Annotated in this window: 49 protein-coding genes and 3 riboswitches (2 of these 52 cut by a window edge); of the genes, 15 read left to right on the plus strand and 34 right to left on the minus strand. The window is 56.9% G+C overall.

The window, feature by feature from the left end; all coding sequences use genetic code 11:
• The 3 genes from NNL35_RS01655 to NNL35_RS01665 form a co-directional block, all read left to right on the plus strand.
• On the plus strand, positions 1–1393 hold the 3' portion of the coding sequence (locus NNL35_RS01655; protein WP_006676210.1) for an ABC transporter substrate-binding protein. It extends 11 nt beyond the left edge of the window; only the last 1393 of its 1404 coding nucleotides appear in the window; its start codon lies beyond the left edge, outside the window; its stop codon occupies positions 1391–1393.
• A 208-nt stretch (positions 1394–1601) separates the two neighbouring features.
• Positions 1602–2858, plus strand: coding sequence for an ABC transporter substrate-binding protein (locus tag NNL35_RS01660; protein WP_006676209.1), 1257 nt, complete (start codon positions 1602–1604; stop codon positions 2856–2858).
• 3 nt (positions 2859–2861) lie between these two features.
• Complete coding sequence (locus NNL35_RS01665; RefSeq protein WP_006676208.1) at positions 2862–4277, plus strand: ABC transporter substrate-binding protein; 1416 nt, start codon at positions 2862–2864, stop codon at positions 4275–4277.
• A gap of 75 nt (positions 4278–4352) precedes the next feature.
• Here the strand turns inward: NNL35_RS01665 and NNL35_RS01670 are convergent, their stop codons facing one another.
• The 4 genes from NNL35_RS01670 to NNL35_RS01685 form a co-directional block, all read right to left on the minus strand.
• Positions 4353–4751, minus strand: a complete 399-nt coding sequence (locus NNL35_RS01670) for a hypothetical protein (protein WP_254552865.1) — start codon at positions 4749–4751, stop codon at positions 4353–4355.
• 213 nt (positions 4752–4964) lie between these two features.
• Positions 4965–6803, minus strand: coding sequence for an ABC transporter ATP-binding protein (locus NNL35_RS01675; RefSeq protein WP_006676206.1), 1839 nt, complete (start codon positions 6801–6803; stop codon positions 4965–4967).
• Entirely contained in the window at positions 6797–8527 is a 1731-nt protein-coding gene (locus NNL35_RS01680; RefSeq protein ID WP_006676205.1) for an ABC transporter ATP-binding protein, read from the minus strand. The genes NNL35_RS01675 and NNL35_RS01680 overlap by 7 nt, the downstream gene beginning before the upstream one ends.
• A gap of 55 nt (positions 8528–8582) precedes the next feature.
• The gene (locus NNL35_RS01685) at positions 8583–8765 is read right to left on the minus strand and encodes a hypothetical protein (RefSeq protein WP_006676204.1); all 183 of its coding nucleotides are present in this window, start codon (positions 8763–8765) and stop codon (positions 8583–8585) included.
• 457 nt (positions 8766–9222) lie between these two features.
• Here NNL35_RS01685 and NNL35_RS01690 point away from each other — a divergent pair, with 457 nt between their 5' ends.
• Complete coding sequence (locus NNL35_RS01690) at positions 9223–10611, plus strand: amidase (protein WP_006676203.1); 1389 nt, start codon at positions 9223–9225, stop codon at positions 10609–10611.
• Between the two features lie 57 nt (positions 10612–10668).
• Here NNL35_RS01690 and NNL35_RS01695 read toward each other — a convergent pair whose 3' ends face one another.
• Positions 10669–11886 (minus strand): multidrug effflux MFS transporter, encoded by a 1218-nt coding sequence (locus NNL35_RS01695; protein ID WP_006676202.1) that lies wholly within the window; start codon positions 11884–11886, stop codon positions 10669–10671.
• A gap of 240 nt (positions 11887–12126) precedes the next feature.
• On the opposite strand from NNL35_RS01695, the gene NNL35_RS01700 reads away from it, so the two are divergent.
• A complete protein-coding gene (locus tag NNL35_RS01700) occupies positions 12127–12687 on the plus strand; it encodes a GNAT family N-acetyltransferase (protein ID WP_006676201.1) in 561 nt (186 codons plus the stop codon).
• 883 nt (positions 12688–13570) lie between these two features.
• Here the strand turns inward: NNL35_RS01700 and cydC are convergent.
• From cydC to NNL35_RS01760, 12 genes are all read right to left on the minus strand, one after another.
• Positions 13571–15328: a thiol reductant ABC exporter subunit CydC gene (gene cydC, locus NNL35_RS01705; protein ID WP_006676200.1), complete on the minus strand. Its 1758-nt coding sequence runs from the start codon at positions 15326–15328 to the stop codon at positions 13571–13573.
• Positions 15325–17052: a thiol reductant ABC exporter subunit CydD gene (cydD, locus tag NNL35_RS01710; RefSeq protein ID WP_006676199.1), complete on the minus strand. Its 1728-nt coding sequence runs from the start codon at positions 17050–17052 to the stop codon at positions 15325–15327. The genes cydC and cydD overlap by 4 nt, the downstream gene beginning before the upstream one ends.
• A complete protein-coding gene (gene cydB / locus NNL35_RS01715) occupies positions 17052–18068 on the minus strand; it encodes a cytochrome d ubiquinol oxidase subunit II (RefSeq protein ID WP_006676198.1) in 1017 nt (338 codons plus the stop codon). The genes cydD and cydB overlap by 1 nt, the downstream gene beginning before the upstream one ends.
• Positions 18052–19455, minus strand: a complete 1404-nt coding sequence (locus tag NNL35_RS01720; RefSeq protein WP_006676197.1) for a cytochrome ubiquinol oxidase subunit I — start codon at positions 19453–19455, stop codon at positions 18052–18054. Before NNL35_RS01720 ends, cydB begins: the two co-directional genes overlap by 17 nt.
• Before the next feature lie 549 nt (positions 19456–20004).
• The gene (locus tag NNL35_RS01725; RefSeq protein ID WP_006676196.1) at positions 20005–20241 is read right to left on the minus strand and encodes a hypothetical protein; all 237 of its coding nucleotides are present in this window, start codon (positions 20239–20241) and stop codon (positions 20005–20007) included.
• A gap of 140 nt (positions 20242–20381) precedes the next feature.
• Positions 20382–21878, minus strand: coding sequence for a hypothetical protein (locus NNL35_RS01730; RefSeq protein ID WP_006676195.1), 1497 nt, complete (start codon positions 21876–21878; stop codon positions 20382–20384).
• A 48-nt stretch (positions 21879–21926) separates the two neighbouring features.
• Positions 21927–22763: a Gfo/Idh/MocA family oxidoreductase gene (locus NNL35_RS01735; RefSeq protein ID WP_006676194.1), complete on the minus strand. Its 837-nt coding sequence runs from the start codon at positions 22761–22763 to the stop codon at positions 21927–21929.
• Positions 22760–23839, minus strand: coding sequence for a Gfo/Idh/MocA family protein (locus NNL35_RS01740; RefSeq protein ID WP_006676193.1), 1080 nt, complete (start codon positions 23837–23839; stop codon positions 22760–22762). Before NNL35_RS01740 ends, NNL35_RS01735 begins: the two co-directional genes overlap by 4 nt.
• Before the next feature lie 16 nt (positions 23840–23855).
• Positions 23856–24683: a carbohydrate ABC transporter permease gene (locus NNL35_RS01745; RefSeq protein WP_006676192.1), complete on the minus strand. Its 828-nt coding sequence runs from the start codon at positions 24681–24683 to the stop codon at positions 23856–23858.
• Position 24684: 1 nt separating this feature from the next.
• On the minus strand, positions 24685–25638 hold the full coding sequence (locus NNL35_RS01750; protein ID WP_006676191.1) for a carbohydrate ABC transporter permease: 954 nt from the start codon (positions 25636–25638) through the stop codon (positions 24685–24687).
• Positions 25639–25734: 96 nt separating this feature from the next.
• Positions 25735–27063: an ABC transporter substrate-binding protein gene (locus tag NNL35_RS01755; RefSeq protein WP_040730742.1), complete on the minus strand. Its 1329-nt coding sequence runs from the start codon at positions 27061–27063 to the stop codon at positions 25735–25737.
• A 91-nt stretch (positions 27064–27154) separates the two neighbouring features.
• The gene (locus tag NNL35_RS01760; RefSeq protein WP_006676189.1) at positions 27155–28138 is read right to left on the minus strand and encodes a helix-turn-helix transcriptional regulator; all 984 of its coding nucleotides are present in this window, start codon (positions 28136–28138) and stop codon (positions 27155–27157) included.
• A 163-nt stretch (positions 28139–28301) separates the two neighbouring features.
• Between NNL35_RS01760 and NNL35_RS01765 the strand changes: the two genes are divergently transcribed.
• Both NNL35_RS01765 and NNL35_RS01770 read left to right on the plus strand, forming a co-directional pair.
• The gene (locus tag NNL35_RS01765) at positions 28302–29507 is read left to right on the plus strand and encodes an acyltransferase family protein (RefSeq protein WP_254552867.1); all 1206 of its coding nucleotides are present in this window, start codon (positions 28302–28304) and stop codon (positions 29505–29507) included.
• Positions 29508–29849: 342 nt separating this feature from the next.
• A complete protein-coding gene (locus NNL35_RS01770; protein ID WP_006676187.1) occupies positions 29850–31052 on the plus strand; it encodes an MGDG synthase family glycosyltransferase in 1203 nt (400 codons plus the stop codon).
• Between the two features lie 527 nt (positions 31053–31579).
• Here the strand turns inward: NNL35_RS01770 and NNL35_RS01775 are convergent.
• The 9 genes from NNL35_RS01775 to NNL35_RS30305 form a co-directional block, all read right to left on the minus strand.
• Positions 31580–33127 carry a DUF4129 domain-containing protein gene (locus NNL35_RS01775; protein WP_006676186.1) on the minus strand — a complete coding sequence of 516 codons (1548 nt, stop codon included), beginning with the start codon at positions 33125–33127 and terminating at the stop codon, positions 31580–31582.
• Positions 33117–34235, minus strand: coding sequence for a DUF58 domain-containing protein (locus NNL35_RS01780; protein WP_254552869.1), 1119 nt, complete (start codon positions 34233–34235; stop codon positions 33117–33119). The genes NNL35_RS01775 and NNL35_RS01780 overlap by 11 nt, the downstream gene beginning before the upstream one ends.
• A 5-nt stretch (positions 34236–34240) precedes the next feature.
• On the minus strand, positions 34241–35200 hold the full coding sequence (locus NNL35_RS01785) for an AAA family ATPase (RefSeq protein ID WP_006676184.1): 960 nt from the start codon (positions 35198–35200) through the stop codon (positions 34241–34243).
• 227 nt (positions 35201–35427) lie between these two features.
• Positions 35428–36126, minus strand: a complete 699-nt coding sequence (locus tag NNL35_RS01790; RefSeq protein ID WP_006676183.1) for an ABC transporter permease — start codon at positions 36124–36126, stop codon at positions 35428–35430.
• A complete protein-coding gene (locus NNL35_RS01795; protein WP_006676182.1) occupies positions 36119–37042 on the minus strand; it encodes an ABC transporter ATP-binding protein in 924 nt (307 codons plus the stop codon). Before NNL35_RS01795 ends, NNL35_RS01790 begins: the two co-directional genes overlap by 8 nt.
• A 142-nt stretch (positions 37043–37184) precedes the next feature.
• Positions 37185–38126, minus strand: coding sequence for a sensor histidine kinase (locus tag NNL35_RS01800; protein WP_006676181.1), 942 nt, complete (start codon positions 38124–38126; stop codon positions 37185–37187).
• Position 38127: 1 nt separating this feature from the next.
• The gene (locus NNL35_RS01805; RefSeq protein ID WP_006676180.1) at positions 38128–38823 is read right to left on the minus strand and encodes a response regulator transcription factor; all 696 of its coding nucleotides are present in this window, start codon (positions 38821–38823) and stop codon (positions 38128–38130) included.
• Positions 38824–38856: 33 nt separating this feature from the next.
• The gene (locus NNL35_RS01810) at positions 38857–39537 is read right to left on the minus strand and encodes a GNAT family N-acetyltransferase (RefSeq protein ID WP_238535311.1); all 681 of its coding nucleotides are present in this window, start codon (positions 39535–39537) and stop codon (positions 38857–38859) included.
• A gap of 335 nt (positions 39538–39872) precedes the next feature.
• On the minus strand, positions 39873–41696 hold the full coding sequence (locus tag NNL35_RS30305) for a protein kinase domain-containing protein (protein ID WP_276540117.1): 1824 nt from the start codon (positions 41694–41696) through the stop codon (positions 39873–39875).
• A 172-nt stretch (positions 41697–41868) separates the two neighbouring features.
• Positions 41869–41976: riboswitch (TPP riboswitch) on the plus strand.
• 130 nt (positions 41977–42106) lie between these two features.
• Here NNL35_RS30305 and NNL35_RS01825 point away from each other — a divergent pair.
• The 4 genes from NNL35_RS01825 to NNL35_RS01840 are packed head-to-tail and all read left to right on the plus strand — an operon-like array spanning position 42107 to position 45846.
• Positions 42107–42703: a Ykof family thiamine-binding protein gene (locus NNL35_RS01825; protein ID WP_254552871.1), complete on the plus strand. Its 597-nt coding sequence runs from the start codon at positions 42107–42109 to the stop codon at positions 42701–42703.
• 32 nt (positions 42704–42735) lie between these two features.
• Positions 42736–43308, plus strand: coding sequence for an ECF transporter S component (locus NNL35_RS01830; RefSeq protein ID WP_006676176.1), 573 nt, complete (start codon positions 42736–42738; stop codon positions 43306–43308).
• Positions 43305–45092 (plus strand): ABC transporter ATP-binding protein, encoded by a 1788-nt coding sequence (locus NNL35_RS01835; protein ID WP_254553968.1) that lies wholly within the window; start codon positions 43305–43307, stop codon positions 45090–45092. Before NNL35_RS01830 ends, NNL35_RS01835 begins: the two co-directional genes overlap by 4 nt.
• Positions 45058–45846 carry an energy-coupling factor transporter transmembrane component T family protein gene (locus NNL35_RS01840; protein ID WP_254552873.1) on the plus strand — a complete coding sequence of 263 codons (789 nt, stop codon included), beginning with the start codon at positions 45058–45060 and terminating at the stop codon, positions 45844–45846. The genes NNL35_RS01835 and NNL35_RS01840 overlap by 35 nt, the downstream gene beginning before the upstream one ends.
• A gap of 64 nt (positions 45847–45910) precedes the next feature.
• On the opposite strand, the gene NNL35_RS01845 is transcribed toward NNL35_RS01840, so the two are convergent.
• Complete coding sequence (locus tag NNL35_RS01845; protein WP_338111429.1) at positions 45911–46618, minus strand: GyrI-like domain-containing protein; 708 nt, start codon at positions 46616–46618, stop codon at positions 45911–45913.
• Between the two features lie 103 nt (positions 46619–46721).
• Between NNL35_RS01845 and NNL35_RS01855 the strand changes: the two genes are divergently transcribed.
• Entirely contained in the window at positions 46722–47192 is a 471-nt protein-coding gene (locus tag NNL35_RS01855) for a GyrI-like domain-containing protein (protein ID WP_254552874.1), read from the plus strand.
• A 140-nt stretch (positions 47193–47332) separates the two neighbouring features.
• On the opposite strand, the gene pdxR is transcribed toward NNL35_RS01855, so the two are convergent.
• From pdxR to NNL35_RS01875, 4 genes are all read right to left on the minus strand, one after another.
• The gene (gene pdxR / locus NNL35_RS01860) at positions 47333–48778 is read right to left on the minus strand and encodes a MocR-like pyridoxine biosynthesis transcription factor PdxR (RefSeq protein WP_254552876.1); all 1446 of its coding nucleotides are present in this window, start codon (positions 48776–48778) and stop codon (positions 47333–47335) included.
• A gap of 206 nt (positions 48779–48984) precedes the next feature.
• Positions 48985–50964 (minus strand): serine hydrolase domain-containing protein, encoded by a 1980-nt coding sequence (locus NNL35_RS01865; RefSeq protein ID WP_254552878.1) that lies wholly within the window; start codon positions 50962–50964, stop codon positions 48985–48987.
• A gap of 121 nt (positions 50965–51085) precedes the next feature.
• Positions 51086–52450 (minus strand): serine hydrolase, encoded by a 1365-nt coding sequence (locus NNL35_RS01870; RefSeq protein WP_006676169.1) that lies wholly within the window; start codon positions 52448–52450, stop codon positions 51086–51088.
• 142 nt (positions 52451–52592) lie between these two features.
• Positions 52593–53063, minus strand: a complete 471-nt coding sequence (locus NNL35_RS01875) for a MarR family winged helix-turn-helix transcriptional regulator (protein WP_006676168.1) — start codon at positions 53061–53063, stop codon at positions 52593–52595.
• 235 nt (positions 53064–53298) lie between these two features.
• Here NNL35_RS01875 and NNL35_RS01880 point away from each other — a divergent pair, with 235 nt between their 5' ends.
• Both NNL35_RS01880 and NNL35_RS01885 read left to right on the plus strand, forming a co-directional pair.
• Entirely contained in the window at positions 53299–53865 is a 567-nt protein-coding gene (locus NNL35_RS01880; RefSeq protein ID WP_006676167.1) for a GNAT family N-acetyltransferase, read from the plus strand.
• 107 nt (positions 53866–53972) lie between these two features.
• Entirely contained in the window at positions 53973–54104 is a 132-nt protein-coding gene (locus NNL35_RS01885; protein ID WP_006676166.1) for a DUF4023 domain-containing protein, read from the plus strand.
• A 109-nt stretch (positions 54105–54213) separates the two neighbouring features.
• On the opposite strand, the gene NNL35_RS01890 is transcribed toward NNL35_RS01885, so the two are convergent.
• Together NNL35_RS01890 and menA are read right to left on the minus strand one after the other, a co-directional pair.
• Positions 54214–55026, minus strand: coding sequence for a GNAT family N-acetyltransferase (locus NNL35_RS01890; RefSeq protein ID WP_006676165.1), 813 nt, complete (start codon positions 55024–55026; stop codon positions 54214–54216).
• 37 nt (positions 55027–55063) lie between these two features.
• Positions 55064–56017, minus strand: coding sequence for a 1,4-dihydroxy-2-naphthoate polyprenyltransferase (gene menA, locus NNL35_RS01895; protein ID WP_006676164.1), 954 nt, complete (start codon positions 56015–56017; stop codon positions 55064–55066).
• A gap of 242 nt (positions 56018–56259) precedes the next feature.
• Positions 56260–56348, plus strand: a riboswitch (cyclic di-GMP riboswitch).
• Between the two features lie 105 nt (positions 56349–56453).
• A riboswitch (cyclic di-GMP riboswitch) is annotated at positions 56454–56541 on the plus strand.
• 100 nt (positions 56542–56641) lie between these two features.
• On the opposite strand from menA, the gene NNL35_RS01900 reads away from it, so the two are divergent.
• Positions 56642–57292, plus strand: coding sequence for an anthrax toxin lethal factor-related metalloendopeptidase (locus tag NNL35_RS01900; RefSeq protein WP_006676163.1), 651 nt, complete (start codon positions 56642–56644; stop codon positions 57290–57292).
• 75 nt (positions 57293–57367) lie between these two features.
• On the opposite strand, the gene NNL35_RS01905 is transcribed toward NNL35_RS01900, so the two are convergent.
• Positions 57368–57671, minus strand: partial view of a MucBP domain-containing protein gene (locus tag NNL35_RS01905; protein WP_254552880.1) — the end only. 4712 nt of this gene lie beyond the right edge of the window; 304 of the gene's 5016 nt are visible here — the last part of the coding sequence; its start codon lies off the right edge, out of view; it ends in the stop codon at positions 57368–57370.

Raw genomic sequence — 57671 nt, forward strand, 5'->3', positions numbered from 1 at the left:
GCTTCGCGCACCGAACATCGCATGGCTGCTCCTCGGCTTAGCCCTGCTGCTGCAAGGCTGTACCGACAAGCATACCGAGCCCTTCGACCCGAACAAGCCCGTTACTTTAAAAATCATGTACCCTTGGGAAGGGGAGGAGTTCTATAATCGGTTCGGTGAGCAGTTTCAACTCAAATATCCGAATGTCGATTTTCACATCATCAAGGAGCCGGAGTATAACCCCGAGTTAACGGCAAAAGAGAATGAGCAGGCATTGCTTGCCTATATCGCGAAGGAACGGCCTGATGTTCTGAAACTTGGTCCCGTCAGATTCGAAACGGTAGCGGCTGCGGGTAAGCTCATTGATTTGGCGCCATGGATTCAACGGGACAAGTTTTCGCTGGACGGGATTTATCCCCCAGTTATCGACGCGATTAAAATGAAGGGCCGCGGAACGCTGTACGGACTGTCCCCAACATTTATGAGTTGGGCCCTATACTATAACAAGGACTTATTTGAGCGGTACGGGGTGACGCCGCCCCAGGATAAGATGACCTGGGAACAAGTGCTTGATTTGGCTGCGCGCTTTCCGGTTGAAGGTTCCCCAGAAGAACGGATATACGGGTTTGCTCTTCCATTCTCTAGTAACAGTTCTTTATTTTCGCTCATGGAGAGCATCGCCAAGACCGAGCAGATCGCATTGATCGATGCTTCGGGGACACGATTGCTGTTCGACTCGGACGGCTGGAAGCGGATAACGAAGCTAGCGGTCCGGAGCATGACCTCCAATTCTGTCTATTTTCCCGTGGAGGTTGATCCAAGCAGGATGCTGGTCGATGATCCATTCCTAGCGGGCAGAGTCGCCATGATCGTCATGGGTGATTCTACAGCGCAGGACTTGCAAGATATAAACCAAATCAGGGAAAATTCCATTCCCCCGGAAGAGCCGCTGCGTTGGGGAGTTGTACCGGTTCCTATCGATCCCGTAAATCCGCAATCCGCGAACGAGATCTCTGTGTATGAAATATACGGCATTGGGGCCGACTCTACCGCCAAAGCAGCAGCCTGGGAGCTTGTGAAGTTCATCAACGGCGATGAATGGGCAAAAGCTAAATCTCGTACCAAAGACGGGGGTAATCTGCTGGCGCGTTACGCATACAATAAGGACCGCTACGACCATTTCGACCCTGAAGAGATTGAGGTATTCTATAAAATCAGACCGCAGAGCGGAGAAGAACTGCGGCAAATCCGCCAAGTCCCGCCTGCATTCCGGACATCGTTCGCAGAGATCGTAAGGGAAGAACTCGAATCGATTATCGTGGACAAGCAAAGTGTTGATCAGGCCGTACAGAAGATTCAGACACGAGGCCAGGCGGAGCTTGATTCGTTCAATGCCCGGACGGAAGAGAAATAACGGGGTTCATTCATCTCTATTGGAACAAGCCCGGTGCTGGATTCGCATCGGGCTTGTTCACGTGCCCGTCTCCTCCTTGCCCTGACCTTCAACCTTCCAACTTCAGGACATTTTGACCCTACCGGGCAGGACAAAGCGTATGCTACCTTAACGTGGTTGCTTGCTTTTATACAATGAGAAGGAGGAGTTGAATTTAAAAAGAAAGCTGATGACATGGACGCTAATTTGCAGCGTTCTTCTGCTCATGCTCCCTATCCATGCGGAAGCGGCCAGCGAGAAAGTGACCTTGAAGGTGTTGGACTTATCCCAAGATTTTTTTGACAAGAGATTCGGAAATGCATTTACGGCCAAATACCCGAATATCCAAATTAAGGTCATCCCTATACAGAAACAGAACGGGACATCGCTGCTTTCGGGTGATGAAATACGTAAGCTGGAGGATAAGGAAAAGCCGGATCTGCTGTCGGAAAGCTTATATACACATAGCTTGGACGAATATGTGGCCGAAGGCAAGCTCGTCGATTTAGGTCCGTATATTTCCCAATCCAAATCCATTAAGCTGGCCAATTTGAATCAAAATATTGTGAATTCCATGAAAGTAAATGGAAAACTCTACACGCTTTCGCCGACATTTATGGCGAAGGGCCTATTTTATAACAAAACCCTATTCGATAAATACAAGATCAAGTACCCGAAAAACGAAATGAGCTGGGCGGAAGTGATGGAGTTAGCCGCGGAATTCAAGGAGAAAGCCGGCTCTCCAGGATTTCATTATAACCATGAATTATTCTCATTGGCAGCCATTGATATCGCACGCTCGTATAACCTGACATATCAGGATAAGAGCAAGGGCGGCAAGAACATAACGTTCAACACCAAGGAATGGAAATCGATCTTTGACATGGTGCTCAAAGCTGCCAAAAAAGAGGCAGTTACGAAGGAAAAAGATGCCTTTCTAGCAGGCAACGCTGCGATGACGGTACAGGACACATTCCTTCTTCGCACGATTAAGCTGAGTAACATCAAATTCGAGTGGGGAGTTGTATCCGAGCCGGTGAATCCTGCTCGTCCGATAAGTTCGGCATACGGAGCAAACCATATGTTCGGCATTAGCACCGAGTCGAAACATGCGGATGCGGCTTGGAAGTTCATCGAGTTCATCAACAGTGAGGATTTTGCCAAAGGGTACGTAAAGGATGGCGAATTTGGGGATGGATTGCCGACCAACGAATGCTGCAAGAAGTGGGGCAATAAAGTCGATCTTAGCGGCCTCTACCGGTTGGCTCCGGTCAAAGAGAAATATGATTCGAACATTCCGGATATCTGGGAATTTCTTTCTAAAGAAGGGAACTCGGCATTCAAATCTGTCTTGAAGGGCACACAGAGCCTTGATTCCATGTTAGCCAGTCTTCAAAAGAAAGCACAAGCAGAACTAGATAAAGCATGGGCCAAGAAGGGAAAATAAGCCATGAAAGATCGGCTTCGCGCACCGAACATCGCATGGCTGCTCCTCGGCTTGATCCTGCTGCTGCAAGGCTGTGCCGACAAGGAAACCGAGCCCTTCGCTCCGAACCAGCCCCTTACCTTAAAAGTCATGTACGCTTGGGGAGAGGAGGACTTCTATAATCGGTTCGGCAAGGAGTTTCAACTGAAGTATCCGAATGTGGACTTTCGCTTCGTCGGGAATCCGGAGTATCATCCCGATTTAACAGCCGAAGAGAATGAACAGGCATTGCTTGCCCATATCGCGAAGGAACGGCCTGATGTTCTCAGAATTGGTGGCGGCGGAGATTTAGAAGCGGTGGCGGCTGCGGGTAAGCTCATTGATTTGGGACCATGGATGAAACGGGACAATTTTTCACTGGACGGAATTTATCCCCCCGTTCTCCATGCGATTCAAATGCAGGGCCGCGGAACGATGTACGGACTGTCCCCCACATTCGTAAGCTCGGCCGTATACTATAACAAGGACTTATTTGAACAGTACGGGGTTACGCCGCCCCAGGATAAGATGATCTGGGAACAATTGCTTGATTTAGCTGCACGCTTCCCGGTTGAAGGTTCCCCGGAAGAACGCATATACGGGTTTGCTGAGGAATCCGCTACCGAAGGTTCTATATTTGGCCTCATGAATCGCATCGCCCAGACCGAGCAGATCGCATTAATTGATGCTTCAGGGACACGATTGCTGTTCGACTCGGACGGCTGGCGACGGATAACGAAGCTAACGGTGCAGAGCATGACCTCTAATTCTGTCTATTTTCCTGAAAAGCTGACGATTGGTCAAAGCATGACGCCGGACAATGATCTGTTCGTATCGGGCAGAGCCGCCATGATCGTCTCGGGCGATTATAGAATGGGTTTGTTGGAAGACAAGAACCACACCATGCAAGCTTCACCTTCCCCGAAGGAGCCGCTGCGTTGGGGAATGTTGCCGGTTCCGATCGATCCCGTAAACCCGCAATCCGCGAACGAGATCTATGTGTTTGAAACGTACGGCATTGGGGCCGACTCTACCGCCAAGGCAGCAGCCTGGGAACTTGTGAAGTTCATCAACGGCGACGAATGGGCAAAAGCTCAATCTCGTACCAGAGGCGGGGGGAATCTGCTGGCGCGTACCGCATATAATAAAGACCGCTTCAATCATGAAGATATTGAGGTATTCTATTCAGTCAAACCGCAGAGCGGAGAAGAACTGCGGCAAATCCGCCAAGTCCCGCCTGAATTCAAGACATCGTTCGCAGATATCGTAAGGGAAGAACTCGAATCGATCGCAGCGGACAAGCAGAGTGTCGATCAGGCCGTACAGAAGATTCAGACACGAGGCCAGGCGGAGCTTGATTCCTTCAATGCCCGGACGGAAGAGAATAACGGGGTTCATTAATCTCTATTGGAACAAGCCCGGTGCTGGATTCGCATCGGGCTTGTTCGCGGCTGCGGCACGATTCACTTCTTGAACTCATTCCACCTCGACCCCGGGGAGAAGCCCCGGGATACGGGCCCTGCCAAGCTCCACGATCGTCTTGTTCAACGCCCGGGCCGCATCACCCGCTTCATGGGCCATCTCGTAAGCCGTTCCGTTCACCATCCCATCGCTCGCATATCGAACTGTCGTCTCTCCCTCCGTCAACTCCAACCGATATACAAATCCGACGCCCGTCTCCATTGATGTTCTCAGCGTTATCTCCTTCAGGAGCGACACAATCTCCTGGATCTCGACGGGATCGGTCACGGACAACCGATTGCCGTTCCCATAATGCACGGTAATCGCATCGACATGCAGCAGCTCGCTGCCGAGCGCCTCAGTCAGCGGAATATATGCCGTCCGATCCCCCGTCTCAGACCCGCAACCGGCCATGAGAAGCACAAACTGTGATTTCCTCAGCCGCCACGATATCCTGAATCTGAGACTCCGTTATTTCCTCGAACCTGTCGTTTTCGATAAAATCCATGATGGTATAATCGAATAACACGCGATAATAATGATAGCCAACCGAATCGCGATTGTTGAATTCATGTCGAGCGACAGGACCTCCCTTGCATAAGGATAGGAAAGTCGGTCCAGCGGCGGCTATCCCGATTGGCGCCGGAACTGGCTCTGCACCAAGCCGTGGTAGAAGCCCTGCTGCCGTAGCAGCGACTCGTGGCTTCCCTGCTCGATGATGCGCCCGTCCTCCAGCACGAGGATGCAGTCGGCCTGCTGAATCGTATTGAGGCGGTGCGCGATAACGATGCTCGTTCGCCCCTCCATCAGCCGGTACAGCGCCTCCTGTATCTTCATCTCCGTAATCGTGTCGATGCTGCTGGTCGCTTCGTCCAGGATGAGTATGGCCGGATCGGCCAGCACCGCCCGCGCAATCGACAGCAGCTGCTTCTGGCCCTGACTAATGCCGCTGCCGTCCTGGCTCAGCTCCGTCTCGTACCCCTGCGGCAGCTTCATGATGAATGAATGGGCATTCGCCAGCCGCGCGGCCTGCTCGACCTCCTCGTCGGTGGCATCCAGCCGGCCATAGCGGATATTGTCGCGAATGGTGCCCTGGAACAGGAAGGAATCCTGCAGCACGAAGCCCATATGGCTGCGCAGATTTTTGCGGTCTATGGTGGACAGCTCGACGCCGTCGAGATAGATCTGGCCGCTGTCATAGTCATAGAAACGGCTGAGCAGTTGGGTAATCGTCGTCTTGCCCGCTCCGGTCGGCCCGACCAGGGCAACTGTCTGGCCGGGCTCCGCCCGGAAGGAGACATCCCTCAAGGTGCGTCCGTCCTTCTCGTAGGCGAACGAGACATCCACGAACTCGATCTCGCCGCGCACCCGCTGCAGCCGGATCGCATCCTTCTCATCCTGCCCCTCCTCGCGCTCCTCCAGCACTTCAAATACCCGCTCCGCCCCGGCAATCGCGGACAGGAAGGTATTGAACTGGTTCGCCAGATCGTTCAGCGGCCGGGTGAATTGCCGCGCGTACTCGGAGAAGGTTACGATGACCCCGATCGAGACGAGATTGTGGAGCGCCAGCACGCCGCCCGCTCCCGCGATGATGGCGAAGCTCATATTGTTCAGCACGTTCATCAGCTTCGGAATGAAGCCTGAATACGTCTGGGCCCAATACCCGGAAGCCTTCAACCGTTCGCTCTTCTCGGCGAACTCTTGAATGACCTTCTGCTCCTGCGAGAAGCTCTTCACGATCTTCTGCCCCGAGAACGTCTCCTCAATGAATCCGTTCATATCCCCAAGATTGCGCTGCTGCTCCTTGAAAAACCGTCCGGTCCGCCGCGTAATCCATTTCATACCAAGGAACATGAGCGGCACGATCGTCAGCGTGATCAGCGTCAGCAGCGGGCTCAGCCACAGCATCAAGGTCAGCATGCCGACAAAGGTCAGAATGCTGGAGGACAGCTGAATGAACGAGCTGTTCAGCGTCTGGCTCACATTGTCGATATCGTTCGTAATCCGGCTCATCAGCTCGCCATGCTGCCGCTTCGTATAGAACTGCACCGGCAGCGTGTGGAGCTTCCCGAACAGATCGGAGCGCATCGCATAGACCGCCTTCTGCGCGACGCCGATCATCCAGTAGTTCTGCAGGAAGAGCGCGGCCGAATACAGCAGGTACACGACGCCGAGCAGGACGAGGAGCAGCAGAAAGTTGCCGCCTTCCTGCGTCTTGATATGATGGTCGATCGCATACCCGACCAGGAAGGGACCGAGCAAGCTAAGCCCGGACGTCAGCAATACCATAAGGAAAATAAGGGCCAGCAGTCCTGTGTGGCCGGACATGTAACGCCATATGCGCAGCAGCGTGCCTGACCAGTCCTTGGCCCGCGGCTTCTTCGAAGGACCGCCGGCTGACGCTCTGCCTCCGGCCCGGTCTGCAGCGGCCATGCCGGGCTTCTCCGGCAGCTTCAGCCTCAGCATGTAACCCCCTCCCCTCGCTCGAACTGGGACTGCACGATGCGCCTGTACAGTTCGCTGCGGCGCATCAGTTCGTCATGGCTTCCCTGATCCAATATGCGTCCGTCATCGATGAGAATAACGGCATCCGCCTGGAGGGCGGTGCTGATTTTCTGTGTAATAATCAATGTCGTGCAAGGATTAGCCCCCAATGCCTCCAGCAGCCGCGCCTCGGTCTTCACATCCAGCGCGCTCGTGCTGTCATCCAGCAGGAGCAGCTTCGGCTTCCGGATCAACGCCCGGGCAATCGACAGCCGCTGCTTCTGTCCGCCGGACAGATTGATCCCCTTCTGCCCGAGCATCGTGTCATATTGGCGGGGAAGCTTCATAATCGTGTCATGAATCTGGGCGCGCTGCGCCGCCTCCATGACCTCGTCATCGGAGGCATCCTGCTTGCCCCAGCGGATATTGTCCTTCACCGTGCCGCTGAACAACATGACCTCCTGCGGCACATAACCGATGTGGCGGCGGAGCTGCTCCATCGTCATGCGGCGGACGTCCATCCCGTCCAGCAGGACGCGTCCCTCGCTGACATCGTACAGCCGGGGAATCAGCTGGAACAGGGATGATTTCCCGGAGCCGGTCGCTCCCATGATCGCTATCGTCTCGCCCGAGCGTACCGTGAACGACACGTCCTGCAGCACAGGTGCCTCGGTGTCCGGATAGCGGAAGCTGACGTGCTGGAATTCCACGCGGCCTTCGCTTACCGCCGCATCCGGATCGGCATCGGCCGCATCCGTCACGTCGACCTCGCTCTGCAGCACATCGGCTATCCGTTGGGCGGACGCCTTGGCGCGCGACAGATTCATCATAATCATGGAGACCATTGACAGCGCTCCCGTAATCCGCGTCGTATAATTGACGATGGCCACCACTTCGCCGAGGTCAGTGCTGCCGCTCTGCACGCCCAGCCCGCCATACCACAGCACGAACAGGATGCTTCCGTTCATTAGCAGCAGGAGGAGCGGAACCGTGAACTCAATCAGGCGCAGCGCAGCGACCGTCCGATCCATCAGCTGCCCGTTCGCCTCCTCGAAGCGTTCGACTTCATGCTTGTCGCGAACGAACGCCTTGATGAGCCGCATGCCGAACAGGTTCTCGCGCAGCACCCCATTCACCCGGTCCAGACGATCCTGCACCGAACGGAACAGGAGGAACGCCTTCTTCATCAGCCAGACGAGCAAGATGAACAGCATCGGCGTGACGACGGCCAGAATCAGCGCCAGCTTGAAGTTGACCAGCAGCGCCATCACGAGGCCGCCAATCATCATCAGCGGCGCCCTCATCATGATGCGCAATCCCATGAACACGACATTCTGCATCGTCGTCACGTCCGACGTCACCCGCGTAATCAGCGTCGCCGTCGGGAAGCGGCTGAAATTGGAAAATGAGAAGGACTGAATTTTCTCGAACAGGTGCTTCCGGATATCATAGCCGAAGTTCTGGCTGACATGCGCCGCATAGTACGAGTTGACGATGCCGCATACGAAGCCGAACAACGCCAAGCCGACCATCAGTCCTCCCCACTTCACAACCGCGGGAAGATGATGGGCGACAATCCCTTCATTAATAATTCGAGCCATGAGCAGCGGGAGCCACAGATCCACGATCAGCTCCACCAGCATGAGCGCAAGCGCGAAGCTCATCGGCCCCCGATAGGGCCGCAGAAATGATAGTATTTTCCTCATTCACACTCTCCTTCCCCAAGCCAGAGCGGAACCGTCATGCTGCGCAAGGCAGTCCTTAACCGGTCTCCCGCCCGTAGATGTAATCCATACTCGGTATCCGCCTGCCGGCGAAGCGCTTCCATCGCAGCAGAGGACAGGCCATCATTGAGGCCTGCGCCATCGCCTTCCGATCCCGATGAAGCCGCCGTGCCGGGCGCGGGATGATGCCCGCATGCCGCACAATCGTGTCCTGGCGCATTATCGTACATTCATTCTAGCATAGATTTGGAATTTAGCTCGACAATATGTGAAGGATTGCATATGATTGGGTTAGATTTTCACTTGATGCAGCAGGAGGATTGGACAACAATCGTACTCGCCTCCTCCCGGATGGAGAGATCGGCGGCTCCATCCGCCAGCGCGGCCGTCCATCAAGCATAGCTGCTTGACCCTGACCGATGTCAGGGTCTTTGCCTTTCCGGGACTGTCGCTCCGTTGCTCAATCCAACTTTTTTCTTCGCCTGATAGAGAACGATCCCGAATCCAACTTTTCCAAGCCGCCATCCCGATTCCGTCCACTCCCCCACACTCTTCTCTCTTCTCTAGCATATTACTGTGACAGGATACAAGAAGACAGGCTGTCTCTCTATGGCAACATGATAGAAATCCGCAGCCTCGCTCTCCCAACAAGCATATCCAGAAGGAGAGGATGAGATTTGAAGCGAAGATCCATTCGGCAGCTGTTGAACGGTTACAAGCACAAGCTTTTTTCTCCTGTAGAGATCACTCGCGACTATTTAAGGGAAATAAAAAATTGCGACCCGGTATATAACGCCTATATTACGGTTACGAAGGAACGCGCGCTGCGGAAGGCGAAGCGTCTGGAGAAGAAATGGAACCGCGGCAAGAATACGGGGCTGTTGTTCGGGATTCCGCTGTCATATAAGGACAATCTGGCAACCAAGGGCGTCCCGACCACGAACGGTTCCGAAATCTACCGCAGCTTCGTTCCCGATCGAACCGCTGCCGTTATCCGCAGGGCGAACAAGGAGAATGCGATCATGCTGGGCAAAACCAATATGCATGAATTCGCGCTCGGCATCACATCCAACAATCCGCACTATGGGCCGGTTCGCAATCCATGGAACATCGAATATTCTCCCGGAGGGTCAAGCGGCGGCTCTGCAGCAGCGGTGGCCGCCAATCTGTCCGTTGCCTCCATCGGGACGGATACCGGCGGCTCGGTGCGCATTCCGGCCGCTTCCTGCGGCATAGCCGGGCTGAAGCCGACCTATGGAACCCTTCCGGCGTCCGGTGTCGACTTCGTCTCGTGGACGATGGATCATGTCGGTCCGCTTGCGGCCAACATGGAGGACCTGGCGATGATGATGGACGCGCTCACCGGCAAGGACTACTCCCGCTATCTTATTGAGAATATCCGCGGCATGCGCATTGGCGTCCCGATCAATTTTTTCAATGAGCATATCGAGGAGGAGACGCTGCGGCTGTACCGGGAAGCGCTGGCGGCTCTCGAGGAGCTCGGCGCCGTGCTCGTCGATGTTGATACCTCGTTCCTGTACGGGTATCAGGAATATGGACTGACCATTGCCGCGGCTGAAGCCGGATATGTCCACCGCGACGATATCGCCTGCTGTCTGGCGGAGATGGGAGCCGACGTGCGCGCGTTACTGGAATCGTCGCGCGGGATTACGTCCCTCCAGTACATTACCGCGCTGCATAAGAAGGAAGAATATACTAAAGCGTTCAAACGAATATTCAAGCAGGTCGACGTGCTTGCCACGCCGACGCTCCCCATCCCGCCGCGCCGTATCGGAGTCGAGTCCGTCACGTTCGGCTCCTATACCGAGAACATCTTCGACGCGATGACCCGTTATACGGAGATTTTCAATTTGACCGGCATGCCGGCCCTTACCCTGCCTTGCGGCATTACAGAGCAGGAGCAACTTCCGGTCGGTTTGCAGCTCATCGCCGATCATGACCGGGAGTATCGCCTGATCCGGATCGGTTATACGTATGAACAGAGCGAGCTGGGCGGCTATTATCGCAAGCGGGATCAGATCATCTCCGGAACTTGCGGCTCCTGAGCGCGCTCCCCTGCATGCGAAACATCCCCGGCCCAACGATGGACCGGGGATGAATAATTAACGGCGGCGGATCAGCAGCCGGTAGCAGCCGGCCGCCCCAAGCCCGCAGCAGGCGATGACGACGCCCATCGGCACGGCCGTATCGCTTCCTGCGATACCGACGAGCGGCGCCGCCGCCGAGCCGGCGATGAAGGGCAGCAAGCCGAGCATGGCCGAGGCGCTGCCGGCCGTCTTGCCCTGGTTCTGCATCGCGAGGGAGAAGCCGGCGGTGTTGACTACCCCCGTGCTGGATACGGACACGAAGAGCGGAAGCAGAACCGACCAGAGCGGCCCGTGCAGCAGAATCGCCGCCAGGAGCGCGAGGCTTCCACCGCAGGACAGGAACAGCCCAGCGATGAACAGCCTCATCTCGCCATAGCGCGCAGCCAGCCGTCCCGTAATCTGGGTGGCCACGATAAGGCCGAACCCGTTGAGCGCAAAGAACAAGCTGAACGCTTGGGGCGATGCGCCATAAATATTTTGCAGCACGAACGGCGAGCCGGAGATATAGCTGAACATGGCGGCAGAGACGAGTCCCTGCGTGCAGGCATATCCCATAAATTCCTTATCCTTCACCAGTCCCCCGAAGGTGGACAAGGTCGTCCGGACGCCGCCGGACGAGCGCCGGTCCTGCGGATGCGTCTCCGCCAGCCCGAAGTAAGCCGCAGCGATCATAAGCAACCCCAAAGCGCCCAGCACCGTAAATACGCCATGCCATGACGTATATTTGAGCAGCTGGCTGCCGATGATCGGGGCGGCGATCGGCGCAAGTCCGTTAATGAGCATAAGCAGCGAGAAAAACTTCGTCAGCTCCGATCCGGAGTACAGATCGCGCACCATCGCCCGCGCGATGACGATCCCGCCCGCGCCGGCCATCCCCTGCAGGAAGCGCAGGGCGATCAAGCCCCACATGGAAGGAACGATGGCGCACAAGAAAGAGACGACGGCGTACACCGCCAAGGACGCCAGCAGAGGGCCACGGCGGCCCCGCGCGTCACTAAGCGGCCCCATGATCAATTGGCCGAGCGCCAGGCCAAGCAGACACGCCGTCAAGCTGAGCTGGGTCAAGGAGGTGCTTGCCTGCAGATCGGCGGCAAGCATTGGCAGCGACGGCAAATACATATCAATCGACAGCGGCCCGATCGCCGTCATCGAGCCGAGCACGATCGCGATCGCGAGTCTCCGCTTGTGCGGAGCGGCAGCCACGGAAGCATTCAGATTGGTTCCAGGATTCATGTATGACAACCTTTCTCTATAAATTGCAATTGTAACAATTATAGTTACAACTTGTGAGGGAATCAAGACTTGAATATTTCATATTTTGCATATAGAATCCATGTTATTCTTGAGGACCGTCTGACGGAGGAACGTTATCGGCCGCTCTGGCGGGCGCTGCAGCCGATCGTGATCAGCAGGAAGCCGAGAACTTCACGGCGAAAAAAATAAATAATTGAATGATTGGAGGGACGGCCACACATGAATACATTCCAGATTACCGAGGAACGGGTTCAGGACGATATCTATGCATCTCAAGCCGAGACCGCCGATACCGAAGCAATTATGTCCTTGCTGTATCGCACAGCCGCCTGGCTGAACTGCAAAGGCTCGACACAATGGAATGAGCTGCTGCAAGGCGTCGATGTTCACGGGATGGCAGATTCCATCGCCAAGGGAGACGTATTCGTCTTCAAGCGGGACGGCGATCCGGCCGCCGTCGTCATGCTGCTTCAGCAGCCGAGCGCCTGGGACCGGGAGCTATGGAGCAGCCTGGGCGACAAGGGCGAAGCGGGTCATGACGAGTCCATTTATTTGCATCGCCTGGCGATCGACCGCGCCTTCGCCGGCAGCCAGCTGGGACTAGCGGTGCTCCGCTGGGTCGAGACCGGCATCCGCTTCCCGGGCAAGCGGCAGCTCCGCCTGGACTGCAAGGCGGGCGTTCCGGCCCTGAACGCCTTCTACCGGGCGGCGGGCTACACTTTTCAAGGCGAGATCCCGAAGGGCTACCTATTGTTCGAGAAGGAGCTCCCCCTGCAATAATACACAAAACACCCGGAAGGGTGTTTTTCTTTGCGCTGCGCACGGGGTGCACGGGTTGACTGCGTTTTGGTTTGGGTTTTCCTCTATCGTTCGATACGCCGCCTTGCTCGACTGGCCGATATGACTGGTTGAGTCGATTACTCATGTGCCGCTTGTTCGGTTGTTCGAACTAACTTGTTGATTCGATTGCTCATCTGATGCGTGTTCGGTTGTTCGATCTAACTTGTTCATTCGGTTGCTCATTTGCTGCTTGTTCGGTTGTTCGATCTAACTTGTTCATTCGATTGCTCATCTGATGCGTGTTCGGTTGTTCGATGTAACTTGTTCATTCGGTTGCTCATCTAGTGCTAGTTCGGTTGTTCGATGTAAGTTGTTGATTCGATTGCTCATCTAGTGCTAGTTCGGTTGTTCGATGTAAGTTGTTGATTCGATTTCTCATCTAGTGCTACTTCGGTTGTTCGATGTGACCGTTTCACTCGGTTTGCTCGTCCGGCGCTTCTGCTCCCACCACGATCCTTACGGCTCTTCACCACTCGTCTTGTCCAATACTGCAAAAGTGCAGCATTCTCATCTCGCGTCTATGCGTTCAAAACATTCCTGCAAAACTACAGGAATTTCGTCCGTATCGCCTCAGTTAGAGCAATAATCAGCGAAAATAATGGACTTTTGCAGCAATTGCAGTCAATATCGGATTACATAGCGGAAATTGCTGCATTTACGCAGGATTTCTCCCGCTTCGTCATCGTCACCCACCATCCGCCGCTTTCCCCACTCCTGCCTTCCCGGCTACCACACTCACCCCGATAAGAACAAAGCCCCCGAGACGACAGGTCTCGGGGGCTCCCGTATGGGGGCACCACAGCCACAGCCACAGCCTAGCCCCCTATGGCCGCGACAAAAGCGCGGGCCGATCCAGATGATACAGGTTGCGGTAGCGCGGGTACCGATCCAGCAGCTCCGCATGCGGCCCTCTCATCTCGATGCGGCCGTTCTCGATGAAGATAACTTCGTCCATCTGCTCCACGCCGACGAGATGATGCGTAATCCAGAGCAGCGACTTGCCCTGCAGCGCGTTGAACATCGTGGCCAGCAGGGCGCGCTCGGTCTGCGGGTCGAGCCCGACGGTCGGCTCGTCGAGAATGACGACCGGCGTATCCTGCAGCAGGATGCGGGCCAACGCGATCCGCTGCCGCTCCCCGCCTGAGAAGCGTCCGCCCGTCTCCAGCATCCGGGTATCATAGCCGTCCGGCAGCGAGTCGACGAGCGTCTCCAGGCCGACCTGGCGGACGACCCGGCGGATGTCCTCGTCGGAGGCGTCCGGGCGGCCCAGCCGGATGTTGTTCGCCACCGTCGTGTCGAACAGATGCGGGCTCTGGTTCAAGACCGCAATCATCTCAGGGATGTGTTCCCCATATGAAGCCGCCGGGATGCCGTTCAGCAAGACTTGGCCTTCATCCGGCGCCAAGGCTCCCTGCACCAGCTTCAGCAGCGTCGATTTCCCCGCTCCGCTGCGGCCGATGACCGCGATGCGCCGTCCTTGCGGGATATCGAGCGACAAGCCGTCCAGTGTCCAGTCGGCCATCTTGTCATAGCGGTAGCGGATCTGCTCCAGCCGGATATGCGCCTCTCCGGACGCCAGGGCCGGCCGCAGCTCCGCCTCCGCCGCAGGACGAACGGGCTGTTCGGACGCTGGAGCGTCCAGCTTCGCAAGCCGATCCAGTGAATCCTGGTACTGCGGCAGCTTCTCCACCGCCTCCGATACGGGGAGGAAGCCGTCCATTAGCGGGAATACAACCAGGGTGAACGCCGCGATTAAGGTGGCGGCGATGCGCCCGTCCGCATATTGGCCTCCTGCCCAGCAGAGCATGAGCACCAGCACGGCCGCGACGACGCACTGCCCCAGCAGCATGCGAAGCCGGGCCCAGCCGTTCAGGCGGCTCTCCATGCGGGCGACGGATTGCTCGCCCTCTTCATATTCCGCCGTGAAGCGGGAAGTGCGCCCGCTAATAACCCAGTCGCTCATCCCCATCACCGCATCGGTCAGCCGCTGGTACAGCACGTTCCGCTCCTGCTTGATGCGGGTCTGCCAGGTGCGGGTAATCAGCAGAGACACCCAGGGCAGCACCGCGATCAGCAGGAGCAGCAGCAGGCCGATGAAGAGTGCGAACGGCAGATCGAACCAGCCGAGCGCCGCGATGCAGGCGGCATAGGCGACGAGCGCCACTGCGCCCGGGAACACCGTGCGCAAGTAGACATTTTGCAGCTGCTCGATATCATCCGCCAGCGTGCTGAGCAGATCTCCCGTCCGGAAGCGGGAGCGGAGGAACAGCGCCTGTGGCTCCAGGATGCGGTACATCCGCTCGCGCATCTGGGACAAAATGCGCAGCACCGCATCATGGCCGACCAGACGTTCGACATAATGGACGACAGCACGCCCGATCCCGAACGTCCGGACAAGCACGATAGGCACGTAGACGAGCAAAATATTTTCCGGGCGCAGAGCCGACTTCGAAATCAGATAGCCTGACGTGAAGGTCAAGGAGGAGGCGCACAGCACCGTCAGCACGCCGAGGGCGATAATGACGGCGAAGCGTCCGGCATAGCGCCGCATATACGGCATAATCCAGCCTTCGCGGTTCATAGCGTCTCCTCCCCTTCCATGCAAATCATGTCGTAGTAGGCCCCCCGCTTGGCCAGCAGCTGCTCATGGGTCCCCGTCTCCGCCACTTTGCCGTCCTGCAGGACAATAATCCAATCCATATCCGGCATCCAGTGCAGGCGGTGCGTGGCCAGGAAGACGAGCCGATCCCGGAACAGATCCAGCATCGTCGACTTCAGTTCATACTCGGTCTCGATGTCCAGATGCGCCGTCGGTTCATCGAGCAGCATAATCGGCCGTCTGCTCAGAAATGCCCGCGCCAGCGCAACCCGCTGCTCCTGCCCGCCGCTCAGCGAGCGGCCGCCGTTGCCGATGCGTTCGTCCAGCCCGTTCGGCAGCTGATCCGCCAACTGGCCCAGCCCCGCGGCGGCCATCGCCCGCTCGACTTCGTCATCGGCCGCGTCCGGCGAATAGAAGCGGACGTTATCCGCCAGCGAGGAGCTGAAAATGTACGGATGCTGCGGGATGTACGTCGTCTGCTTCCGCCAATCCTCGCCGGTCAGCGACGCACGCTCCTGTCCGTCCACCCGGATCGTCCCGGCGGTCGGATGCAGGAAGCCGCCGATAATATCGATCAGCGTCGACTTGCCGGCGCCGCTCGCGCCGATGATGCCGACCTTGCGGAAGCCTTGAATCTCCAGATCAATCTCCTGCAGCGAGGATGGTCCCTCCTCCTCATGCCGCATCCCGATGCCGGTCATTCGCAGCACGCTATCCTGCGTCCAGGCCGGCAGCGCCTGCGAGGCAGGCACCGGCTCCGACTTCGCTCCCGCGCGGATAATGGACTGCATCGCCTCGCCCGCTTCCTTGCCGTCCAGCGTCGCATGATAATCGGCCCCGACCATGCGGACCGGAAGGAAATATTCCGGCGCCAGGATAAGGATCGTCAGCGCGGTAACGAGCATCATCTCCCCATCCACGAGACGCAGCCCAAGGCTAACCGCCACGGATGCGACGGACAGCATCGTGAAGAAGTCCAGGGAGAAGGAGGACAAGAAGGCGACGCGGAGGGTCCGCATCGTGGCCGAACGGTATCGGTCGCTCACCTTCGAGACGGTGGCTCCGTGCGAGCGGCTGCGTCCGAGGAACTTGAGCGTCTCCAGACCGCGCAGCGAATCGACGAAATGATTCGACAACTGCCGGTACGACGCCCACTGCTTCTCGGTCTGCTTGCGCGCGGCCAGCCCGACAAGAATAAGGAACGCGATGAGAATCGGCATCGTCACCGCCAGAATCAGGGCGGCGATGATATCCTGGGTCGCAATGTACGCGAGGATAAGCACCGGCGTCACTGCGGTCCCGATCATGCGGGGCAGGAACAGCTCCATATATTTGCGGAACTTCCCGACCCCTTCGAGCACAAGCGTCACCGTCGTGCCCGTTCCCTCTGTCCGGGTATGCCGCGGGCCGAGGCGGAACAGCGCCTCCAGCAGCTGACTCCGCAGGCTGGCGCCGGTCTTCTCGGCGAATCGGTAAGCCACCTTCTGCTGCAGCAGGGCCGTCAACTGGCGCACGAGAAAAGCAAGCAGGAACAGCCCGATCTTGCCGGCTTGTTCCTGCCATGCCGCCCCGGCGAACAGGGCGGAAATTGCTTCTGCCAGCCAGATGGCCAGCATAATAATAGATAGTGTGTGCACCAGGGCAATGGCGGTCAGACTGGCAAGAACCGGCTTGATCCCTTGGTAGCCGAACAGATTCTTGCCCATTAGTATTCGAGATGCTGCTTCTCGTTCACGCGCTTATGGAAGACGAAGTAGCTCCAAATCTGGTAACCGAGCACGAACGGCAGCAAGGTTACCGCTACGATCGTCATCACTTTGAGCGAATAAGCGCCCGAAGCCGCATTATGAATCGTCAAGTCGAATGCACTATTGATGGAGCTAATCATCACCCGCGGGAACAAGCCGATAAAGACGGATGCGATCGACAGCAATATAATGCCTCCGGTCATGCCGAACGCCCAGCCGTCCTTCTTCTGCTTCATGAAGTATCCGGCGAGCAGGAAGACGATCAGACCGAGAACGGCGACGACAGCCAGGATGGCGCCGCGAACCTGGAACACATCGGTCATGAAATAGGTCATGACAGCGAACAAGACGAGCAGCGCGGCGAGCGGAATCATCAGCTTCCGGCCGAGACGGCGTGCGCGCGCCTGAAGATCGCCCTCCGTCCGCAGCGTCGTGAACATGAGGCCATGCACGAGACAGAGCACCGTAACGGTAATGCCGCCTACTAATGTATAGAGATTCACCATGTCGAACAGGCCGGCTTTCATCTCCATCTGCTGATCGATTGGAAGGCCTTTAATCAGCCCGGCGAACACGACGCCGAACAGGAACGGAGGCAGCAGACTGCCGACGAAAATAGCCAGATCCCATGTTTTCTTCCAACGCTCGCTGTCCACCTTGCCCCGGAATTCGAAAGCGACGCCGCGCACGATAAGCGCAAGCAGCACCGCGACGAGCGGCACATAATAGCCGCTGAACAAGGTCGCGTACCAGTTCGGGAAGGCGGCGAACATCGCCCCGCCGGCGGTCAGAAGCCAGACTTCATTGGCATCCCAGAACGGGCCAATGGAGTTGATTAGCACCCGGCGCTCTCCGTCAGTGCGCGCCAGGAATTGAGTCGACATGCCAACCCCGAAGTCGAAGCCCTCGAGGAAGAAAAAGCCGACGAACAACACAGCGACAAGAACGAACCATAATTCATTGAGTGAGAGCATGACGTTCCTCCTTATCGAATGGATCGTGAGACACGCGGACAGTAACATCCTCGTTCGGTCCTTTTTTGATTACGCGTACGAACAGGTAGACCATCACGATAGCCAACACCGTATAAATGGCGGAGAAGGCAATTAGGGAGAATAGCACCGAGCCTCCCGATACGCTAGGCGAGATACTGTCTTCCGTCGTCATCAGCCCGAATACAGTCCACGGCTGGCGCCCGATCTCGGTCATAATCCAGCCCGCCGTATTGGCAATGAACGGCAGCGAAATGGCATACAGCATGAAGCGCATGAACCATGTGTTCTTCTGATCCAGCTTCTTGCGCGCCATCAGCCAGACGCCGTACAAGCCAAGCACAATCATCAGCGATCCGGCAGCGACCATGATGCGGAAGCTCCAGAAGGTCGTGCGCACCGGCGGAATATAATCGCCAGGTCCGTATGTTTGCTCGTATTCTGCCTGCAGCTCCTTCATCCCCTTGACGTCTCCGGAGAATTTGCTGTAGGACAGGAAGCTAAGTAAGTATGGAATCTTCACTTCCATTTTGTTTTCTTGCTTGTCCGGATCGATCGACGCGATAACCGTCCAAGGCGCCGGGTCCTCACTCCGCTCCCACAGGCTCTCGGCCGCCGCCATCTTCATCGGCTGCGTATGCACCAGATACTGTGCTTGCTGGTGGCCGAAGATCGCGACCAGGAACGACGAGATCAAGGCAACCACGATACCCAGCTTGAAGGATTTCTTGAAAAACTCAAAGTCTTGGCGACGCAGCATCTTATAAGCACTGACACCCGTAATGAGGAAGGCGCCTGTCGCAAATGCGCCCAGCACCGTATGCGGGAATTCCACCAGCAGCTGGCCGTTCGTGATCAGCGCGAAGAAATCATTCATCTCGGCCCGGCCATTGTTAATTTGGAAGCCGACCGGCCGCTGCATGAACGAGTTGGCGGCGAGAATCCAGAAGGCGGACATCGTCGTCCCGATAGCCACAAGCCAGATGCACAGCAAGTGCACCTTCTTGCTCAGCCGCTCCCAACCGAAGATCCAGAGCCCGATGAACGTAGACTCCATGAAAAAGGCAAGCAGCGCTTCGATGGCAAGCGGCGCGCCGAACACGTCCCCGACGAAGCGGGAGTAATTCGACCAGTTCATGCCGAACTGGAATTCCTGAATGATACCGGTCACGACGCCGACGGCGAAGTTGATGAGGAACAATTTTCCCCAGAACTTGGCCATTTTCTTATACTCTTCATTGCCCTTGACAACGTACATCGTCTCCATAATGGCGATAAGCAGCGCCAGCCCGATGGATACCGGGACGAAGAAGAAGTGAAAAATCGTCGTCGACGCAAACTGGATGCGTGATAAGATTAGCGTATCCATTTTTTCGTTCCACCTTTCTTTATTATGGGGAGTTCAAAAAAGGGTGCCTCTTGGAACACTATGTAACTCAGAAGCTAACTTTTTGAACATCCTCTTTCGAGGCCCTGCCAGGACGGTTCGGGCAGCCGTCTTCGCCCTATGCGCCTGGCATAAGCCGTTGACTGCGTTACGAGGAACAGCCTGATCAATGACAAACGTTACAGGACTCAGTGTTATTTTGTCAGATGACAGGCAGGGCTAATGTGACTTTAATCACATCTTATCAGAATAGAGTGAGCAAATTGCGAACTTTGTGCCATTGTTCACAAAAGCTTAAAAATTAAACTTGAGCTGGAAGAGAAAAGGCATAGCATTACCGCAAAAGGAAGCGGTTGATATCTACTTTTTCTTTATCTTTTTCCATAAAATACTATCAAAAAATGTGCAAAAAGAGGCCTTGAGAGCCAAAGCTACATCAAGGAATCAAGTTGATCAGTAATAAGAACACAAAATAGCCGCAAGGGATCGCGGCCAAGTCACGTCAAAATATAAAATTTTTATTCCAACGACCTAACTTACTTTGGAAATTTCCACGGTCAAAATAAACATCAACGCAAAAAGGATTAACATCCAGATCGCCACATTCAAATTTTTTCTAATCTCGAACATACCAATAATCCAAAGCATGGCCGTAATCGAAACCATAACCCGGAAATGGGAACTAGGACTATTTGTGATAATCCCTTCTATGGCAGGCAAAAGAACGATTGCTAGCGTTACATGATACCAAAGCGGCTTTTTGTTCATACTCCCTCCCCCTTCCCAAATGTTGGGTTCAATATCCATTGTAGCAAAACTCGCCAAGGGGATTCCGGAGTCTGTAAAAAACCGACCACCCCCGAAAACGATCCTGCATCCCGGGAGTGGACGGTTATCATCCGATTCAGTTAATGATTCTTCTTCCCTACCGTCACAATGGTATCCGCCTTAATTGCATTGGCCGGCTGATCCTTGTTATACAGCCAGTAAGACGGCGTATCCGTCACCTGTTGAATCCGCAAGCGAAATTCCTTCTTCGGCAGCCGATCCCATTCGATAATCAACATATTGCCGTCGACGGCAATATGCTCCGGAGGGACGGGCGTCTCCCCCTCTTCGGTTATCATATGCAGACTGCCGGGAAGCTTGGCGGAGGACTCATCGATTCGCTTCTGGAACGAAATGACCGCCTTATGATGCCGCGGACGGGCAACGGTGACCGGAACGGGCGCTTCCTCGTACATATATTTGCCGAGATGATATTCATAGGCTGTCCATGTACGGAATCCCATCTGCGCGGCCTCGCGGCCGAACGAGTCGTACCAAGCGCGGTCCTTCACCATTCCCAGCGACGAGCCGATATCGGCCTGCACGCCAAGCGGAATATCCGGGTGAACGGCACGAATCTGATCGACAAAGCTCTGATAGCTGCGGATATACTGCGGCGGAAGCGCGTCCTGGGGCTTAATCCAGTCGGGCCAGTGCGTCTGCAGGATATGCAGATCCGGCCGGACCGCCGATATCATCTCTGCGGCATCGAGGCCCTGCATCTCACGCAGCTCATCCACGGCATTCGGGCCGGCGTCGATCGCGAGCGACCAGGTCGCGACGAGAATATCCTTTCTCGCGTCCCGCACCCCGTCTTTCCCGTTCATCAGCTTATCCAGGAAACCATTGACGGCCCCGACCCGGAACTCGATCCAATCCTCATACAGTTCGACATTCGTCAAATAGAAGTCAGGATCATCCGGATCGATGAAATTCGGAATGCGCTCATGCCCGTACTGCTTGCGGAAGGCCGCTTGGGCAAGCGGGCCGACATCGCCGTACACGCCGCGATCGATGCCGTCCCACTCCGGAAAGTAAGGCTCTGCGACTTCAATGCCGTCGAACGGGATCTCCCGGATTAGGCCGGCCAGCTTCTCCTTCTTCCACTGCACATAAGCTTCGCTATGCGGGGAGAAGCGGTAATACCCGTCATTCACCGGGGTCAACAGCTCCATCTGCCAGCTCGGCCAATCGGCGGGGAAGCCTTCGACAGAGTACGATCCGTTGCCGAGAACAAGCGCCCAGACGAACAACCCTCTCTCCTGAAAAGCCTCGACAAGCTCGCGGTTAACCTGGTTCTCATTGACGACGAAATACCGGACGGACGTGTATCCGTTCTGCACAATCTCATCGGCGATGCTCGCTGCCGACCGATTTTGATAATAACGGAATCCCGGATCGACCTGAATGGTCGGGCCTAATAAGGCTGAAGCCTTGCCTGAGCCGAGGCCTGCCCCCTGCCCGCCTTGCTCGGCAGCATTCCCGCTTCCGGCAGGCAGCAGCCAAAAGAGGACGGTTAGTGTGAGCAAGCAGATTCCCGCTTGGCGATATGATCGGCGCTGGCGGAATATGAACATATTGAACACCCCCTATAACGGACGATTAAGATGCTCCCTGAGTGTCGACTATGGCAGCTCGACCCACACATTGGGCCGCTGGGCGGCCAGCATGCCATACTCGATGATGGTGATGATAGCGACGGTCTGGTCAGAAGGAACCGGAGCTCGCCCCGTCTCGAAGAAGGCAACCAGCTCTTGAATGAACAGCTGGAAAAAATCCGATTCCGGCTTCAGGATCCGGCAGCTCCCCGATGCGTAGGCTACCGCGGTCGTGAACGAGCAATCGCCGCCCAGATGATGCATCGTCGCCTGCCGGCCATCCTTGAATTCGATCAGGAGCGCGGGCGCCATCCCGGTCCCGATGAACATGACGCGCTTCGCTTCCGTTCCCATTAGCGAGACGATCGGTTCGATCTGATGGATGGAATAATTCTCGAACGCGCCGGGACCCCAGGTGCAGATCGTCTCGATTCCGGAGGGCTCGGCTTCGCGGTATTCCGCCGCGAACCGCAAGGCCGAGGAGGAGTACATCGGCGTGCCGTGCTGGGCGGCACGCTCGAACAGGCGCAGCGCTGTCGCCCGATCCGGCGCGAAGGTCTTGTCGATGTACGTCGGCTTCCCCGATGCCAGCGGCAGTTGGGCGAGCGCTTCATGATGCTCCGGGTTGTCGGGCGACAGCACGATAAGATAATCGCTCTCCGCCACGACCTCTTCCACCGTATGGCGCAAGGCGACGCCGTGCTTCTCGCACCATGCCGCGTTGCTCAACCCGCGTTCGGCATCCTTCATCCCGTAAGCATATGCGACTTCCATCGTTCCGCCGGAAGCGGCCCGAATCCAGTCCGGGTACTTGTTCGCATGCCATTCGTCCAAATAATAATCGATGAACCCGATCTTCTTCATGCCCGCGCTCCCTCTTTCACGAATGAGATCTCTCGCCCTTGATCCGAAGAATCATAGATGGCCTGAATCATTTTGGCCGTCAGGATGACCGTATCAATATGGGACGGCAGCCGCTCGCCCGACTTGACGCAGGCGAGGAAGCTGTTGATCTCGTTCCGGAAATGATCGGTCTTCGTGAACTTCGGGGTGCTCTCCAGCAGGGCGCCATGCTTGGCGCTGTAGATCGTGAACTCGGCGCCGTACTGCAGCCGGATTCCCGCTTTGTCGCCCAGGAAGTCGATATACATCTCATCGACCCCGATATTTTGCGCCCAAGCGCCATTGACCGTAATTGAAGGTCCCGCTGTCCGGATCATTGCAGTGACGAAATCATCGACATCGTATGTCCCCTCATAATTGGGCGGCCCCGCCCACATGTTGAGGTAGGAGTAATTTTTCATATCCTTGCCCAGCTTGCAATACGTCTGCCCTGTCACCGTCTGCGGCTCCGGATCGCCTGCGCAGTACATGACGATGTCGAGAAAGTGCACGCCCCAGTCAATCAGCGCGCCCCCGCCGGCGACAGCCTTGGTCGTGAAGTCGCCCCCCAGTCCAGGAATCGAGCGCTGCGCGCGGAAGCTGACGTACACGTGGTACAGATCGCCCAGCTCTCCGTCCTCGATCATCTTCTTAATAATATTTACTCCCGTGTTAAACCGATTCACGACGCCGATATTCAGCGTCATTCCGGTCTCATGCTGCACCTTCTGCATCTCCAGCGCTTCCTCGTACGTGCGGGCTGCCGGCTTCTCGCACAGCACATGCTTCCCTGCCCGCATGCAGTCGATCGCGATCGAGGCGTGGCAATGGTTCGGGGTGCATATGGAGACGGCTTCGACATCCGGATCGTCCAGGATAACGCGATAATCTTCAATCGCAATGCCGCAGCCGTATTTCTCGGCCGCTTGCTCTGCCCGCTCCTTGCGAATATCGCAGAAATATTTGATCTCGGCATCCGAATTGGCCAGATAAGCCGGAATGTGGGCGCTGTTGGCAATCGTTCCGCAGCCGATGATGGCTACTACTGTTTTACTCATTTCGACATCCCTCCTATTATTTGAAGCCGGTTAAGGCTGAACCGGATTGCATGAAGTATTTCTGGCCGAAGAAATAGAGAAGAATCATCGGCACCGCCATAATCGTGGAAGCCGCCATCAGCTTCTCCCACTGGGCCCCGTGATCCTGCTGGAAGCTCTGCAATCCGACCGTTATCGTCCATTTGGCCGAGTCATTCAGATAGATCAGCGGGCCCATAAAATCAACATAGGACCATACAAAGGAAAACAAGGCCACGGTGACCAGGGCAGGCTTCAGAATCGGCAAGATGATCTTTGCGTAGATGCGAAGCTCGGAAGCCCCGTCAATCTTCGCCGCCTCGGACAGCTCGGCCGGCACCCCCATCAGGAACTGGCGCAACAGGAAGATGAAGAACGGCGCCCCGAAGAACGCTCCGATCGTAAGCGGGAGAATCGTATTCACCCAGCCCAGCTTCGTAAAAATGATATACTGCGGAATCATCTGCACCTGCGCCGGCAGAATCATCGTGGCGACCACGATCGAGAAAATGATGTTCCGTCCGCGCCACGGAATCCGGGATATCGAATAGGCTACCAACGGAGCCGAGAACAATTGCCCAATAATATTCAGGGCGCAGATGAGGAACGTGTTCATCATATAACGGGTGAACGGAATCGCCTCGAACGCCGCTTTATAGTTGGACCATTGGAACGTCTCCGGCAAAATGCGCGGAGGAAGCTGGAAGATCTCATCCGGCGTCTTCAACGAGGTCATCACCAGCCACAAAAACGGAAACAAAAAGAGGATGGAAAACAGAATCAGCACGGCATGGGGCAAAATATGCTTCCGCAACCGGATGGCCATCTTAATCACCTCCGTAATAGACCCAGCGGCCCGATGTCTTCAAGAGCACGAACGTAATCAGCAATACAATCAGGAATAAAATCCAGGCGAGCGCCGAAGCGTAGCCCATTTTCAAATAGACGAACGCTTCCTGATACAGATTGACCGCGTAGAAGAGCAAGGACTGATCCGGTCCGCCCAGCGATTTGCCACCGTCCACCTTGCCTCCGGCCAATATGTAAGACTCCGTAAAGATCTGGAATGCGCCAATCAGGCCCATAATGAGCTGGAACAAAATAATCGGCGACAGGGCGGGAACCGTAATTCTCCAGAACCGGTGCCACCAATTGGCACCGTCCACTTGCGCCGCTTCATAATATTGCTTCGGAACCCCCTGCAGGGCCGCCAGGAAAATCAAGGCGCCTGCCCCGGAGCCCCATAAGCTCATCAGAATCAGTGACGGCTTCGTATACCGGGGATCGAGCAGCCAGGCGGGATCGGGGAGACCGAGCGAACGAAGCACCATATTGATCAGGCCGAAGTCCGGGTTGAGCATCCATGTCCACAGGAGCGCACTGGCGACGATCGGAATGACCGACGGCAAATAAAAAATCGTCCGGTAATAGTTGATGCCCTTCACCTTCGTATTCAGGAGCAGCGCAATGAGCAGGGAGCATGTTAACGTAATCGGCACCGAAATAAACGCCATGAAAAACGTGTTGCCCAGCGACTTGTAGAAGCCGCTGTCGGCGATGATCTGCTTGTAATTATCAAGACCGACCCATCTCGGCGGACTGAACAGATCGTAGTCCGTCAGACTGAAATAAAGGGATCCGAAGAACGGGTATACGGTAAAAACGAGAAATCCGATAATCCAGGGGGAAGCGAATGCCAGGCCAAGATAAACATAATGACGCTCCTTCTTCGACCAGCCGGTTCTCTTCCCCTGTTGCGCAACGGGCGTGGAGACTCTCATCTTCGCAGCTCTCCTTTCGTCAGCATTACTCGCCGGGCTTATGACGGCTCCGATCCGGGGCATTGCTGCAGCGGACCGGAGCCATGCGGCCGAACTCTATTTCACGAGCGGCTGAATCTTGTCCTTGACCTTCTTCAAGCCTTCCTCCATGCTGATGCTGCCTCGCAAAATCGCGTCATACTGGACGCCGAACTCGGTCATATACTCATTCGCGAAGGAAGTGGCAGGGAAGGACTGCAGATTGCCGCTTGATGAGTAATCCAGGAACTCCTTGAATCCCGGCACGTCGGCATAGAGCGGATTCGTGAATGCGGACGTTCTCGTCGGGAGATTCCCGATCGCAGCCGTAAATTCAGCCATTTGCTCCGGCTCGGTAATCCACTTCAAGAACTTCCAGGAGGCATCCGGATGCTTCGCGCCCTTCGGAATATAGAACACGCTCGTCGCTACATTCCCCGGATTCTTCATGTCCGGATTGTTCTCATCATACGGAATCGGCGCAATGCCGTAATTCAGATTCGGCGCGAATTGCTTAATGAAGGTCGGCAGCCATTCGCCGTCGATCGTCATGGCATATTTGCCGGAGAAGAACGGATTCTGCGCGGACATATATTGTCCAAGACCCGAAGAGAACCGATCCAGATTGTCAGACCCGTATTGATCCCAGATACTCTTGGATAGCTCAATGGCCGCTTTCACGCCCGGATGATCCGGCGTCACCTGCTTCGCTTCGGCATCGTAGAACGAACCGCTGTACGCATAGGCGAAGGTGTACGCATCCATTCCCGGCCATAGTCCGAGACGCTGAAGGCGTCCTCCGTCCTCCACGATGCTCAGCGCCTTGATATATTGCTTCAGCTCGCCGATCGTAGCCGGAGGACCGTCGAAGCCCGCCTCGCCCAATATATCTTTGTTATAGAACAGCATCGACACGTGCATCGCAATCGGAATGGCGTAAGTCGTGCCCTCATACTGCGATGTGCTCAATGCCGCCGGAACGAAATCTTGCAGATCGACGCCATCCTGGGCAATATAATCATCCAGCGGCATCATGGCGCCGCGCAGTCCCCAAGGCACCACATTCTGGCCGAATTGCGAGGCGATATCCGGAGGATTGCCGCCGGTAATCGCCGTGAGCTGCTTCTGATAGTCGCTCTGCGACAGCCCCTTCACCTGGATGCCGGGATTGGCCGCATTCCACTTGGCGATCAGCTTCTCAATCGCTTCTCCCTCCGGCCCGGTCCATCCGTACCAGAAGCTGAGCTCTACCGCGTCGGCGGAAGAACCGTTGTCTGTCCCGCCGGCTTCGCTCCCCTTGTTCTGGGAGCTGCCGTCCGCATTCTGGGAATTGCCGCCAGAGCATCCGGATACAATCGAGATCATAAGAACGAGAGCAAGACACCACATCACCGATTTTCTTCTCATACTTCATCCCCCCGTAATGGTGAATCGAACAACCGTCTGCGACCCTGTTAGGCTAACAAGTACCCATATGGTAGCATGTAAACGCTTTATTTCATTTCACTTTTGTCTGTATAAGTGGGATTATCGTATGATTGTCATTCTTTGGCTGCACGGCTTGCTTGCGGAAATAGGTAGGAGAGATGCCCGTATATTTTTTGAAGATTCTGCAAAAATAAGAGAGTTCGTTGAAGCCTGTCGAATAGCACACATCCGTTACGGACAGCTCCGGCCGCATTAGCATGCCGATTGCATGGAAGATGCGAAGATCGGTGACATAGCGGTTGAACGTCTTGCCTGTCCATTCCTTGAACAGCCCGCAGAAGGTCGACCGCGACAGATTCGCGATCGAGCATAACGTATCGAGCTTCAAATTTTCTTGATAATTCGTATGGATGTATTCGATCACCCCGGTCATAATATTTTTATATTTTTCCGATTTCTCGAACCCCGCATCGACCAGCTCCCGATTCACCTGCCGAACCAGGATGGACAGCAGCAGAAGCAGGTTTGCTTTCAATAAGATCTGAAAAAAGGGAGATCGCCTCTCATACTCCGCCAGCATCTCCCTCATCAGATTTCGAACCCTGACCTCGATTACGTTCTCCAGCGTAATTCTGGACTGGATGCGGCTCTCCCTTCGTAAAAAATACTCGACATAAGCTACATCAAAAAAAGAATGATCCGCCGGCTTCTCTTCCAACCGTTCGTTGATAAAGGAGGGCATAAATTCACAGCCGTATATTTCAAGCTCCTGCTCCGAAGGAATCTCTACGCTATGCAAGGTAAACGGAGAGACGACAAAAATATCCCCCGCCGCAATCGCGAACCGCTCGCCGCTCACCGTATGATGGAAGGCTCCTCTAGCGACATACCAGATCTGAAAGTAGTCGTGGCAGTGGATCATTAAGCTCGGTTGGGCCGTCAATCGATACATTTTGCAGGGCAAGTCCTCCAGCATTTCCATCTTGGAATTGAAATAAATAATGCCGGAACGAGTCAATTCATCAATATCAGCGATGTTCCATTGAAGTGCCAATGATATTCACTCCTTCATATTCCGCTATATGTGCTCGGCCATTCGAATACTTCTCTTCCTTGTAACCGTTTTCCTATGATCGTATGCAAAAATTTAAACATCTCGCTCCAAAAAGAGATTACAATGAAAGTGAAGAGAGGAACGTCGATATGGAGGAGTGGGGATGCCCATGAAGCCCAAAATCGTATACTTGGACGGTGTAAGAGGATTGGCCGCTTGCATCGTGGTGATATGCCACTTCTTTCAGGTGTTTCTTCCGTCTGTCTTTGAAGGCAGACCGGAGATTGCGCATTTCGCCTTCGAGGCGACAGCCGCGCAGACCCCAATCAATCTGCTGTATAACGGTAACTTTTCTGTATGCCTGTTCTTCGTGCTAAGCGGTTACGTGCTGAGCTATCGTTATTTTCAGACCAAAGACCGCCTGCCTCTCTACTCCTCCGCAGCTCGAAGATACTTCCGCTTGGCCGTGCCCGCTTTTCTGTCCGTTGTCTTGGCTTATCTGGCAATCATCGGCGGATTCGGGTTCTATGACGACCTTCAAGGGATTACCCTCTCCTCCATGCCCGATCCGTTCGCGGCCGATACCGGCGTATGGACGATGCTGACAGAGAGCCTGTTCCATACCTTCTTCACTTATGGCTCGCAATACAATCCCGTGCTCTGGACGATGACGTACGAGCTGTTCGGGTCCTTTTTGATCTTCTCGTTCCTGCTGCTGCTCGGGAAGCGCAAGCTTCGGTTCGCCGTCTATGCGCTCCTGATCTGGTTCTGGATCGACTCTTACTATTTGGGATTTGTGCTGGGCATGCTGCTGAGCGATCTCAAGCATAGCGACCGGAACTGGCTGGCCGCCATCAACCGGCCCTGGATCCATGTGATATTGGTCATCGCCGGCATATACCTGGGCTCTTACCCTTATTGGAGTCCGCAGGGAACCGTGTATTCCATCCTCGTATGGGAAGCGCCCGGATTCTCCTTCTTCGAGTTCTACCATGTCATCGGATCGTTCCTGATCCTGACGGCCCTATTGAACTCCAGCCGGATGCAGACCCTGTTCAACCGCAAGCTGTTCGCCTATTTGGGCAAAATATCGTTCTCGCTGTATCTCGTGCATTTTACTATTATATGTTCCCTCGGCAGCTATATCTTCTTGCAGCTCCATTCCGTGCTGCCTTACGGGATGAGCGTCCTGCTGGCGATGCTGAGTACGCTGCCGGTGATATTTGCCGTGGCCCATCTCTTCGAGCGGTTCGTCGATGCCAAGACGCTAGCCCTGCTCTCGCGATGGAGCAAGCGGCTGTTCGGCACTGCGAAGCGGCGAAGAAGGGAGCACACCGTACAGGGGGAGAGAACGGTTGGGATGGATTGAGAGCACCAGTGGCTGCATACGTCTCTTCTACATCGAATATAGTTATCTAGGGAGATGTCCCATTCATCTTTATATCGTATGGAAGCAGGCTGACTAACGGTCCTGATAATGATTTCATTTGAAAATATTATAAATTTTCAACCTTTTCTCATCATTCTTATTCTATGATGGAGCTTGTATGCATTATAGCCAGGTCCAAGACCCGCCAAAGGTCTAGGATCACAACCGCACTCCAGTCCATTTCCAGTCCGCCCCTTTTCGGATACGATTAGAGTAACAAATTCAGAGAGAAGAAGTAGCCAGAGATGGTGAAGTTATAGATAAAGGGAGATGTTAGGAAACATGTATGATCGGGGTTACGGTAAACAGCCGAAGGAGAAGGTGCTCGTTCTCGCAGGATCGCTCGGCCACGGCCATCTGCAAGCGGCTCACGCGATTCGGGAAGCGGCGCGCACCTGGTACCCGCAGGAGGCGGAAGTGCATGTCGTCGATTACTTGGAACAGGTGTCGCCGCATCTGCACACGGTCGGTTCGTACTGCTTCGTGCAATGGTTGAAAATGTTCCCGAATATGTACGGCTTTCTGTTCGAGATGACACGCCGGGATCATCGTTTCTCCCAGCTGATTAAAAATGTGCCGCTGACAAGTCTGCGTCCGCTCATCAAGCTGATTCGCGAGGTGCAGCCGACAATTATCGTCAGCACGTTCCCGGCGGCGAGCGCGGCGGTATCCCGCCTGAAGGAGCGCGGAGCTGTGCAATGCGGCCTGGTGACGGTCATCACCGACCATACCGATCACAGCTTCTGGATTCACCCCCATACCGACCGTTATCTGGTCGGCTCGGAGGAAGCCCGGGCCAAGCTGGCCGGACAAGGCATTCCCGCCTGCCGGATCGAGGTGTCCGGCATTCCGGTTCGTCCGGAGTTCTATGGAAACTATGACAAAGTCGCGCTTCGCCGCCGCTACGGCCTGGATCCGGATCGGATGACCGTGCTGCTGATGGGCGGTGGCTGCGGCCTGCTCGATCCCGATTTCTTCCGCGCAATGGAAGAAGCCGACTGGGCGGCCGACATGCAGTTCATCGTCATCTGCGGGCGGAACGAGCGGCTGCAGCGCCACCTCGAGGAGTGGGCGGCCTCGTCCTCGCTTCACATCCGGGTCGAAGGCTACGTGCAGCCGGTCCACGAATATATGGCGATGTCCGATCTGCTGATTACGAAGCCAGGCGGAGTGACGACGACCGAGGCGGTCGTTCAGCGGCTGCCGCTGCTCGTCTACAAGCCGCTGCCGGGCCAAGAGCAGGACAACATCCGCTATCTGGTCCGCAAGGGACTGGCCTGCCAAGCCGAGGACCCGGAGGATCTCGTGTCCCAGCTCTCGTCCTTCGCTTCCCGGCCTGAAGCGCTGCAATGGATGAGCGTCCGCGCCCAGGCGGAACGCCAGCATACGCAAGCCCGCGTGCTGGAAGCGATTTTGCAGGTGGAGCGGCACCCGATTGTGCCGCGCAAGACGGCAAGACTTCGTTTCCGCCGCAATTACGTCTAATCTGCTAAATAAAAAACGGCCGTCAGGGTGCTCGCCCTGGCGGTTTTTTGCATGGGTTGAGGCGGTTCAGAGCGGGCTAGTTGGGAGGAGTGTGGAGGCGTTGGGACTAGTTTGGACTAGCTACTTCTGGTGTCTGATACGGTCTGCTGGTGTTCGTTGGTGTGGCGGATGTCTGCTCGTGCTTGCTGGTGTTCCCTGGAGTCTGCAGTACGCTGGGTATACACTGGTATGCGCATGTGCCTGCTTCCTCCCATATCCTGGCTTGCGATGCGTGCTATTCGTGTTTTCTCGCCAAAAATACTGCAAAATTACAGTTTTCTCATAGGAGCCCTTCTGGATGCGAGGGAATCCTGCAAATGTGCAGCAATTTCGCACCAAAGTCGCTTGACTAGCGTTTATCGGGGCAAATTGATGTAATTTTGCAGGATTTTTCCTAAATTCACCCTATACGCACCAAAAATGATGTAAAATAGCAGGAATTTTATAATCGAAAGAGAGCCGCCAGGGCTCCCTTTTATAAACTTGCCTCACTTCGTACCGCCTCGTATCTGGCGGACAAGCCGGTTCACCGTCTCGTCCGGAACGTCGCCCTTCCCGTATCGGGCTTCGGTGTAGGCATCGCCCAGCTCGCTCTCGACGGAACCGGTGTAGGCGTCAACCAACTCGATCTCAACGGCTCCTCTGTACCCGTCGCCCAGTTCGCTCTCGCCGCCTTGACCGCCCCTCGCTCCCCGCTCCTCCCATTGCCGAAGATGCTCCATCGTCTCCTTCGGCGTGCGGCCCGGGTCAGGCTTATACCCTTGCCCGATTGCCTGGCGTAGCCGCTCCCGGTACAGGAAGCGGACACGCTCGCGATTCGTCTTCAGGTCGTCATAGCGCTCCCGGCGCCAGCGGCGCGTGGTCTGCGCCCACGGCTTCATGACGCGGCGGCGAAGCTTCTCCCATTCGAACGTGGAGGATTGTTCGTCGACATAGTCGGCCGGCTCCGGCTCTGCTTCCCGCTTGCGCAAAAATCGCAGCAGCGCATCCCAGGCCTGCGGGAACAGCTTCTTCATCAGGAAGCGCAGCAGGAACCACGTTCCGACCATCGCACCGACAGCCAAAGCGACCCAGAAGACGACGGTAATGACACGCTCCAGCAGCTTCCAGAACAAACTCGGCTCGGCGTTCGCATCGGCCCCGAATAGAGGCATCTGCGGTGCGGCCTGCGGCGGCGGTGGCTCGTCCATGACGACCTGCTCGCTCCCTGAGAAGATCCATCCGAGTAGCATGCGCGTCCACTCCATCAGTGTGTCCATCGCCGTCCCGAAGGTGAAGGCGACGATAAGCACCAGCGCAAGGAAGAACAGAATGACATAGGACGCATTGAGGCGCATCACCTGAGCCGGAACGGAGCCGCGGGCCTCTGCGCTGTAATTCGCCTTGTTCAGCTGCCCCCAGTTCATCTGCCACAGCGTGCCGAAGACGAACAGCACCCCGACGGCGGCCAGATGCGGCTGCAGCGCACGCAGCTCCGGGCGGAAAAAGGAGAGCGCAAATACAAGAAAATACATGCCGAGCGCCGCCCAGTTCCAATGCACGGTATCTCCGAACGCTGACCGGCTCGCCACAGCCGACGTCCCTCTTGCAAATACGAGAAAGCCGACTGCATACACCGCTATCATCGACAGCCGAAGCGGTACTACGGCCGCCAGCGCGGCGCTGCCGGCCACGAATAACAGCAGCAGCCAGAGGCGAAGCCGCTTGAAGCGCGCCGCAGACTGGAGCGCCGTCCCCGCGGCCGCGCAGGCCGGCCATAGTCCGTACCACAGATGAGATCCGGCCTCTTCGGGCGCCGCATACACGCTGATCAGCAGCAGGACCGGGAACAGGATGAGATAATCGAGCAGCGCCCGCAGCAGCGAAATCCCGAAGTCTCGCCCCCGATTCCAATACCAACCGCGGCTGTCTTCCCGGTTGAAGTCCCGCTTTCGTTCCCGATTGCCTTCGCGGTTCAATTCCCGGCTGTTTTCACGGTTCAGTTCCCCGCTCTGATTCCGGCTTCGTTCCAAATCCTTTTCCCGGCTATTGAGCATGTCGCACCTCCTCTTCCTGCGGCTTCATAGCGGGCTTCGGCAGCACGAGCCATTCCACGGCGCTGCCCCGCATGCGCATCCGGTTCGCAATCGCCTCGGCCTGACGGGAAGGCGGAAGCGGCGTCACGATAATATAGTCGGTATCCCCTGCCGGCTCCCATTGCGCGAGGAAGGTGGCGAACGTCATCGTCAGTTCCAGCTCCAGCTTCGCCATCCATTCGAACAGCTGGTGCAAATGCACCGTTCCCGCTCCGGGCGGAAAGGTCAGCGCGGTCCCTCTAGTATGGCCGGGCAAGTTTCCGTTGCAGCTGACGCCCGTCTCCATCCCCTGCTTCACCGTCGCATGAGCGATGGAAGCCGCATAAGACAGCGCCTTCTCGACCTGCTCCGGAATCGTCACCTTCGACCACATCCCGTCCGATGTCTCGAAGTTGACCAGAATCATCAGCTTGCGGTCGGCCGTATAATCGAACTTGTGTACTTGAAGACTGTTGGTGCGGGCCGTCGCCTTCCAATGCACCAATTTGAGCGTATCGCCCGGGCGGTACGGCCGGACGCCAGATTTCCAGAACGGATCCTCCAATATCCAGCGGCGTACAGGGATGTCCCCAATCCAGCTCTTCGTCGACAGCGGAAGCTGATCCAGAGGGATGAGGGCCGGGTACACGGTCAGCTCCAGCCCCAGCGGAATCCGGCGCACCGAATCGAACACGCCGAACGGATCGCCCGCCGTCATCGTGACACTGTCCAGCCGGTAGATCCCCCGCTTCACACATGTAATCTGATGACGCCGAATCACGCGTGTATACGGTTTCAATGCAAATAAGCTTCGATGGTTCTGGGAGAGCTCCCCGACGTCCATCTCCAGATTATGCTGCTTCCCGAAGCGAAGGGCGCTCGGAATCATCGACTCGAGCCGGACCCAAGGTAGCGGCAGCAGCTTGTCGTTGCCGATCGTTTCCGTCATCTCCACCGTCTCGCCGGCGAACAGCTTCTGCTTCGAAAATGTGCGGGTATAGGAGACCCGCCGCAGCGCCCAGCGTCTATACAGCATGCCCTGCGCAGCCAGCGCAAGGCCGAGGAACACAATCAACCAATGCAGCGGCATAGGCGTCACTCCGCCGCACGGGCTTCTGCCGGAACCGGCACCTGACTTACGATCTGGGCCAGGACGGATTCGGCTTGATCGTCCCGCGATCCGGCCGCATGGTGAAGGAGCAGGCGATGCGCCAGCACCGGAGCGGCCATCGCCTTCACATCATCCGGCGATACGTAATCCCGCCCGCGGATGACGGCAAAGGCCTGCACAGCGCGAAGCAGCGCCTGACTGGCCCGCGGACTGGCGCCCAGCGCGATGTCCGGGTGGCTGCGCGTCCGCTCGACAATGCCGAGCACATATTCGAGGATGGCATCGTCCACATGGACCCGGGTATATCCGGCGCGGGCCGCCTTGATATCCTCCCGCGTCGCCACCGGGGCAAGCTCCTGTATCGGATCCTCGGTGCGGAAGCGGGAGAGAATGCGCAGTCCTTCCTCGAACGTCGGATAGCCAAGCTTCAGCTTCAGCATGAAGCGGTCCAACTGGGCCTCAGGCAGCGGGAACGTGCCGAAATTGTCGAGCGGGTTCTGCGTCGCCAGCACGATGAACGGCTCTTCGAGCTGCATCGTGACGCCGTCGATGCTGACCTGACGCTCTTCCATGCATTCCAGCAGGCTGGACTGGGTGCGCGGCGTCGCCCGGTTAATCTCGTCAGCGAGCAGCAGGTTCGTGAAGACCGGACCCGGCCGGAACTCGAATTCGCCCCGCTTCTGGTTGTACACATTCATGCCGCTCAGATCGGTAGGCAGCAGATCTGGCGTGAATTGAATGCGCTTGAAGGTGCCGTCGATCGACTTGGCGATGGATTTGGCGAGCAGCGTCTTGCCTGTGCCCGGCACGTCCTCCAGCAGCACGTGGCCGCCAGTGAACAGGGCGACGAAGATGCGGTCCAGCGTATCGTCCTTGCCGACGATAACCTGCTGCACATTGCGCTTAATAGCTTGGGCAAGCGTATGAATACGGGATAAGTCCATAGATCGAAGCACCTCGTTTCCGTCGTGGTTACTGCTTCTATGTTACCCTTTTTTGGGAGACTCGGCTACGGTTAACCCTGAACAGGAGCGGCAAGGGCAAGCGAAAAGGGGATCTGAGGTTAAGGGAAATGGAAAGGGAGAAAGAGAAGGAATGGATCTGGCCATCCGTCGTTCAGTGGAGAGAATAGGCCAAGAGGAACGCAGCCTCCCGGCCGCGTTCCCCCGACTTATGTCGTCACATCGACATGCTCGATATTGCGGATAGTGAAGTAAGCGATCAATCCGCCAATGACCGCCAAAGTCAGAGGGATGAAGATAATCGACCCCAGCGAGAACCCGTTGGTGCTGGAGGTGATAATCGCCATCATCAGAATCGAAGAGACGATGGTCGCCGAGACCGAATGCTTCCGCATCCCGAAGAATAGCGGGATCAGTCCCATGCCGCTGGCGGCGATCGCATTGATGAAGGCCTTCAAGCCTTGGGAGGCGAGCGCCGATAACGGCAGGCCCCCGGGTACCAGATCGAGCCACCGGTTCAGGAGATAATAGCCGCTTGTCACGAACAGGGTAGACAGGATGATGGCGCAGAACGTGAAGACGACAACAATCGCCAGCTTGGCCGCGATAAGCTTCTTACGGTTGATCGGGTACATGAACAGCACCGTAATCGACTTGCTCCGGAATTCCTCGATGACGAAGCGCGAGAGCAGCACCGCCGCGAACACAATGAAGGTGCCGCGCACGATCGTGACGCCGAAGTCGAACGCCTCGAGCAGGCTGGTAAAGGCAGGAGTGCCCTCATCCACCTTCTGCACGAAGCTGACGAACAGCATGAAGAGGAGAATGATGGCGCTGGCGATGACGGCTCCGCGGATGTAGCCGCCGATCTTATATTTTTTCATTTCCAGCCTCATCAAGTTACGCATGGATGCCGCCTCCGTTCAATAAATTGAGGAAGTAGTCTTCCAGGGAGTGGTTTTTCTTATGAATCGACTCGATAATGACATCGTTCATGATCAGCGTCTTCGCAATCTCGTTCTGCGGCAGATCCGTGTCATATACCCGTATGACCTGCTCGTTCATCAACCGCAGGTTCGTGAGGTTCATCTTGTTCTCCAGCACGAACACCGCATGCTGGCTGTTCGCCGTGACGATCTCGATATAGGCGGCGTTCTGCTCCCTCACTTCCGCCATCCCCACCTCGGCGAGCAGCTTGCCATGATTGATGACGCCGATCGTATCGGCCATCTGCTCGATCTCCCCCAGCATATGGCTTGAAATGAGCAGTGTAATCCCGTATTCGCGGGACAGCATCCGGAACAGATCCCGCAGCTCCTTGATGCCGATCGGATCGAGTCCGTTAATCGGCTCGTCGAGCAGGAGCAGCTCCGGCTTCGTCGTGATGGCGCGGGCAATGCCAAGCCGCTGCTTCATCCCCAGGGAGAAGTCCTTGACCATTTTCTTGTCGATGCCGCGCAGATTGACCAGCTCCAGCGCCTCGTCAATCGCCTTTTTATCATGATATCCCATATATTCGCAGTGCAAATCCAGATTCTCGCGCGCCGTGAGCTTATCGTAGAAGATCGGATATTCGATAATCGATCCCATCCGTCCGAGCAGCTCATAGGACGTGTCCGTCAGCTTCTGCCCGAGAATTTCGATCTCGCCGCTGGTCGGCTTGACCAGATTCGTCATCATTTTCATCAAGGTCGTCTTGCCGGCGCCGTTCGGCCCGAGAAATCCGTAGATTTCCCCCCGCCGGATATTCATGCTGACTTCCGACACGACTTCATTGCCTTGATAGCTTTTCGTGACCCGATAGGTTCGCAATGCATAGGTCATCGCAATAACTCCCTTCGCTCATGTGCCTTATGCTTCCATCGTATAATCTGAAATTCTCTTTTTTCTTTCCTGATTCTTACGAGTTTCTTAAGAACGGCACATAGCCCGCAGACAGCCGTTCCGGTCTGTCCGCAGGCGAAGATCAATAGGTGAGAGCGCGCAGCCGAATCGTGAAGACGGTCTTCTCATACGGCTTGCTGTCCAGATGAATGGTGCCGCCCATATGCTCCACGAGCCGCTTCGTAATCGTCAGGCCGAGCCCGCTGCCTTCGAATGATTTGTTCCGTGAATCCTCCATCGTATACATCCGTTCAAATACCCGATCGCGATGCAGCTCCTGAATGCCTTTGCCTCTGTCCCACACATCGATCAAAATGAAGCCTTCCTCCTCGCGGGTCCGGATGCCGATCGCCTGGCCGTCGCCGCCATGATGGATGGCGTTCGAGATAAGATTGTTCAGAATGCGTTCCAGGGCCTCTTCGTTCGCGTGCGCATACATCGGTGTCTCCGGGATTCCGATATCCACCTCGAAGCCTCGCGAAGTCAGCGTATCATAGAACTGAAGCATGCTCTTCCGGCATGCCTCATTGATATCCAGCCGGGTCAGCGGCAGCTCCTTGTCTCCCGACTCCAGCTTCGCCAGATCGAAGAAGGTGCGGATCAGCTTCAGCACATCGTGCAGCTTCTCATTCACACGTTCCAATAAGCGCTGCCGCTCTTCCGCAGGCATATCGGGATCCAGGCTTAGCGTCTCGATATACCCAAGGATGACGGTCAGGGGCGTCTTCAGATCATGGGAAATGTTCGACAGCATGCGGCGAATCGACTGCTCCGTGCGGTTGTATTGGGCCGTTACTTTCTGATTCTCGCTCAAGAGGCGGTTGATCTCAATCAGGATCGGCCGCAGCTCGGGATCGCTCGTGACGACCAGCAGCTTCTCGCGTGTCGGCTCGGTCAATATGAGATGCAGCTTCGAATGGATATAAGCGAGCTTGGCGCTTCGAACCCGCCGCGCCCGCCACTGCAGCAAGAGGAGAAGGAGCAGAATGGCAATCAGTGCGCCGTATACGAGATGGATGATCATCTTACTTCCCTTCCCACTTGTAACCGATGCCCCATAGGGTCGTAATATAGACGGGATGGGAAGGATCGTCTTCGATCTTCTCCCGCAATCGGCGGATATGGACATTAATGACATTCTCGTCGCCCAAATAGTCGTCACCCCAGACGAAGCCGTAGATCTGGGCCTTCGTAAATACCCGGTTCGGATTCGTCATGAACAGCTTCAGCAGCTCGAACTCGGTCGAGGTCAGCTTAATCTCCCGATCCTGCTTGGTGGCGCGGTAGCCGTCTACATACAGGCTGAGCGGGCCATAAGTGATAACGCGCTCCTCAGGTTCGGCCGGCCGCGCATATTCGGTGGCGCGCCGGATAGACGCCTTCACCCGGGCCGACAGCTCGATCAAGGAGAACGGCTTCGCCACATAATCATCTGCGCCGAAGCCAAGCCCCAACGCTTTGTCCACGTCGCCGTCCTTCGCCGACATGATCAGGATCGGAACCGAGCTTCGCTCCCGTATCCGCTTGATCACTTCGAAGCCGTCGAGCTTCGGCATCATCAGATCCACGATGACAACATCATAGGAACGCTGGCCGAAGAGGGTCAGGCCCTCTTCCCCATTGCCCGCCGCCGTGACGGCGAACCCTTCCTTCGTCAAATGATTGCCCACCATCTCCACGATGCCGGGATCGTCTTCAATCAGCAAAATATGCTGCTTCATCATCTCTCCTCACACCTTCACTGTTGTGTTGCGTTACGGCTTGCGTTGCGGCGTGGCTGCCGGATGCCCTGGATTACCGTTCTGCCAAGCCGCCGTCCCAGGCAGGCAGACCATGCAATACTGCTTCAAGCCGCTGTTCCGCAGCCGGATCGTATCCACGACCGTGAAGCCGTAATGCTCATACAGCCCGACATTGCGCGGATTTTGCGTCTCCAGGGTACAGGCGATTCCCTGTTCGCGGCATTCAGCCAGCAGCGGGGACATCATCTTCCGCACCCAGCCCTGGCCCCGGTATTGCGGCTGTACCACGAGCATATCGAGATGCAGATAAGGCTGGTCGCCCAATGAGGCCAGCCAGGCCGAGCTCATGCTGCGCAGGCCCGACAAGCCGCGCAGGAAGCGGGCGGGACTGATGTAACGGCACATGCGCAGCGACTTCGCGACGGCCCGGGCAACGCCCCATGCGTAGCTCGCGCGGGAAGCCCAGGACGCCCCCATCCGCTCCGAGCGGAAGATGAGCGCGACGGCCTCCATGTTCTCGGATGTCGCATATAAGCCGCCGTAATCATACAGCAATTCGATATAATTGCAGAAAAACAGCTTCAACACTTCCACGCGGGTGGACGGATCGGGCAGCAAATGCACATACAATCCGTCTTCCTTGAAGCCTTCGGCCATGACCGCGGCCGCGGCTTCCATATGCTTGCGTTCCAAGAGCAACAGCTTGGTACTACAAATAGTTCCACCCCGAATCTTCGAATATGGCTCCTCCGCCGGCTTGCGGCGCCGGAGCTTCTCCTGTCATCGTACTGCGCCGGGGGAGCCGCGTCAATTGTTGCCGGTGCGGCTCGAACGGATTCGCCCAACCCCGAGACGGCGACGGTCCGTGTTCCGGAACAAGCAACAAGCCGCCAGGATTCCCTGACGGCCGCTTACAGTCCGATCTGGACAAACAAAATTGTGGGCGGTATGGAACAGTTCGGGCGCTCATAGCTATCCCGTCGCTTCCACATGCATCCTGCGTTAAGAGGGATTTTATCAGACTTGCGCTACGGCCCCCGCTCATCCAGCCAACCGAGCGTCTTCGCTACGGAGACGGCCTTCATGCGGCGATCGACCCCGAGCTTCTTGAACAGGTTTTTGATATGGGCCTTCACCGTCTCGGCCGACACCAGCAGTTCTTCGGCAATCTCCTTGTTCGACAGGCTGCGGGCCAGCAGGCTGAGCACTTCCCGCTCGCGGGCGGTCAGTTCCTCCACCTTCGCCAGCCGCTGCAGCTCCTCCCGGGACGGCGGCAGCCTTCTGGCCTGGGCTTCGGCCACGTACAGCAGCTGGCAAGCCAACACGTGCAAGGTTCCCAGACGTCCCGGGACGAAGGCGTGCCCCGTCCGTCCATTGACCAGATACAGGCAGCCTCGCACCTGCTCGTGCAGCCGAATCGGCAGCACCAGCACCGAGGCCGGGCGGCCTTCCGCCGCTTCGGGCGGGCGCGTCGCCGGCCCATGCTGATCCGGCCCGGCGGAGCGCCTCTCGGTCTCGGTGCGCAGCAGCATCGGCTCGCCCGATTGAAGCGCAGCCCGGATAAGCTCCTCCGGCACATCGCCGCACTCGCTCAGCGGACAGGGCCGGAATTCGCCACAGCCGCTCATCCCGTCCCTATCCGGATCTATCGCCGCTTCCACGTAGGGCTCGCCCTGGCGCAGGACGATGAGATGCCCCTGCCCCGCTCCGGCCTGCATCACAATCGTAGCGAGCAGCTTCTCCGCCAGTCCGCGTCCCTCCCAGCCCTCCGCGAAGCTGTGGGATGACTGGACGACCGCCGCCAGATCCAGCGTCTGCGGATAGCCGCCGCTGTCGTCCCCCGCCAACGGTCCGGTCAAGCCGAATAACGGAGCGTCACCGGCCTGGCCAAGCGCAGGGTGCGGCAGGATAGGCCCCGGATCGTCAGGGTAGAGCGCTGTCACCGATAGCTGCCGCGCCGGCGCAGTCTGATCCCGCAACGTTCCCTCCGGCAGATCCAATGCGTAGCTGTTCCGCCGCCCCTCCAGGCATTCCTCCAACGCGACGCGCAGCGTGCGCGCATCCGGATAGCGCGCTTCCGGGTCCTTCTCCAGCAGCCTCGTCACGATCTCCGCCAGTTCCGGCGGCAGTTCCGGCCTCCGTTCGGTTAACGGCACGGGGCGCCGCGCCATATGCGCATGCGACCAGGCAAGCGCGTTGTCCGCCTCGAACGGCAGCTCTCCTGCCAGGAGCTCATACCAGGCCACGCCCAGGGAGTACAGATCCGAATACGGGCCGAGGTCGCAGCTCATGCGCCCGGTCTGCTCCGGTGACATATAGATCGGATTGCCCTCCAGCAGAGGGCGCTTCATCGGCTGCCCCTCGCCCTGCTGCAAGAACAAGGCATACCCGAAGCCGGTCACATAGATTCGCTTCGTCACCATTTGCACGAGGATCGTATCGGGCTTGAGATTGAGATGGAGCACCTGCTGCTGGTGGAGCGCCTCGATCATCCGGCACATGCCGATGCCGAGCTCCAGGAACTCGTTGCACGATACGGATTGCATCTCGAAGTAGCGCCGCAAGGTTACCCCGTTCACCGGCTCATACTCCAGAATCAGGGCGTGGCCATGCGGCACGACCGCGACCGGCCGCAGGATGCCGTCGATATGTACGCGAGCGGTGCCTTCGTATTCATGCAGCAGCTTCGCGTTCTCGATGATGGTGCGGCTGCCTTCCTTCACCACCTTGAGCAGGGCAGGCCGTTCCTGCTTCAGCCCATAGGCGTAACAGACGTACAGGAAGGGATCTTCATATATGATTTTGTCCACTTCATATCCGGGAAGCGTGAGGCCGTTCGTCATTGCATTCATGGAGATTCCCTCGTATTCTCTCGATTCCAAGCGATTAAATTTCTTCTTTTCATTATAACGAAAGATCGCCGGGAGGAACGATGAAAAAGCAGTTTACTCGAAAAGAGTCTTTACATTCGGGCCGGTCCCGGTATAATGGGAAGCGTAAAAGAGGCAATGCCAACCGCATATTCGTGAACACTAGGGGTGCTTGCTTGCAGGCTGAGAGACGGCGAATCGCTGTTAACCCTTATAACCCGAACTAGATAATACTAGCGTGGGGAAGTGTAGGTAGATTACGATGATTCGCGCTCGCCGAAGGAGGCTTTCCTTCATGGCAGCCGTTCTTCCGTATGGCGAACCGCACTTCCCGGAGGTGCGGTTTTTTGCTGTTTTTTTACGATCATTCGCAGATACGGGAGGAATTCGCAATGAAAAAAGCTATGTGCGGCACCGGCCAGATCGCCGGCTGCCGGTTCTCGCTCTATCCGATGAGCGATCGGTTCGCGGAGTTGATTCTCGGGGCCTTGAAGGCGACGGACCTGTCCAAAGTATGGTCGAAGACGGATGAGGTAAGCACCTGCGTCCGCGGCAAGTCGGAGCATGTCTTCGACGTGGTGAAGTCGATCTTTCTCCACTGCGCCCAGTCCGGCGTCCATACCGTGCTGAATGCCACCTTCTCGATCGGATGCCCCGGCGATAGCGAGGCCGATTATTACATGACGGAGGACGCCCATCGCCTGAATGAAGAGCGCTCCCGCCTCATCGCGGTTCAGACCGATGCCCAGTTCTCGCTCTACCCGCTCGGCACGCCGGATTATATGGATACCATCTATGACATTATCGATCTTGCCCGGGAGGAAGGCACCTTCACCAAGGGAGTGCATTATGCGAGCGGGCTGCAGGGCGACGCGCATGACGTGTTCGCCACGCTGGAGCACGCCTTCGAGCGGGCGAAGAAGAGCGACAGCACTCATATCGTGCTGACGACGAATATTTCGGCGCACAGCCCGAGCCGGAAGTCATGAACGCGGGAAGCGGAAGGGAGAGCCATATACCGATGCGACATTGGAAATTAAAAGATATCGTCATGCTCAGCTCGCTGTCTGTCGTCTTTGCCGTTGTTTATTTGCTGTTCTTCCAGGTGGGCAATGTCCTGGTCGGCTTCATGGGGCCGATGGGCTATGAGGTCATCTTCGGCATCTGGTTCATCGTGTCGATTATCGCTGCCACGATTCTGCGTAAGCCGGGCGCCGCCGTCATCTCGGAGACGGTGGCCGGCGTCGTCGAGGTGCTGATCGGGAACGCGGTCGGGCCGATCCTGATCGTGTCCGCCCTCATTCAAGGGCTGGGTGCCGAAGCGGCCTTCGCTGCTACCCGCTACCGCAGCTACAGCCTGAAGACGCTGATGCTGGCAGGGGTCGGGGCGGCCCTGTTCAGCTTCGCGTGGGGTTACTTCCGCAGCGGCTTCGGCGCGTACTCCGCCGGCCTCGTCATCGCGATGCTAGCCGTCCGCTGCGTCAGCGGGGCGCTTATCGCGGGGCTGCTCGGCCACGGGATCGCCCAATCGCTGAAGCGGACCGGCGTGCTGCGCAGCTATCCGATCGCGAAGGAAGGCACCCGCGCCGCATGAGCCGCGTGAATGAGAGCCGCGTGAATGAGCGCGTGGCGGCGATCGAGGCCGAGGGGCTGACGCTCGCCTTCGAGGCGGGCGCGGACCCGATCCTGTCCGGCATCGACGTCCGCATCGGCGACGGCGAGACGGTGCTGCTGCTCGGGCCGAGCGGCTGCGGCAAAAGCTCGCTTGCCCTCTGCCTGGCCGGGCTGTACCCGCACGCCATCGACAGCGAGGTGCGTGGCCGGGTGCTCGTGTACGGGAAGCCGGTCGCCGAGCGGGCGGCGGGCGATGCCCCATGGGCGGCCGGCATCGTGTTCCAGGACTTCGAGAGCCAATTCTGTCTGCTGCGGGTCGAGGAGGAGATCGCCTTCTGTCTGGAGAACCTCGGCTGTCCGCGGGAGGAGATGGACGGGCGCATCAGCGGGGCGCTGGCCGCGGTGGACCTGGCCGCCTGGCGCGCGGCCCCGATTCACGAGCTGTCCGGCGGCATGAAGCAGCGCCTGGCGCTCGCCTGCGCCATCGCGATGGAGACGCGCCTGCTCGTGCTCGATGAGCCGACGTCAAATCTTGACCCGTCGTCCCGCCGGCAGTTCGCGGCGCTCGTCCGCGATCTGGCCCGGGCGCGCGGTCTGGCCGTGCTCGTCATCGAGCATCAGCTCGACGAGTGGATCGGCCAGGCGGACCGGCTGCTCGTGATGGACGCCGCCGGCGCCATCGCTTACGACGGGCCACCCGCCGCGTATTATGCCGGCGCGGTGCCGGAAGCGCCCGGGATCTGGCTGCCGGGCCCGCTCCGGCTGTACCGCGAGCTGCGGCGGCTTGTCCCGGGCGAGGAGCCGCCGGCGCTGGCCGCGGTCCTGACCGAGCCGGACCTCGCCGCGGAGCTGGCCCGGTGGAGCGAGGCGGGCCAGGAGCGCGCGCTGCAGGCGCTGACCGCGCCTTCGCCGTCCGGCGGCAGGCCTGCCGGAGACCACGCCGGCGGCAAGCCTGCCCCTCTTCTGGAAGCGGAAGGCTTGCGCTTCCGGCGCGGCGGCCGCCCGGTGGCAGACGGCATCTCGCTGACGCTGCGCACGGGAGAATGGGTCGCCATCGCCGGGCCGAACGGGGCGGGCAAATCGACGCTCGCCTCGCTGCTGGCCGGGCTGAACGAGCCGGAATCCGGAGCAGTCCGGCTGCAGGGAAAACCTCTCGGCGACTACACGGAAAAGGAGCTCCGGACCTGGATTGGTTACGTCTTCCAAAATCCGGAGCATCAATTCATTACCGATACGGTCGCCGATGAGCTTGCCTTCGGGCTGCGGCTGCAGGGCATCGCGCCGGCCGCGATCGAACAGGCGGTTCAGGAAGCGCTGCGCCGCCTGCGGCTGGAGAATGCCGCCCAGGCGAGCCCGTTCTCGCTCAGCCAAGGCCAGAAGCGGCGGCTCAGCGTCGCTTCGGCGCTGACCGATGCGCAGAGGCTGCTCATCCTGGACGAGCCGACCTATGGCCAGGACGCCGATACGACCCGCGAGCTGATGGACATGCTCGGGGAACGGGTCCGGCAGGGGGATGCGGTCATCATGATTACGCATGATATGGAGCTGGCGCACGCGTATGCGGACCGCATCGTTGTCCTCCGGGACGGACGTACCGCCTATGACGGCCCGCCCGCCACGCTCTGGTCGGACCATGCGGAGTTGGCGGCGGACTGCCAGCTGCTGCCCCCGCTCCGCTGCGCGGCAGCCGGCAGGCTGACCGAACTTATCGCGAGCAGGAGGGAGAAGCATGCTGAATTTGCAGGATTGGAATCCGAGCATTAAGGGCCTGGCGGTCATCATTGCCGTTATTCTGTTGTCGCTGACCCTTGATCCGATAACGCCGCTGCTGGCGCTAATCTGGACCGCAGGGATGACGTTCGCGCTTGGCCGCGTGTCGTGGAAGAAATGGCTGCTCGGCTTCGCTCCGTTCCTGATCATGAGTGCCGGGTATGTATGGACGGCGATATTGCTTCCCCGGGCAGGGACGGGCGGGTCTTCTGACGTGATATGGGAATGGGGATCCTTCTCGGTAACGGCGGTGGTGCTGCATCAAGCGCTATCGCTCGGGCTGCGGGTGCTCATCTTCTCGGCGCTGTCGCTGCTCTTCATTCTGACGACAGACCCCGTCCGCTTCATGCTGAGTCTGATGCAGCAGTGCAGATTGTCTCCGAAGTGGGCATACGGCATCCTGGCAGGCTACCGCTTCCTCCCCTTCTTCCGGGAGGAGCTGCGGATTCTGCAGCATGCGCACCGCATGCGCGGCGTGGAACGGGAACGCGGCTGGCGGGGCCGGCTGCGCGCCATGAAGCGGTACGCCATCCCGCTGCTGGCCTCCGCCATCCGCAAGTCGGAGCGCGTCGCCGTCGCCATGCTGTCCAAAGGATTTACCGGCAAGCGGGAGCGCCCCTATTACGTGCGCCTGCGGGTGACCTGGAAGGATTGGCTGCTCCTGCTGCTGCTGGTTGGGGGCGTCTGCGGGTGCTATCTCTTGTCCTGGCAAATCGGCTCGGTGAGGCTCTATCGGGGGGAATTGTAATCGCTCCGCTGCGCACCCGCTTCTAGGAACGCGGCGGCCCTTCCCTCATCAGCCGGCTTGCCGTTCAGCGGATCGGGATGTAGATATCATACTGATTATGGGGGGAGGAAGGCGCGAAGCGCTCATCAAACGATTCGATAATAAGCGCCTCCCTATCCTGCTCATACCCATTCTTCTCCAGCCAGCGGTAAATGGAATGATAGGTTGCATGAACGTGCGCCCGCTCTAAAGAGCCATAGTGCGTGAAAAGAGCATACATGCGCGCGGGGATGTGCAGTTGAATAAAATCTTCGGGAATCGGTTCAACATGTTCTACCTCTAAGGTGACATAATAGGTGAACTCTTTGTCCCGATTGTGAGAGAGACCGAGGCGTATGCTGGAATTGACGCATGGAATTTCCTCCTGGCGGCGCAGCAATTCAAGCCATAGCCTGGGCGCCAAAACCTCCACCTCGCCGAACGCCGTATAGGGAGCCGTAAATTCAAATCCCGAAACCAGGAAAGAAGGCTTACTGATAATCTTCCCTCTCACCTCTGTTTGCTTCCCGACCGGAATGGAGGGAACTTTCCGTTCCGGCAGCACCTGATACCCGCCATGCATCCCGCTCTCGGAGTATAAAGGCAGCCCCATGGCGCTTAACTCCTGCAGATAGCGCCACATCGTGCGATAAGACACGCCGAACTCATCCGCCAGTTCCTGCACCGTATACCTTTTTTTCGAATTCAGTTTCATCATCAGTTCGATTAACCGCCTGCTTTTTGCCACGTCCATCCCCTGCCATCAATTTTTTTTGAACTATGACAGTTATTGACCAAGTTTACTGCTAGCGTAAAGGAGAAAGAAAAAATGATCAAGCCGGGAAGGAGCATGAACGATGGAAGGAAGTATTGTGACCAAAGGTGAGTTCAAAATAGTGGGGATGGGATGGACAGGCCCTTTTTCGGCTGCGCCTGCGATTCCGAGTCTGTGGCGAGAGTTCGCGGAACGCGTGCATGAGATTGAATACCGGATCCACCCCTTCCAATTTGTCGCGGCTAGCCATGACCGCCCGACGGACTTTACGTATTATATCGGTGTAGAGGTGTCTGATTGGGGTCAACTGCCCGATGGAATGATCGGCCTTACGATACCAACGCAACGGTACGCCCGCTTCACCTGCACAGGTCCCATGGCCCAAGTGTCCGATTTCTATGTGCGATGCTTTGACTGGATAAGGCAGGAAGGCTATGAAAAAAACAATGCCGTGCTCGGTCTCGAAAGCTATGATCAACGCTATCATCCCGCCATTGACGATCCGGATCGGGAAACGAACGAGTTCGAGATCTATATCCCCCTCCAATCCTAGCCGCTCCTTGAGGGTGAAGCGAAGGATGGGGAGGCCTTCCCTCCTGCCCGTGAGGCTCCGGTGCCCGGCGGTAAGCCGGCCGCACCGGAGCCGCTTAGGCAAGTTATGACGAGCTCCGCCTGCAGCCGCTCCCGATCTGCTCACCCCTCGAGCCAGACCTTGCTCAGGCGGCGGATTCCCTCGTCGATCCGGTCGATCGGAATGCCGCCGAAGCCGAGGAAAAATTCTTTGCGGCTCTCTGCGGGCGGGCGCAGCCAGGTGAACGACGCGGAGGCCAGGCGAATGCCGGCCTCTCTGGCCCGCCGCACCAGCTCTTGATCGCTATGAGGGCTCTCGAACCTCATCAGCATATGGAACCCGGCATCCGTCCCGGCAATGTCGGCGCTCTCGCCGAAATGCCGCCGGATAGCCGAGATAAGGCAGTCATGCTTGTTCCGGTACAAGGTGCGCATCCGGCGCACATGCCTCTCCAGATGCCCCCGCTCCATGAACAGCTGCAGCGCGTGCTGGTTCCAGCGGGGGGCCGACTGCTCGAACAGCGTATAGTATTCCATAAGCTGGTATGCGCCCAGGAGCGACGGCGGCAGGATCATATAATGAATGCCGACCGCGGGAGCGAGCACCTGGGCGAACCCGCCCAGATAGATAACATCGGATTCGGGAATAAGCCCTTGCAAAGACGGAATCGGGCGGCCGTAATAGCGCAGCTCGCCGTCGATGTCGTCCTCGATGATGAAGCCGTTCGTTCGCCGGGCCCATTCCAGCAGCTGAAGCCGCTTCGCAATCGGCATAATCATGCCGCGCGGGAATTGATGGGACGGGGAGACGCAGACGATGCGGGCGGCGCTGTCATAGAGCTCGCCGATATGAATGCCGTCCTCCTCCAGCGATACGGGCGTCACCTCGTAGCCCTGCTGGCGGAACGTGGCCGGGCAGAGCAGATAGCCCGGATTCTCCACGGCGATATGGCCGGCATGCTCCCGCAACAGCTTGGCCAGCATCGTCAGCAGGACATGCGGATCCGAGCCGACGATGACCTGCTCCTTCGTGCAGCGCACTCCTCTGAATTGATGCGCATAGTTCGCGATTTGCTCCCGCAAGCCCGGCTCTCCCTGCGGGTCCCCGTACCAGAGCAGCTCCTTCCGCTCCGGGACGAGAAGCTCCTGAAAGATGCTTCGCCACACCCGGTATGGAAAGTGGGCGCCATCGATGCTGGACAAGTGAAAATCGTACGGATACGTCCTCGCGTCACGGGCGGGCGCCGCCCGCTTCATCACGCCGTCCGCTTCCGAAGGCCGATGCGGCTCCGCGTCCCCGATCCCGAGCTGCAGGTACGGCTCCGGCAAATGCTGCACATAATATCCTTTGCGCGGCACGCTGGCAATGAATCCTTCCGCGGCCAACTGGTTATAAGCCAATTCCACCGGCGTCGGACTGAGCGACAAGTAGTCGGCCAACGCGCGGATAGAAGGAAGCCGCGTCTGCTCAGCCAGACGGCCGGATGCGATTTCGCGTTTGATATAATCGACAAGCTGCAAATATTGCGGTATGGGACTCTTATCATCAAGCTTCGGAATCAACAACATGGCAACCTCCACTGGCCTGTTCACAAGGTGAGAATCTGGATAATCAAAGTATACAGGAGCTGGCGCTCATGAAATAGGCCAATCGGCCAGACTGCCGATAATTCCCGACTGGCGGCTTGGTTCCTTCCTTGACGCGCTGGCGGTTTGGCCGCTTTCTTGGCGCAAGGCGGGAAGCGGCGGCGATGCCGCATCGCTCTGATATCAGGTCACATCCCCTTGAGCATCAAATCCATCAGCTTCGACATGACCAGCGCCGCTTCCTGGCGGGTCATCGCCTGCCGGGACGCGAAGTCGATGGCCCCGTCCGCGAGCAGCTTGACTTCCGGCCCGTACAGTTCCAATGCCGCCATCGTCTTCACGCTGTCCGCATACGTATCGTCGGTTCCCCCGGCCAGCTTCACGCCGCTCAGATCCGGGCGGGCATTCTCCAGAATCGGCGCCATGCCGCGTACGATCATCTCTGCCGCTTCCTGCCGGCTGATCGTCTCCTCCGGACCGAACCGGTCTTCCGATACTCCTTCCGCCAGACCGAGCTCAAGGGCCGTCTGAATCTCGGCATGGGCCCAATGTTTCGCCGCATCGGAGAACGCCGGATGCTGTTCGGACAGCGGATAGCCTAACGCGCGCATCATAAGGGCGATCAATTCCGCCCGTGTCACCGGCTTCTCCGGACGGAATGTCCCATCCTTGAATCCCGCCGCCCGATCAATGGCCTGCAAATAATGAATATGCGAGGCATAAGGGCTGTCCTGGGCCACGTCACGGAAGGCTTGCTTCGTGCTCTTCTTGGCGTAGCTGACCGGGTTCAGGTATTTCAAATAATCGACCGTACGATCGCTATTCTCCTTGAAGGCAAGCAGCTTCCCAGCCTCGTCCTGGAACAGAAGCGTATCGATCTGCTTCGCGGTGTGCCGCCCCAGCACATCCTCCACCAACAGTTCTCCGTCTCCCGTTGCCGTAACGGAGGTCTGCATAATGTTCACCCTCAGATCGAGATAGACCCCTTCCAACCTCCGAAGCTGATCCATCGGCGTCCGAAGGAACGTCTGCGCCTGCTCCTTCTTCGGATAGTACTGGTTCATGAAGGCGGCATACCAGTCCGAGCGCAGCATTCCTTCCGCATTGGCGGAGATGAATATGCCTGTCTTCTGATCCGGCAGCAGCCACATGCAGGAGGCGAAGCCGAGCAGATCCCCGCCCTTGGAAATGACATGCTGCCCGTTGCTGGCCGCAGGCTCGCTCTCGAAGCCGTACGTCGCATCGGGGAACGCCGGATGTATCGGCTCACGGTAGAGCTGCATGGCCTCGACCGTCTCCGGACGAAGTATCCGGCCGTGGTTATTGGCGCCGCCATTCAATTGCGCAATCATGAATTGGGCCATATCGCTGCCGGTCGTGTTCATCGCTCCGTCCGGCCCCTCCGTAGGCGTTACGCCATATACCGAAATCGGCTTGCCGCCACGCTCATAACCGGTAGCCAGACGCTCCAGCACCTCCTTCGTCAGCAGATAATCGCTGCTCGCCATCCCTAGCGGCTTGAAGATATGCTCCTTCATATATTGATGGAATGGCATCCCGGAGACTTGCTCTATAATATAGCCTTGCAGGATGTAGGCGAAATTGTCATACATATAAGCTTCGCCCGGCTTGCGAACCACCGGCGGCATTCTATCCTTTATATAAGATTGGATCGAGACCGTGCGGGACAGATCTTCCGGGAAATCCTCCATCGTCTCCAATGTAACTTGAAATCCAGACGTATGCGTCAGCAGATGATGCATCGTCACGGGCTCCTTGAACGGATTGTCAATGCGAATATCCCCCATATAGCGGTTGATATCGGCGTGCAAATCGATCTTCCCCTGCTCCGCAAGCTGCATGACGGCGGCCGCCGTAAATGTCTTGGAGACGGAGGCGATGCGGAATACGGTTTTATCCGGATCAACCGGCACCTTCCGTTCCATGTCGGCATACCCGTACCCCTTCTTCAGCAGCACTTTCCCATCCTTGACGACGACAACGACGGCGCCGCCGGCATCCTTCGGTTCTCTCTTGTCAAAAAAAGCATCCGCAAACTGCTCCAGTTCACGCGCATCAGCCGGACCGGCTTGACGGGCCTCGCCCGCCGCAGCGAATGTGGTCCGATCGTGCCCAAGACCGGAAAAGACCATTCCTGCAATAATCATGACTATCGCTCCTTTGACCGCTCTGTTCCTTATTTTCATCGTTCTCCCCATCCTTGGCTATTTTCTGTCTCTGACATGAATTGCCCTCAACAGCAGGTACGTCTGCAGCGGGTCAGCCGACCTATCGGATCCGTACGGAATGCGTCTCGTATCCATCCTCGACGATCACCAGCTTCTCCGCCTGCTCCTTCCCCGCCTCAACGACGAACTTCACTTCAACCGGAATCAGCCGAACGAAAAATCTCGTGGCACTGGCGGGATACAGTTCCACGCGTACCTTGCCGGCAACCTGCAGGTAGAGCCTGCCGTCCTCAATCGAGACGGACATTAGAATGTCCCCTCCGTCCTCCTGTTGGTATAATCCGGCATAACGCTCATATAAGTCCGTGTCGACGGCGGCAATCTGTCTCTCTAACGGCCGCTGCGGAATCTCATAAGGCTGGTCGAACAAAATTTGTTCGGCAGCGTCGATTACCGCCTGGTCGAACTCGACATCCTGCTCCCGGTTACGCAAATAAATCAACGTCATATCGGCCTCCAGATAGCGGTTCAGGAGGGAGGCATAACCCGGCCAGCCGCCGCTATGGCTAACGACACGCCCCATTCCTTCCTTATCTTCTAATATCCAGCCGAACCCGTAATCGAATGTTTCCCCATTGTGCAGGCGAACGGGAGCATACGCTTGCTCCAGCGATGGCCTGCTGACAAGCTTCCCGTCTTGGAGTGCCCGGTCGAAGGCGAGCAGATCATGCACGTTCGAGCTCATTGCGCCATCCCCCTGGATGCCGTCAAGGAACACGGCGAAATACGTCTCCGGCACAAGGTCGGGCAGCTCATACCGGGAGGAATGATGATCATAGACATAACCGTATGCGTAATTGTCCATGGCGTCACCTTCCACTCTCCGGCTGTAGATTCTCGAAGCGTTCATCCCGAGCGGAAGGAAGACGCGCTCGCGCATGAAGTCGGCGAAGGTCCGGCCCGTCGCCCGCTCAATAATCAGCGCAAGCAGCACATAACCGGTATTGCTGTACAACCAGCTCTCATTCGGTTCGAAATAAACCGGCGGCCGATGCTCCGCCAGCATCGCAAGCACATCTGCGTTCGTCGCGATTCGCTTCCGATCCCAACGTTCGAAGAACAGCTCCATAAAATCGGGCAGCCCAGACGTATGACAGAGCAGCTGCCGTACGGTAATCCCCGGATAAGGAAGCTCCGGCAGCCACTGGGCTACCGGGTCGTCAAAGCCCAGCTTGCCCTCCTCTGCCAGCACCATGATTCCCGCTGCCGTGAACGGCTTCGCCAATGAGGCCAGATCGAATACCGATGCCATCGTCAACTGTCGGCCCGTCGCCAGGTCGGCTTCTCCAAAGGCCGCTTGATAAATAATCTCGCCCTGCTCGGCGGCCAGGAAGACCCCGCTCATTCCTCCTTGTTGTTCCAGCTTCTTGAACAATCGTTCTAACCGCTCCCGTTTCGTCTCCATTCCGCTCCCTCTCCTTTTCATAGATGTCATCGAAAACGAATATAATTCAATTAACTTAATTATTAAGATAGCTTAACAATTGGATAAAGGAGAGCCCTCCCTCTCCTGCCCGGGGATGTTCATCCGATTCCGCATGAAGCAATCAATTCGTCTCCGTCCTGCCCTTGCAATCCTTCTCTACGATTCCTTTGAGCTTCAAGATGATGTTCCTCAATGTCACAACTTCCTCATAATCGAGCTGGGAATAGTAGCGGTCGATAATGGTCCGCTCGAGCTCCTCCTCCTTGGCGAAATGCTCCGCTCCGCGCTCGTCCAGGCGAACGAAAATTTCCCGGCGGTTGTTCGGGTTAATCTCCCGGCTGACGTACTTCGCCTTCTCCAGCTTGCTGACGATCTGGCTGACCGCACTGGAGGAGACCTTCATCCGCTCCGCAAGCTCGCTGACCGTCAGACGTCCATGCTTGTGAACGAATTCGAGCAATATCGTCTGCTTGGCCGTAATCTCGCTATCGTTCAGAAACTCGTGAGCTTGAATCAGCATGACATTCATGGCATAATCCGCTTCATTCATCTCTTTGACGAGACGGACAAGGTCGTCGCTTGCCTTCTTCAATCACATCCACCACCTTAATAATTAAGTTATCTTAATTGTTTTATATTCTAATCGATTCCGTTCGGTTCTGCAACCCTGACTCCCTCCCTCGCCTCAATGCGCGGCATTCCCTACACAAATAGGAGCGTACACGTCTGAACGAGCCGATCTGTCCTTTTAATTTCCGATAATCTGTATATTTCTGTGTATACAGTTGTTGGGTATAGTAGAGGTAGAACATTCAGGAGGGAATAAGATGGCCACGCACAGACAAACAGACGCACCCGTACGATTTCTTGAAGGCAAGGGCATCTATTTGCGGCCGATCGGCCCGGAGGATGCGGACCTTTATTACCACATGCTATTTGATCCGGAAATGAGACGATTAACGGGGACGCAGAGGCATTTTTCCAAGGAGCAAGTCGCCCGCCATATCGAAGGCAAAACGCAATCCGCTTCCGACATGCTGCTGCTGATCGCGCTCCGCGAATCCGATCAAGTCATCGGGGATATTGAGCTTCAGGATATCGACAGCATTAACCGCAGCGCCAGCATGCGCATCGCGATTGATGCGCCGGCGAATCAGGGCAGAGGGTTCGGCAGCGAAGCGATCGGCCTGCTGCTGGAATACGCCTTCGGCATTCTGCAGCTTCATCGGATTGAATTGAACGTATTCGCCTTCAATGAACGCGCCATTCACGTCTACGAGAAAATGGGCTTCCAGCGCGAGGGCGTGCAGCGCGATGCCCTATATTACAATCATGCGTATCATGATTCCATTATGATGAGCATCCTGGAGCATGAGTACCGCAACCGCGCATAACCAGCCGATCAGGAGCGACTAGCTCCTGATGTTTGCGTCTGGGCGAACGGAATGAAAACATTGGAGTTGGCAATAGTAAGAGCCTAAGGACTAAGGAGGTGCCGACGATGGAAAATACGCATGATTATGTAGAGAAGCTGAAGGAGACGCAGGAGAAGGCGGAGCGCAATCAGCAGCGCCAGGGCAAAGGCTCGCCGGGCAACAAGCTGCCGAACAAGCAGCACAGCACCAATAAGTAGAGGAAATGCCAAGGGGACGAGGGAACAGCCGTGTTCTCGCTCCATCCCCCTGCAACCTACCCATCCCCCCTGCTCCGTCTGATTAGGCGAGAGCAGGGGGGATGATGCGTTACGGAACAAAATGAATGTCTGCGATGATACCGTGCTCCATAAATCCGATGTTCCGATAGACCCGGTTGGAATCCGGGTTCGCGGCATCTGCATACAGCACCGGGATACGAGCTCCCGCAAGGATCAATCGGCACAGTTCGGCGACCAAGCCGCTGGCGAACCCTTGCTTCCGGTGTTCCGGCGGAGTGTACACCGCATTAATCCGCGCATGCCGGGCGGAGCGGTGCGTAATGTTCGCCATGGAGACAAGCTGCTCCCCGGCCATCCAGCCGTAGAGATGGCCCGCTCTGACCGTCTGCTCCGCCGCCGCTCTCCGGCTCGACGGAGGAACGAATGTCCCGTATGCTTCCGTAGAGAACGCAGCCAGGAAGCGGGCCACGGTCGGTATGTCGTCCTCTGACAGCTTCCGCATTTCGCCCGCTGGACGACTTGGCTCCATCACCCGAGGACATGCGTAAGATCGCATCACCATGCGCGTCTCCTGGCGGAGACCGCGCTGTGACGCATATTCACGGGCGAACGCTTCGGCGAGGCGCGGCTCGCTCGAGATGCCCGGCAGCTCGATTCCGGTTAATTGCCGGCACAAGGCGTGCAGGAGCAGGATGCGCTCCGCCTCGCTCACGCCGGCATCCATCCATAGCCAGGCAGGGTATCCCGGGGTCTGGCCCAGGACAGCCCGCCCATCCTCCAGCTTCATCCGCAGCGATTCGCCGGATTCGCATACTCGATGAAGCACATGGTACTGCACTTCATCCCTCATGAACGCGGGCTCATGGAGAACCGAGTCGCCCGAAGAGAACGCAATGAACATGGCGGAATACCTCCCTCACGGATTTGGAACGGCTAGACTATATCAGGTTGAGCAAAATCGCGGCGCCTAGAGCGGCAATTCGGGCCACATTCGTGATGATGAAGTTTTTGACCGCCAAGACGAAGGTATGCTCCTTGGTCTGCTTCTGCTGGAAAGCGCGGATATTGCGCTGTACCGGTATCAGCGTGCACAGGACAAGCAGCAGAATAATCGGGTTGACCTTCAAGATGAACAGGACGATGAGGTCCAGATAGGATGCATAATAGATGATACGGAACAAAGTCAGCGCATTCGGCTTCCCAATATAGACCGGAAGCGTATACCGTTTATTTTCCACATCGTCTTCCATATCGCAAATATTGTTGGCCAGCATAATATTCGCAATGCACAGAATCGCCGGTATCGAGATAAGGAACACCAGCAGCACTTCGATAATGTTGATATCGACCTTCACATGCCAGTCTTCCAGCCACAAGGCCGCCAGCTGATGATCTTCCACATGGATATACGTGGAGATGAAGATGATGACGAACCCCATGAACAACCCGGAGAACAATTCCCCCAGCGGCATGCGGGAGATCGGGACCGGTCCAAGCGAGTACAAAAAGCCGACCAAAAACGATAATCCGCCTAAAAGAAGAATCAGCAGGCCGGTCTGCAGAAACAGAACAACCCCTGCGCTAATCGCAATGACGAGCAGCGTCACGATGGTGGCGACGACCGTCGATTCCTTCAATTTGTACTGCACGATCGCATTATGGACCTCATAGCCGTAGCCATGGGTTTTGATCGCCTTTTTGTAATCGTAATAGTTGTTGATGGCCGTGGTCGCCATATCGAAGGACAGCAGAGAGGCGAGCATCAGCAAGAAATGGCTGACTTCGAAGGATTGGAACCGAAACACGGCGTACAGCGTCCCGATAAAGAAGGGGATCATGCTGGCTGTTTTGGTCTGGATCTCGACCAGCTTGAGAAAGCTTTTGATTGTCACGTTTCATACTCCTTTGCATGTACAGCACCCGTAGAGGCATCTTTCTGTCTCGTATCTTTTCCTCTAAACTTTATCACCAGTTCCAAGGGCCGTCCAGTTCCTTCGTTTCTCCCGAAAAGCCGCAAAAAAAGCCCGTAAAAATCAAGTCCGCGCACGCCGGTTCTTCTTGACAAGCTATTCTATCAATATTACTCTAAAGGTAGATAGTTCACTAGATTTTTCTTCCAATCGCATATCTATCCTAGTGATAAAGGCAAACCCATCGAAAGATGGCGACGCAAAGCTACAGGGGCTTCAGCGATGATACTCGCTATGCCAGCCAGTTACCGATAGAGATAGCTTGACGTGTCTTTCGCGAACGTTCTCAAGCCCTTCTTACTTCGGTAGGCGGGGCTTTTTCATTAGGATGGACAAGCGAAGGAACAGGTCAACTCCGTATTGACAAAGGCAAACCTGTTGAAAAGCAGGGACGCAAAGCTATAGGGGCTTCAGCGCCGCCAGCGCTCAGCCAGCCAGCTACCAATATTGAAGCAAGCGCCGAACTGCGCCGATCAACTCTACCAATCCGGATGGAATGGAAGAGTCGCGGAAGCAGAGACGCCAGGCTTCAGAGGAGAGATTGCGATGAAATGGGACAAGCGTCTGTTGGGCCTGCTTGTATTGGCCGCTATCTTGTTCACGGTACCGGTCTATCCGGTTCACGCTGAGGATGCCATTATCGATAAATTAGTCGTGCTGCCAAGCAGTGATTATAATGTCAAGGAAGCCGAAGCCATGAAGGAACGGCTGGACAAGATCCCCGCCCGCATTCTGAGCATGCTGTATGACAAGGGCGTCAAAATCAAGCTGACGAACGACATCATTACGAACGAACCGGAGTTAAGTTATTTGAAGGGCGTTACCCCGCGAGGCTGGGAAGGCACTGGCATGACATGGGACGATGTTCCCGGCGTCAGCGAGCGTGTCGTCGTCGCCCGCATCGGTTACAGCAAGAAGGGACAGGGACACAATTCGTTCAATCTGGAAATTCACGAGACCATGCATGCGGTCGACCGCATCGTCTTCAATGAAATCAGCAGCACCGAGGAATTCAAGAACATTTTCAATCAGGAAGCGAACGTCAACTATAACGGGGACGGCTACGTGTCGGTCCATCCGACCGAATACTTCGCGGAGACCGCGAGCTTGTATGTATACAGCGACGCGACACGGGAAGAACTCAAGGAGACTACCCCGCTCACCTATGAATTCATGGACAAGCTGTTCGCTAGCTAATCCATAACAGACATAGAAGCTCCTTCCAGGCAGATGCCTCGGAAGGAGCTTCTTGTTCATGCAGGCGAGCCTGCCTTATGGGTATACCCGGTCCGGTTGGATGGAATCCCACGTCTCATAACCGTCTTCGGAACGGCTGTACTCGTGGTGGTTCGTCGCTTCCAACACATCCGAATAGTACCATTTGCCCGGCTTGTTGTCCGGCCATTGCTTCGCATCCTCATGAATATCGGCTGCCTTCACCTTCCGATTCAGCACACTGTTGATGAAAGCCATCGCTTCCGCCCGCGTAATGTACTGGTTCGGCTTGAAGGTGCCGTCCGGATAACCTTTAATCCAGCCTTTGTTGGCGGCCGATACGATATATTTCTCCGCCCAA

The sequence above is a fragment of the Paenibacillus dendritiformis genome (assembly GCF_945605565.1).
GTDB lineage: Bacteria > Bacillota > Bacilli > Paenibacillales > Paenibacillaceae > Paenibacillus_B > Paenibacillus_B dendritiformis_A.

What these genes read in the sequence shown, in the direction of transcription:
- NNL35_RS01660 (WP_006676209.1), top strand. Translation starts at nt 1,602, where the DNA reads ATGACATGGACGCTAATTTGCAGCGTTCTTCTGCTCATGCTCCCTATC.
- NNL35_RS01665 (WP_006676208.1), top strand. Translation starts at nt 2,862, where the DNA reads ATGAAAGATCGGCTTCGCGCACCGAACATCGCATGGCTGCTCCTCGGC.
- NNL35_RS01670 (WP_254552865.1), bottom strand. Translation starts at nt 4,751, where the DNA reads ATGGCCGGTTGCGGGTCTGAGACGGGGGATCGGACGGCATATATTCCG.
- NNL35_RS01675 (WP_006676206.1), bottom strand. Translation starts at nt 6,803, where the DNA reads ATGCTGAGGCTGAAGCTGCCGGAGAAGCCCGGCATGGCCGCTGCAGAC.
- NNL35_RS01680 (WP_006676205.1), bottom strand. Translation starts at nt 8,527, where the DNA reads ATGAGGAAAATACTATCATTTCTGCGGCCCTATCGGGGGCCGATGAGC.
- NNL35_RS01685 (WP_006676204.1), bottom strand. Translation starts at nt 8,765, where the DNA reads ATGCGCCAGGACACGATTGTGCGGCATGCGGGCATCATCCCGCGCCCG.
- NNL35_RS01695 (WP_006676202.1), bottom strand. Translation starts at nt 11,886, where the DNA reads ATGAATCCTGGAACCAATCTGAATGCTTCCGTGGCTGCCGCTCCGCAC.
- NNL35_RS01700 (WP_006676201.1), top strand. Translation starts at nt 12,127, where the DNA reads ATGAATACATTCCAGATTACCGAGGAACGGGTTCAGGACGATATCTAT.
- cydC (WP_006676200.1), bottom strand. Translation starts at nt 15,328, where the DNA reads ATGAACCGCGAAGGCTGGATTATGCCGTATATGCGGCGCTATGCCGGA.
- cydD (WP_006676199.1), bottom strand. Translation starts at nt 17,052, where the DNA reads ATGGGCAAGAATCTGTTCGGCTACCAAGGGATCAAGCCGGTTCTTGCC.
- cydB (WP_006676198.1), bottom strand. Translation starts at nt 18,068, where the DNA reads ATGCTCTCACTCAATGAATTATGGTTCGTTCTTGTCGCTGTGTTGTTC.
- NNL35_RS01720 (WP_006676197.1), bottom strand. Translation starts at nt 19,455, where the DNA reads ATGGATACGCTAATCTTATCACGCATCCAGTTTGCGTCGACGACGATT.
- NNL35_RS01725 (WP_006676196.1), bottom strand. Translation starts at nt 20,241, where the DNA reads ATGAACAAAAAGCCGCTTTGGTATCATGTAACGCTAGCAATCGTTCTT.
- NNL35_RS01730 (WP_006676195.1), bottom strand. Translation starts at nt 21,878, where the DNA reads ATGTTCATATTCCGCCAGCGCCGATCATATCGCCAAGCGGGAATCTGC.
- NNL35_RS01735 (WP_006676194.1), bottom strand. Translation starts at nt 22,763, where the DNA reads ATGAAGAAGATCGGGTTCATCGATTATTATTTGGACGAATGGCATGCG.
- NNL35_RS01740 (WP_006676193.1), bottom strand. Translation starts at nt 23,839, where the DNA reads ATGAGTAAAACAGTAGTAGCCATCATCGGCTGCGGAACGATTGCCAAC.
- NNL35_RS01745 (WP_006676192.1), bottom strand. Translation starts at nt 24,683, where the DNA reads ATGGCCATCCGGTTGCGGAAGCATATTTTGCCCCATGCCGTGCTGATT.
- NNL35_RS01750 (WP_006676191.1), bottom strand. Translation starts at nt 25,638, where the DNA reads ATGAGAGTCTCCACGCCCGTTGCGCAACAGGGGAAGAGAACCGGCTGG.
- NNL35_RS01755 (WP_040730742.1), bottom strand. Translation starts at nt 27,063, where the DNA reads ATGAGAAGAAAATCGGTGATGTGGTGTCTTGCTCTCGTTCTTATGATC.
- NNL35_RS01765 (WP_254552867.1), top strand. Translation starts at nt 28,302, where the DNA reads ATGCCCATGAAGCCCAAAATCGTATACTTGGACGGTGTAAGAGGATTG.
- NNL35_RS01770 (WP_006676187.1), top strand. Translation starts at nt 29,850, where the DNA reads ATGTATGATCGGGGTTACGGTAAACAGCCGAAGGAGAAGGTGCTCGTT.
- NNL35_RS01775 (WP_006676186.1), bottom strand. Translation starts at nt 33,127, where the DNA reads ATGCTCAATAGCCGGGAAAAGGATTTGGAACGAAGCCGGAATCAGAGC.
- NNL35_RS01780 (WP_254552869.1), bottom strand. Translation starts at nt 34,235, where the DNA reads ATGCCGCTGCATTGGTTGATTGTGTTCCTCGGCCTTGCGCTGGCTGCG.
- NNL35_RS01785 (WP_006676184.1), bottom strand. Translation starts at nt 35,200, where the DNA reads ATGGACTTATCCCGTATTCATACGCTTGCCCAAGCTATTAAGCGCAAT.
- NNL35_RS01790 (WP_006676183.1), bottom strand. Translation starts at nt 36,126, where the DNA reads ATGCGTAACTTGATGAGGCTGGAAATGAAAAAATATAAGATCGGCGGC.
- NNL35_RS01795 (WP_006676182.1), bottom strand. Translation starts at nt 37,042, where the DNA reads ATGACCTATGCATTGCGAACCTATCGGGTCACGAAAAGCTATCAAGGC.
- NNL35_RS01800 (WP_006676181.1), bottom strand. Translation starts at nt 38,126, where the DNA reads ATGATCATCCATCTCGTATACGGCGCACTGATTGCCATTCTGCTCCTT.
- NNL35_RS01805 (WP_006676180.1), bottom strand. Translation starts at nt 38,823, where the DNA reads ATGAAGCAGCATATTTTGCTGATTGAAGACGATCCCGGCATCGTGGAG.
- NNL35_RS30305 (WP_276540117.1), bottom strand. Translation starts at nt 41,696, where the DNA reads ATGAATGCAATGACGAACGGCCTCACGCTTCCCGGATATGAAGTGGAC.
- NNL35_RS01825 (WP_254552871.1), top strand. Translation starts at nt 42,107, where the DNA reads ATGAAAAAAGCTATGTGCGGCACCGGCCAGATCGCCGGCTGCCGGTTC.
- NNL35_RS01830 (WP_006676176.1), top strand. Translation starts at nt 42,736, where the DNA reads ATGCGACATTGGAAATTAAAAGATATCGTCATGCTCAGCTCGCTGTCT.
- NNL35_RS01835 (WP_254553968.1), top strand. Translation starts at nt 43,305, where the DNA reads ATGAGCCGCGTGAATGAGAGCCGCGTGAATGAGCGCGTGGCGGCGATC.
- NNL35_RS01840 (WP_254552873.1), top strand. Translation starts at nt 45,058, where the DNA reads ATGCTGAATTTGCAGGATTGGAATCCGAGCATTAAGGGCCTGGCGGTC.
- NNL35_RS01845 (WP_338111429.1), bottom strand. Translation starts at nt 46,618, where the DNA reads ATGGACGTGGCAAAAAGCAGGCGGTTAATCGAACTGATGATGAAACTG.
- NNL35_RS01855 (WP_254552874.1), top strand. Translation starts at nt 46,722, where the DNA reads ATGGAAGGAAGTATTGTGACCAAAGGTGAGTTCAAAATAGTGGGGATG.
- pdxR (WP_254552876.1), bottom strand. Translation starts at nt 48,778, where the DNA reads ATGTTGTTGATTCCGAAGCTTGATGATAAGAGTCCCATACCGCAATAT.
- NNL35_RS01865 (WP_254552878.1), bottom strand. Translation starts at nt 50,964, where the DNA reads ATGATTATTGCAGGAATGGTCTTTTCCGGTCTTGGGCACGATCGGACC.
- NNL35_RS01870 (WP_006676169.1), bottom strand. Translation starts at nt 52,450, where the DNA reads ATGGAGACGAAACGGGAGCGGTTAGAACGATTGTTCAAGAAGCTGGAA.
- NNL35_RS01880 (WP_006676167.1), top strand. Translation starts at nt 53,299, where the DNA reads ATGGCCACGCACAGACAAACAGACGCACCCGTACGATTTCTTGAAGGC.
- NNL35_RS01885 (WP_006676166.1), top strand. Translation starts at nt 53,973, where the DNA reads ATGGAAAATACGCATGATTATGTAGAGAAGCTGAAGGAGACGCAGGAG.
- NNL35_RS01890 (WP_006676165.1), bottom strand. Translation starts at nt 55,026, where the DNA reads ATGTTCATTGCGTTCTCTTCGGGCGACTCGGTTCTCCATGAGCCCGCG.
- NNL35_RS01900 (WP_006676163.1), top strand. Translation starts at nt 56,642, where the DNA reads ATGAAATGGGACAAGCGTCTGTTGGGCCTGCTTGTATTGGCCGCTATC.